A 57,671-nucleotide genomic window follows, 5' to 3' on the forward strand; every position below is an offset into this window, starting at 1 on the left:
CCAACCCTACTTGAGTCAATGAAGGGAACCCAGCCTCCAGCACCAATTTTGCCGCTTCTGGATCTGCATATGTATTAAATTCCGCAACCGGTGTGACATTCCCCTGTCCCTGCACGACTCCCCCTATAAAAATGACCTCTTTCACGTGATGAATCAGCTCAGGGCATTTTTTTACCGCAAGGGCTAAATTCGTTAAGGGCCCTGTCAACACAATCGTGACCTGCTTCGAATACTGCAGCACTTGTTCAATGATAAAATCAGGCGCAAAACCAGCATCTGCGGTCTTCTTAGGCCAGGCATCCTTTAAAGCGCCGCCAATTCCATCCTCACCGTGTACCCGATGTTCATAATGAGGTGCTCTTAAAAGAGGGGTTGCTGAACCTTTGATGACAGGAATGTTATCTGCCTCAACCAGCTCAAGCACTTTACACGTATTCAAAGTAGCGGTATCGACAGACACATTCCCGCACACCGTTGTAATCCCCAACATATCAAACTGCTTACTTTTCACTGCCAGCAAAATCCCAATCGCATCATCGATTCCAGTATCTACATCCAAGATCAATTTCTTTGTATTTACCATGGGTGAAATCTCTCCCTTGTTTGTAAGTGTTGTTAGGTGAATGATAGCATATGCCTGTTTCAACTATTTAGGGAATATTAGCAGGTTGATCTTATTACTCTTTTTCTCCAATGTCCTTTAGATACTGTTCACGTTCCTTTTTAGAGAGACTATTCAAAAAATCTTCTTTCACTTGCGGATCAAAATCATCCCAGTTCTCAAAGCGATCTGATAAATCAGGGGAATGACTCATCGAACCTATTTCATTAGATTTGTATATTAATGATGCAGAAAAATGGTATTTATCAGGCTCATTATTTATATATCCATCAACTGTGACATAACCCATAGGGCTTATAGATACATTTTTTTTAAATGTGATGGTTTTGATAAAATTGTGAATATCTTCTTCGTGTAAACGTTCTTCAATTTTTGGTTTCATCTTTTCTGCGAATTCTTCGGCCTTTTCTTGATCGCTTTTTTCTTTTACCTCTACATCTACATTTGATTGACTTTGCTTATTGTGCTGAACGATTAACGAAATCACTGAGACAAGAATGATCACAACTAATACAGCAACAAGTTTTATTGTATTTTTCATATCTAGCACTTCCACCTTTTTATGAATGAAACATAAAAAAACAGGTACATAAATACCTGCTTTACTTTTTTTCTCCAATGTCTCTCAGATACTGTTCACGTTCCTTTTTAGAGAGACTATTCAAAAAATCTTCTTTCACTTGCGGATCAAAATCATCCCAGTTCTCGAAACGGTCTGATAAATCAGATGAAATGCTCATAGAACCCACTTCTTTAGATCTATATTCTAAAGATGCAGAGAACTCAAATCTTTCTGGTTCATCATTCACGTACCCTCTAATTCTTATATAACCCATTGGATTAATGGTTACTCCCTTTTTAAAAGATATGGTTTCGATAAAATTATGAATATCCATTTTACGTAAACGCTTTTCTATATTCGGCTTCATTTCCTCTGCGAACTCTTCTGCCTTCTGTTGTTCATTTTTCTCTTTTTCTTCCACGATAACCTTTCCTCCAGATTCATTTTTTTGAGATTGCTTACCATTTAAAAGAATCAGTGTAACTGAAATGATAGCAATAATTATCAAGACAATTATAATCGAAATTTTATTTCTCATATGAAATATCTTCCACCTCTTAAAAGTTATAATATTCTTCTTTAGAGATTACTTAAATACTACACATATTATAGATATTTATATCTTTCTATAATATAATATATATGATAAATATTACAGGAGTGTAAAAATTGACCACAAAAAGCTCAATTAAACAACTTAGCGATAAAGATTATAATGATATATCTTCAGAGTCTTATGATATTAACAATTATTCCCACCAGAAAGATATACGCTTAAAAAGCGGTAAAACCATGTATGTCGTCGACCATATAGAAACAAAAAAAGGCCTTAATGCACTAACCCTTGTCTCGAGAGAAGATTATCGTAACTCAAACAAAGGCAAAGACCTCACCAAAATCAAAAACGCCGTCATCGCCTACCGTGGCTCAGAACCGATTGGTGCAGGCCAATATAAAGATACCATTAAAAAACATGGAAAAAAAGAGTCAGATGATCTTCTTTCTACCATTTTGACGAAGCTGCCTCCTTTTAGTCGGTCGAAGGGTTCACAGGAAGTGACGACTAAGTTGACAACAGGCACAACCGCCTATACAAATGAAATTGTTCAAGATTGGATGGTTTCGGATACAAAGTATCTGATTAAAAATATCCCATTTGAGCATGGTGCAGAGAATCAAATGGTTCAAGCGGATCGGTATGCGAAAGAAATCCATAAGAAAATGCCGAATGCGAAGATGTATGTGACAGGGCATTCGCTTGGCGGGTCAAATGCTTCCTATGTTCTTGTCAAAAATGATTTTATTCAAGGCGGGGTCACCTTTGAGAATCCGAATATTTACCCAAATCTATCGGATGGTCTACAAGCTAAAGCATTAAAAGGCGATTACCGCAGTAGATTAACAGAATATATCAATCTCAATGACGGGCTTTCTCTTTTAAATCGGCATACGACAGAAATCGGTCGAGTGAAAGTGATGTATGATGCCGCTCTCCCTGAAGGCGTCGATTACTCCGAGGACTCCTCAAAAGCCGTCCAATTCATAAAAGACCTCCTCAATCGGGCAATGAGTGTGAATCCTTCACTGGATGCGAATTTATTTCTTGAAGCCCTCGCTGGCAGCCATGGATTAGATCGTTATACCTTTTCGCCAGATGGCTCCGTTCAAACCATTGATGATATGTTGAAAAAAAATCCTTCTCTTACTACGGCCATGTTACAACAGTTGGGTCAATCTAATGTTGATCCGCATAGTGTAGTGGCGATTTTAATTAAGTCCCACGTTCTCATGAACACAGGGCGTAAATTCTCGACATATGCTGATCACCATATGCAGCAAATCATTCGCAAAATTGAGAAACTCGATGACAAAGTAGATCAATCGGTAGAACGAGTTCGTTCGAGATACAAACAAATTGTCGGTTTCGGTTCGTATGATCAGCTGACGACTTCAGATGTAGATGCCGTGATTCGCCACTTAAAAACAGAAGGTCTTGAAAATGAGTTCTATTCGGTCAAAAAGTATGATACAGCGATAGATAGCGCTATGAATATGAAAAGGTGGATGGATTCAATATCAGATGATATGAGCGATCTTGGAAAACAATACCACAATGCAGATACAGCCCTGGCAAAGAACATGGGTATTTCTTAAGGAGTACGATAAATGGAATTTTCAAAGAAACAACCAACAGATGCAGATCGTTTTTTGCAAAGAATGACAGATACGCATACATCAAGCTCCATCTTCTCAAAAGCAAACTTTGACACGGAAGACATGACACCAGCAGAGCTGGCAGCTTTGAAAGCAAAGATCAAAGAAGAACAGAAAACAGCACTTATCAGAGCCATCCGGCAACAGCTTCAAAATGAGTTTGCAGATGACCGTCAAGAAGCGGAAAAAATTTTAGATCTAATCGATGAACTTCAGATCAAAGTGTATACACATCAAAATCGCATCCAAACACATATGTCAGGTCAAGCCATTGATGCCTTAATAGAAAAAATTGAACAAAGACTCAAGTTCTACGAAATGAAAGAAGATGTTCGTTCCGCCATCAACTCGATTGGCATTTAGATGAACCTTCCATCCGATGAATCTTTTCCCTGCCTCACTCGTATATACTAAAAGAGTGATTGATTTGAAAGGAGATCTGTTTGTGGGATATATTCTGTTATTTTCGGTTGTGATCGGTCTTGTCCTGACCCTTTTGCTCACACCAATTAGGTTGATTATAAGAAAGAAAGGAACAGAACAGCAGGTGCCGTTCATGTGGATTGCAGGCCTTGCTTTGCTGTTTATGATCGGTATTTTTGTTTTCTATTACATCACCAATTTAGATCGGAATCCTTCCTCCCTATGGCTGATTGGTCTTGTTGTGACAGCAGCAGGCGCCTTTTTGTCAGTTGGATTGGAGCGTAAAATCAAGGGCGTGCTGTTCCTTATTCTTTTGCTGCTCGGTGTTTACATGGCGACAGCTTTTCTATTCAATGCGAATGAGAAATTCGATGTCTCCAAAATGGAGCAAAAAGTAGAAATCAAAGCGTTTGAAGAGACAGAAACACCTGCGAGTGTACCGCCTCAATTTGCTCGTAATAAAATGAAGAAATCGTTCGGACAGGTTCCAAATACAAGCTACTATGAGCTTGGCAGCTTGCAAATTCAGAAGGTCAACGGTGAGTATGTTTACATCGCTCCGGTGGAATTCTCGGACTTCTTTAAATGGATTCGTGCAGGCAGCACGCCGGGTTACTTTACATTAAGCGCGACTGACTCATCTGCTAATCCAAAGTTCGTGAAGACGGAGATGGTTTATACGCCTTCCTCCTATTTCAACAAAGAAATTGAGCGGCATATCCGTCTCCAGTACCCAGATTTGATTTTCTACGGCGATACACAGCTGGAAATCAATGATGACGGTAAGCCTTATTACATTCAAACGTATGGCGATTTCATCTCTGCACGAAACGGCTTTAAAGCTTCCGGTGTGGTCGTTGTTGATGCCAAAACGGGTGCCACGAAGAAATATGCTCTAGATCAAGTACCTGCCTTTATCGACGGTGCTGTTTCACCAGAGGCGGTCAGTCTGCAAAACAGCTATTTCGGAAACTATATTCACGGGTTCTGGAACAGTATGTTTGGGAAGTCAGACGTAAAGCTGCCTTCCGATGAAGGAACGGAAGCCAATGTGAGCCCGGTGTTTGATTCAAAAGGAGATATGTATTACTTCACAGATTTCACAAGTCCGAAAGAGGGCGTTGATTCCATGCTCGGATATGCCCTGACAAATGCCCGGACAGGAAAAGCGACTTATTATACCGGAAATCTTGAAGAATCCTATATGGATTCTCAGGGCGCTCTGCAAATTATTGAGAAACGATTCATCGAGAAGAAATGGAAAGGGCGCATGCCGATTCTCTATAATTTCTATGGTGAAGCCAGCTGGCTCACACCGGTTCTCGATTCAAATGGATTCCTGCAAAACTACTTTATTGTTTCTGCAGCCAATCCAGAAATCGCTGCGTACGCTTCTACACCAAACGAAGCACTGAGAGCCTATAAAACAGCTCTGCAAAAAGGCGGCGGTACCGTTAACAGTTCCTCTAAGCAAGAAAAGAAAGAAGCAGCAGGGAAGGTCAAACGAGTCTACAAAGAAAAGACCGGTGATTATACAACCGTCACCTTCCTGCTAGACGATGGAAAAAGCTACACTATGTCATCTGAAAAAGAACCTCTCGTCATTTATTTAAAAGAGGGCGATCAGGTCACCATGAAATATACAGATACAGGTGAAATCTTCCTTCCAGTCGATGAAATTAAAATCAAAGGGTTATAAAAAAAGAAGCTTCTCCTATTGTGGAGAAGCTTCTTTTTTCTCTTTCCTTAACAATTCAACGAGCAATTCCTTATTTTTATTTCCCCCAGTCATCGGTGACTCGACATAGGAGAATTTTCGTTTGAAATCCATGCCTCTCACAGAAATAACAGCCAATTCACCGCCAATGCTGCCTCGCTGGAGGACATATTTAGATAAAACAGAAAGACCCATTCCGTGGATCACAGCTTCTTTAATGGCTTGATTGCTGCTAAAGGTCACAAAGGTTCGTGCTTTCAGTCCATTTGATTTCAGGACATGCTGTAAATATTCTCCTGTCCCTGATCCCTCTTCTCTCGTGATCCATGTTTCGTTTTGTAATTGATCAATGGTGACATCTTTTTTCTTGGCAAAAGGATGATCTAATGGCGCCACAATATACAGCTCGTCCTCTAGAAAAGTTTCTACAGAAAGCTCTTTGTCATTGGTTTGTCCTTCGATCAAACCGATATCGACATGGAATAAACGGACGTGTCCGGCGATCGCCTCTGTATTATCAATGACCACCTCAATATCAACATGCGGATAGAGCTGATGAAACTCCGCCAATATTTGCGGCAGCACATACTCACCAATTGTGAAGCTCGCCCCGATGGTCAGCTTTCCTCTTGCCAAATGATGATGCTCATAAATGTCCTGCTTCGCCTGTTCATAGAGACGAATGATTTGTTTTGATCGATGGTACAGCATATCCCCAGTTGGTGTAACGGTTAATTGCTTTGGCGAACGATTCAGCAGAACGGTCTGGAATTCCTGCTCCAAGTTCTTTATATGAAGACTGACACTCGGCTGAGAAATCCGCAGCTTTTGGGCTGCTTTTGTAAAGTTCTTCTCCTCCACCACTGTTACAAATGTCTTCAGTGCATCGTAATACATAGGTCCCTCTCCTATCAGAAATCTTAATCCAACACCTTACATATATATATCTTACTAATTCCTTTCCAGCACGTAAAGAACCGCCTAAACGAAAACAATTTAATAAAAATATTTACTAATTTTTTTAAAGACTCTATACTAAGAGGAGATATTTTCTATAGGAGGTGCTGATTTGGCAGCTAAAATAAAGGACATTGCAGAAAAAGCAGGTTTATCCATTGCAACGGTATCTCGCGTACTGAACCAAGATCCCAACCTATCTGTCACCGATCAAACACGCGAAAAAGTATATGCCGCCGCAGAAGCTTTGTCCTACCAAAAGAAGACATTCAAACATTCATTAAAAAAAATTGCCTTTCTCTATTGGATGACCGAAAAGGAAGAGCTTGAAGATATTTATTTTAAATCCATTCGACTAGGCATTGAGGAACTGACCAACACTCGGAGTTTAAATGTTACCGCTTACAATCCGTCTGATGGACTTCATTCCATTGATCCTGCTACAGAAGGGATCATCGCCATCGGCCGATTTAAAACGTCAGAGCTTGACCAATTATATGCGGTCACTCCGCACATTGTCTTTATTGATACGACACCGGATGAAGATCGTTTTGATTCTGTAAAGCCGAACCTGAAACGAATTGTTGAAAAGATCGTCGATTCTTTTATCGAAAAAGAACACTCATCCATTGGATTCATTGGCGGCACAGATCTTGATCTCAATACGAATGTGCACATTCCAGATATTCGTGAAACGACTTTCCGTGAATACATGCTTGCCCGCCATATGCTTGATGAGCGATTGGTCTATATCGGCCACCATTTCTCAGTCGATGAAGGCTATGCGCTCATGATGAAGGCGATTGATGAGCTTGGTGATGATCTGCCCACCGCTTTTTGTGTCGCTAGTGACCCTCTTGCCATTGGCTGCTTACAAGCATTAAATGAGCGCGGATTTTCTCTGCCGAATCGCGTCAGCGTTTTTAGTATCAACGATATTCATGTATCTCAATATGTGTCGCCGCCGCTCACCACGTATCATATCCATACGTCATTACTTTGTGAGACAGCGATCGATTTACTTTTAGAAAGACTTGTGGACGGCAGAACATTGCCTAAAACTGTTCTGATTGCCTCAGAGCCTGTTTTTCGAAAAAGCACCATATAATCAACTGGAAGCCCCTCCTAATATGGAGGGCTTCTTTTCTCTCTATATGAGTAAAAAATTTTACTTAATAAATTTAATAAAATATGTTTACTTTTTTTACTTAAGTTGATATTCTCACATTAAGAAAGCGTTTTCTTATCATCTGTGAAAAAAGAACGAGAGGGGATTACCAATGAAAAAGGGAAAATGGGCGACATTATCAGCAGTCGTTGGTACTGCTGTGCTTCTGCTTTCAGCATGCGGGCCAGGAGATGACAATTCAAGCGGGAGTCAGCCAGCATCTACAGGTACAAAGACCTTGCTAGTATGGGAGGATGTCAAAAAGTCTGATGGGATTCAAGACGCTGTAAAAGAATTCGAAAAACAAAACGATGTGAAAATCAAAGTGGTCGAAAAAGCGTATGCTGACCAAATCGAAGCTCTCCGCCTTGATGGAGCAGCCGGGACAGGCCCAGACGTCATCACAATGCCTCACGATCAAATTGGATCAGCTGTCACTGAGGGGCTGTTACAGGAAATCAAGCCTGATCAAAAAGTAATCGATTCCTTTACAGACGAATCCATTCAATCACAAACGGTAGACGGCAAGCTGTATGGCCTTCCGAAATCCGTTGAAACGACTGTGCTTTTCTATAACAAAGACCTTGTCAAAAAGGCACCAACTACACTTGATGACTGGTATGACCTTTCGAAAAAGCTGACAAAAGACGGGAAATACGGTTTTGTTGCGAAATGGGATGAAATTTACTATGCACAAAGTGTGTTAGGCGGATCAGGGGGCTATATTTTCAAACAGAAAAGCGATGGCTCCTATGATGTGAATGATATTGGCCTGAACAACAATGGCGCCATCGAAGGCGGAAAATACATTCAAAAATTCTTTAGCGAAGGACTTTTCCCGAAAGGTATCATTGGTGAACAAGGAATCAATGTCCTCAACTCCTTATTCACAGAGAAAAAGGCGGCAGCTGTCATTTCTGGTCCATGGTCATTTGGTCCATATAAAGAAGCTGGAATTGACTATGGCGTAACAGAGCTGCCAACACTCCCGAACGGAAAGCATATGAGTTCATTCTTAGGTGTAAAGAGCTACAACGTCTCCTCTTATTCTAAAAATAAAGACCTTGCTGAGAAATTTGTTGAGTTTATCACGAATGAAAAAAATTCGAAGAAGCGATTTGAAGTAACAGAGGAAATTCCACCAGTGAAAAAGCTGATGAAGGATCCAATTATTACTGAAAACGTCAATGCGGATGCTGTTTCAAAACAAACGAAATATGCCACACTGACACCGAATACCCCTGAAATGGCAGAGGTGTGGAAGCCGATTGACAGCGCATTAGGCCTCATTGCAACCGGACGAACAGATGTGAAAAAGGCATTTGATGATGCGGTCAATCAAATCGACTCTCAAATTAAAGCAAATCACTCCAAATAATTATCAAACACGGGTAGCCTTTAAGTCTATCAAGCTGCCCGTGTTTGATCTAATTTCATATGAAGTAGGTGTTAGACGTGACGGGTAACCTTGAACTAGACCGCACACACATAGTGGAATCAAAGACACACCGGAGACGGGCGCTAATGTTCTCCCTTATACCCGGGATGGGGCAGATATACAATAAACAGTACGGCAAAGGGGCACTTTTTTTCCTATTCGGCGTCTCTTTTATCATCGTATTTTATGATTTATTCAATATTGGCTTCTGGGGGCTGTTCACACTAGGTACGATGCTGCCTCGTGACAACTCTGTTTTCCTTTTGGCAAAAGGGATTATTGCACTGTTAACAGCTGGTTTTGGTATCGGCTTTTACGTACTCATGATGCGTGATGCTTTTATGAACGGAAAGAAACGTGATCAAGGGGTTCCGCTCCATTCCATCAGAGCTCAATATCATCAGCTTATCGACCAAGGCTTTCCTTACTTAATGAGCACTCCTGCTTTCTTTTTACTTCTATTCTCTGTTGTCTTTCCTATTATGTTCAGCTTTGCGCTGGCTTTTACGAACTACGATCTATACCACTCGCCTCCTGCCAATCTGATTGATTGGGTAGGGATCAAGAACTTTCAAAATATCTTTTCAATTGATATTTGGAGAGACACTTTCATTGATGTACTTGGCTGGACCGTCGTATGGACGTTGGCTGCGTCGACCCTTCAATGTGCCATTGGCATCTTTCTAGCGGTTCTGCTCAACCAGAAGGATTTAAAGGGAAAACGGTTTTTTAGAACGATTTTGATTCTTCCTTGGGCTGTTCCAGGTTTTGTGACCATTTTGGTGTTTGCCGGACTGTTCAACGATACATTTGGAGCCATTAACAACACACTTTTTGCATCGATTGGGATTGATCCAAAACCATGGCTGACAGATCCATTTTGGAGCAAAATCGCCCTCATTGCGATGCAGACTTGGCTTGGATTCCCTTTTGTTTTCATTATGACAACCGGTGTTTTACAGGCGATTCCAGAGGATCTATACGAAGCTGCGACCATTGATGGGGCAAACTTCTTTCAGAAATTCCGGTCCATCACGTTACCGCTTGTCCTTTATTCCATTGCGCCTATATTAATCACGCAATATACGTTTAACTTTAACAACTTTAATATCATCTATTTATTTAATGGCGGAGGACCACCTGTGGCTGGCTCAACTGCCGGGGGAACGGACATCTTGGTTTCTTGGATTTACAAACTCACGATGCAGTCTTCTCAATATGCACTTGCTGCCGCAGTCACGATCTTACTTTCAATCTTTGTCATCGCCATTGCACTCTGGCAGTTTAAGAGAACGAATTCATTCAAAGAGGAGGACATGATGTGATATGGGATCAAAACAAAATAAGCTCATTCGCCTGAGCATCACTTATTTTATCCTTTTCATTGCCTCCATTTGTATTCTATATCCACTGCTTTGGACGATCGGTGCTTCCTTTAATCCTGGGAACAGCCTGATGAGTACCAGTATGTTTCCGAAGGATCCAACGTTCAGCCATTTCACCGAGCTGTTCTTCGGTCAGGGGGCACTTTATGCAAAATGGTATTGGAACTCAATGAAGATCAGTATTGCCACTATGGTTTTAACGCTGATTCTTGTTAGTTTTACAGGCTATGCCTTTTCCAGATTCCGCTTCAAAGGACGTAAAAATGGGCTGATGCTCTTTTTGCTGCTGCAAATGATTCCTCAATTTTCAGCGCTGATTGCGATTTTTGTTCTTGCTCAAATGCTTGGACTCATTAATAGCCACCTTGCCCTGATTTTGATTTATGCAGGTGGACAAATTCCGATGAATACGTATTTAATGAAAGGCTATCTTGATGCGATTCCGAAGGATCTCGATGAATCAGCCAGAATGGATGGCGCAGGGCATTTCCGGATTTTCATCCAAATTATTATGCCGCTCGCTAAGCCCATCTTAGCCGTTGTCGCGATCAACTCATTTACAGGTCCACTGGGTGATTTCATCATTTCCAGTGTCATTGTCCGCTCACCCGAAATGTATACGCTCCCAATCGGTCTGTACAATCTTGTGTCAGATAAAATGGGTGCCAGCTACACGACCTTTGCAGCCGGGGCTTTACTCATTGCGATTCCAGTCGCTTTATTGTTCCTTGTTTTACAAAAACAATTTGTGTCCGGTCTCACACAAGGCGGGACAAAAGGATAAGGGGAGATTTGATGAAGAAATGGTTGCTTGTCACTGTTGCCTTTTTCTTTCTGATAGGGTTAGGTGTTTTGCCTGAAGCTAAGGCAGATGCGATTTCTGTTCAGCCGATCAATGGATTGCAAGGTGATTTCATCAAAGGAGCCGATATCTCTATGCTTGCAGAAGTAGAGAAAAGCGGTGGCAGATACTACAACCAGAACGGACAGCAGGTTGATCCGCTCAAGCTATTAAAGGATAAAGGCGTCAACTATGTGCGTATCAGACTGTGGAACCATCCATATGACAATCAAGGCCGTGCTTATAACGGCGGGACAAATGATCTCAATACAGCCATCGCTTTATCGAAACGTGCAAAAGCACAAAATATGAAAGTGCTGCTTGATTTTCACTACAGTGATTTCTGGACGGATCCGGGTAAACAATTCAAACCGAAAGCGTGGGCGTCCCTCTCACAAAGTGATTTAGAAAAAGCAGTCGGCACTTACACAGGCGATGTGCTCAAAGCGATGAGAGCGCAAAATGCCTTGCCGAATATGGTTCAGGTCGGGAATGAGTTGAACTCAGGTATGCTGTGGCCAAACGGAAAAAGCTGGGGTGAAGGCGGTGGTGAATTTGATCGGCTCGCTGCTTTGCTAAAAGCTGGCACAAATGCCGTCCGCTCTGTCGATTCAAACATCAAAATCATGCTTCACCTTGCACATGGCGGAGACAATGGTGCATCCCGCTGGTGGTTTGATGAAATCACAAAACGAGGCGTCTCATTCGATACAATCGGTTTATCTTATTACCCGTATTGGGACGGCGGCTTTAGCGGTCTTACGTCCAATATGAATGATATTAGTGCCCGCTATAACAAAGACGTCATCGTGGTGGAAACTGCTTACGGCTTTACGACAGCAAACGGTGACAACCTAGATAACTCATTTAATCAAGACTCTGTCAACACAGCCGGCTATCCAGCCTCACCTCAAGGCCAGGCATCTTTTATACGAGATCTATCCGAAAAGATTTCAAAAGTAAACAACAACCGCGGAAAAGGATTCTTTTATTGGGAGCCGCTTTGGATTCCAGCGAAAGGTGCTCCGTGGTCTAGTCAATACGGGCTCGCTTATATTCAAACCACCGGTACTGTCGGAAATGCGTGGGAAAATCAAGCGATGTTTGATTTCAACGGAAAAGCACTACCTTCTCTTGATGTATTTAAACAAATGACACCGTAACTAAAAGGATAGGACGTGACAAAATGGGAAAGCGTTACCCACTCGTTCACCCAAATGTGAAAGGCTTTTTGCATGGTGGCGATTACAATCCAGATCAATGGCTCCATATGCCAGAGATCATTGACGAAGATTTTCGATTAATGAAGCTTGCACACTGTCAAACATTCTCCATCAACATATTCGCATGGAGTAAGCTAGAGCCAAAAGAAGGTCAATATGACTTTGCTTGGCTGGATGACATTATGGACCGCTTGGCAGCGCAGGGGGCACACGCCATTCTCGCTACGCCAAGCGGGGCAAGACCTGCTTGGCTGTCGCAAACATATCCAGAAGTATTGCGCGTCGAAGCGAATCGTCAGCGTAACTTACATGGACTGCGCCATAATCATTGCTTCACCTCTCCGGTTTATCGAGAGAAAACGAACACACTCAACCGGCTGCTTGCGGAACGCTACAAGGATCATCCAGCACTGATCATGTGGCACATTTCAAATGAGTACGGCGGCGAGTGTCATTGCGATCTTTGCCAGGAAGCATTTCGAGACTATTTGAAGGACAAATACAATCATGATCTTGAGGCTTTGAATCAAGCATGGTGGACAGGATTTTGGAGCCACACGTATAGTGATTGGTCACAAATCGAGTCTCCCGCACCACACGGGGAGCACATGATTCACGGCATGAACCTGGATTGGAAACGCTTTGTCACAGCGCAAACGATTAATTTTTATCAAAATGAAATTGAACCGCTGCGGGAATTGACGCCTCATATCCCAGTAACCACGAACTTTATGGGTGACTATCCACATATGCGTCCATTCCTTGGGCTGGATTATCATCAATTTGCTAAAGAGGTCGATGTGATCTCATGGGATAGCTATCCTGCTTGGCATAGCGGCAGAGAAACAACTGCCGAATTAGCATCAAACGTCGCCTTTGTACATGATTTGTATCGTTCATTAAAGGACGGACAGCCGTTTCTCGTCATGGAGAGTACGCCGAGCCTTGTGAACTGGCATGAAGTCAACAAGGTCAAACATAAAGGCATGGCACACCTTTCTGCCATGCAGGCCATTGCCCACGGATCAGACTCCGTGCTTTATTTCCAGTGGCGGCAAGGCCGAGGCGCCTCTGAAAAATTCCACGGTGCCGTTGTTGATCATTCCGGTCATGAACATACGCGCGTGTTTCAAGAGGTAGCTGATCTAGGAAAACAACTGGAGCAGCTGCAGCCAATTGCGGGCACATCCGTTCAGCCAGAGGTTGCCATCATTTACGATTGGGAAAACCACTGGGCCATTGATGATGCGCAAGGCTTAAATAATACAAACAAACGCTATGTAGAGGCTTGTCAAACTCACTATCGAAGCTTTTGGAAAAAGGGCATTCCTGTTGACATTGTCGGAATGGAAAAGGATTTCTCATCCTATCGTGTGCTCATTGGGCCAATGCTCTACATGATCAAACCAGGCGTTGCAGAAAAAATTGAAGCCTTTGTCAAAGCGGGCGGCATTTTTATTGCGACTTACTGGAGCGGCATTGTCGATGAAAATGATCTCTGTTTCCTCGGCGGTTTCCCTGGTCCTCTCCGCCATGTACTTGGCATTTGGGCAGAGGAAATCAACACATTGATGCCAGATGAACATGTGTTAATGACGACAGGAAATGGACGCACCTATCATGTCGGACAATATTGCGAATCCATACATCCTGAAACGGCCTCTGTGCTAGGGCATTTTGAGAATGGCTGCTACGAAGGACAGCCAGCCCTGACTGTCCGTTCATTAGAAAAAGGGAAGGCATACTATATGGCCTCAGAAAATGAACAGGCTTTTTATGATGAGTTTTACGAAGACCTTATCGCAGGCATTGGCATACAGCCCGTCCTATCCACTGCAATTCCAGAAGGAGTCAGTGTACAAAAACGAACAGACGGTACGCAGGACTATGTGTTTTTGATGAATTTTTCAGAAGAGCAGCAGAACATGTCACTAGATTCAGAGGCAAGCTATGAGAATATACTGACTGGCCAGCAAGTGCCTGAGCAGCTTCAACTTGATCCTTACGAGTACGTCATCCTGAAAAAATAATTGAAAGAAGCGTCCATTTATTGGGCGCTTTTTGATTTTAATGAGTATATATACCCATATTTATCGCTGTGAATTTATTAGTTATTTTTTATCTAAATTTTTTTGCAATATTTGATGCCGCATTACGACTGGTCTCTCCATCCTTTTTTACCATTGTATAGGTATGAAAGCGGTTGCTTCATACTCATAAATTTGATAATCTTTTTTTTCAATGCACCTATGGGAGTGCATTGGATGAAAAGAATAGATAAATGTAAACGGTTTATTTGCAGGGGGAGGGGCTTATGTTAACGTTTGTTGGATTGTTGATTATTTTAACGATTGTTGTGCTGCTGATTTGGGGGAAAGCAAGTCCAATTGTCGCCATGGTCATGGTGCCTTTAATAGGGGCACTCATCGCGGGATTTGGGATCAATGACATTCACACCTTCTTTGAGGAAGGGATTATCAAAGTATTACCGGTGGCGACCATGTTTATCTTCGCCATTTTATTTTTTGGCATTTTGCAAGATACAGGGTTCTTTGAACCTGTAATTAAAGCTTTAATCAAGCTGACAAAAGGAAATGTTGTCACAGTTGCAATGGGAACTGCTTTGATTGGGGTTATCGCACACTTAGACGGAGCAGGGGCTACGACCTTTTTATTAACTGTACCTGCACTGCTTCCGCTTTATAAAAAATTACATATGAGTCCTTATTTACTGCTGTTATTAATCGGGACGAGTGCCGGGTTAACCAATATGATTCCATGGGCCGGACCGACTGGACGGGCAGCAAGTGTCCTGAATATGGATCCCTCTGAACTCTGGGTGCCGCTCATTCCAATTCAGCTCATTGGCGTTGTGCTCGTATTAGGGATGGCATTCATTTTAGGAAAAAGGGAAGAAAAACGAATTCGGGTGAAAATTGCTGCAAATGAAATAGCTGCGGTTCAACTAGAAGGCGCAGATTGGGATCGTGCGATTCAGTCTATTAGTGAAACGGGAGACGCCTCTTTAAAGCGTTATCATCTCATTTGGGTCAACCTTATCCTATTTGTATCTGTTGTCGTGCTTCTCGTGTTGAACGTGATTCCTGCTAGTTTTATGTTTATGATTGGCCTGTCACTGGCACTATTGATTAACTTTCCGAATGTGAATCTGCAAATGGAAAGGATTAAGGCACACGCACCTAGTGCGCTGATGATGGCGGCTGTCATTTTCTCCGCAGGGTCATTTTTAGGAATTCTTGAAGGCACAGGGATGCTGAAAGCCATTGCTGTGGACAGTATTCACATTTTACCAGCCTTCTTGCTGCCATTTTTACATATCATTGTTGGGCTGCTTGGGGTGCCGCTGGATATGCTGACAAGTACAGATGCCTATTATTACGCCCTTCTGCCAATTGTTGAGTCCATTACATCTGAAGTTGGCGTACCAGGCACTTCTGCGGCATATGCCATGATGATTGGGAACATCATCGGAACCTTTGTCAGCCCGCTTGCTCCCGCTGTTTGGCTCGCTGTAGGTCTTGCAGGGGTTGATATGGGGAAACACATCCGCTACTCTTTCTTTTGGATGTGGGGATTCAGTATTATCCTTCTGTTCGTAGCGATGCTGATTGGCATCATTTAAAAAGAAAGACATGCGCGGATATGCGCATGTCTTTTCTATCATTATGAAGGATATTCACTTGTGTGAATGTCTGTATTCGGCTTTCTAATAAGAGACATTAATCCAATGATAAACAATAGAACCATTGGAACGAATGCAAGGCCAACTGTTCCAATTAAAAGAGTCACAGCAGAAACCAAGAAAAGAATACCTGATAGCACGGCACGACGGTCAGTTTTCAAGAAAATCACACCAACAATCGACAGCACAGCCGCAATTGCGGAAACGACCATGAACTGAGTACCAAATGCATGAACCGAAGCCTGAAGCGTTTCGATCGGCAATGTTTCTCCTTCCTCTTTTAACACTTCATTGATTTCATCATAAAAAGATGGACCTACAGAAAGGATTAATGCCCCAAACCCAACACCAATGGCATTGAGGACAATACTAATAATCCCCATAATTTTTTCACCTTTACGTTTCATCATGTGTAAACCTCCTAAAAAGTTAAATTAACCTGTTTTCACTTCACGCTTTTGGAAGACAATTAGGGCAATGGCTAAGAAAATAGCCCAATAGATGACTAGGACGATTAATGAGAATCCTAGAGACATACCTTCGATAAGAGTAACCTGTTCCATAAAGTATTGGGATGGATCGTTTGCAAATAACAGATATTTTGACCAATCAAAGAAGAGCATTAAAATACCTGTGACTGATCCACCCACAATATACGCTAACACACTAATGGCAATGGAGATAGCTTCACTTCTAAATACTGTAGAAATGGCGAACGAAAGGGTTCCCAAAACGACAAACATTGCACAATGAGCAAGATAATAATAGACCATATTTGCAAACTGCGAACGTTCAATCACTTCACCATTTTGATACACCAAATTCACATAATCAGTGTTAAGTCCAAAGAAAATAGCACCCAATATGAATGACAAGATAAATAGCACCACAACAAGTAAAAGAGCATACAGCTGCACCGTAATATATTTAGATATTAGGATCTTTAGCCTTGATGGTGGACGAATCAATAATAATTTAATTGTACCATGCTTGTATTCAGCCGACACAATGGTGGAAGCAATAATGATCACAAACACACCGACAAGCTGAAGTAAATTGGCGTTTGTTTTCACATAGTCCCATACACTGTCGCTAAACTGATCAGCTGGCGGCAAGTTATGCTTGATTCGATAATCATTAATAGCGATCTCTTTTTCAAGCTCTCTTTTAAAGAAACCATTCTCTGTCTCTTTGAGCTCCCTCTTGTTTTCCTTATTCATCATTTCTAGCTGGGTTTTCCAATCACCTGAAGCTTGATCTTTGTCATTTGTTTTCACTACAAAGATCAACGTGGCAACCATACCTAATACAAGAAGCCCAACCATAATCCAAGTACCAACACGATAACTGATCTTCATCCACTCGTTTTGAATGAGGCGAATCATACGTCTGCCTCCTTTTTACCTGTTAAGCTTAAGAACTTATCTTCTAAGGTTTGTTTTTCGATTTTGATTTCGTACAAATGAATAGACGCGCTGCTCAAATGACGAATTAATTCTGGCATTTTTTGTTCTGGCATAGAGAAGAATAAATACTGCTCCTCTTCTCTTACAGTGACGCCTTCCTCAAATGCACCAATGAGCTTCTGTGCTTCTTCAAGCTCCCCGGCTGCTACCTTCATTCGATAATTAACCAAATCATCCTGCTTCGTCTCAGCACGCTGATTCTCAATGGCAACTAGCTTTCCTGTTTGGATAATTGCAAAGCGATCACACATCAATTCCATCTCTGACATGAGGTGACTTGAAACAATAACAGCCAGCCCTTCTTCCTTCGCAAGCCTTCTCAAGTAATCTCGTATCATTCGAATCCCCTCAGGATCAAGTCCATTGGTTGGTTCATCTAAGATAAGCAGTTTCGGTCTATGTATGAGTGCCTGCGCAATACCCAATCGCTGTTTCATTCCTAATGAAAATGTACGCACACGTTTATGTTTGACATGCTGTAAGCTGACTAGCTCTAACAGCTCATCAATTCGCGCTTCATCCACTTTCCCATTCATTCTGGCAAAGTGAACAAGATTTTGTCTTGCCGTTAAGTGATTATACATTTCTGGGTTTTCAATAATGGCACCGACATCTTGGATGGCATGCTGATAGGAGGTTTGAATACTATGACCATTAATCAGAATGTCACCAGATGTAATGGGAGAAAGACCGACCATCATACGAATGGTTGTCGTTTTCCCTGCACCATTTGGTCCTAAGAAGCCAAAGACTTCGCCCGCTTCGACAGAAAAACTCAAGTCTTGAACAATCTTTTTCCCGCGAATATGTCTAGATACATTATGCAGTTCTAAAACGTTCGTCACGTTACCTCTCCTTCTTTGTCTAAGTATCATCTATCATTCTATTTCTTGATAAACACCATGATCCGTCAAAAATAGAAGAATACTTCCATATGGTACAGCAATGCCCAAAAGTTGTGAAGGGGATTAGCCAAAATTTAGCGAATCATCTGCCTTTTTTAAGGTTGGGTTAAGGTAATGATTTAAAATACTGTTTATAGAATGTGGGATTCAACATGATGATGCACTTATGGGATCCCCGCTTACTCTCTTAACATAAATATATAATAGAGGCATGCAATAAGATGTAAAGATAAGTCACCCTGCTTTTTTTCAATACTAACTGTTGCAGGAGGTATTATTTTATCGTATGTAATTTCAGCTATCGTCTGCTCTGAGTTTTCTAATCTAACACGTCTATTGGAAAAATCTTTCTTTAGATAGTATATAGTATCATTTATTATTAATTTCATCATTGGATTTATTTTAATTTTAGTTCTATCTTCTAATAATAACCTTCCTTTATCTTTACATTCTATCACCCAATTTGAACGTAACATTGATTGGAGAGATTTATTTTCAATAGCCTTTACAATCATATTAGAATTCGAATCCATTACTTCAACATTCACATAAAACTCATCAAATATGTGATCAATCAACTTTTCAACTTTGTTTGTATAAAATCTTTTTATATATCCAATGGTGATTTCTTCTTTATTACTAATTGGTATACATTTGGTCGTTTTTTTGATCACAGGCTTCTTAAAATATCCAAACTCCATTTTTATCTCCCATTTATTTTTAGACTCAATTAATTTATGAAATAATAAGCTTAAATTATTCCAATAATATATACGGATATTCCTTTGAATAGTTCCTCATCATTTTAAAAACTGTATAAAAATATAAAACACCTAATTTATTAAGGGATATGTTTCCTTTAACAATTTAGGTGTTTTTTGTACAACTACAACATTCTTATACTTATTTCTTGCTCAGATTTAGCAATTTCTAATAGTATAACTTTTTTTGTTTATATCTTTTTCACAAACTCTGATTTTAATTTCATTGCGCCGAAGCTAGGGATTTTACAATCAATGTTATGATCGCCTTCCACTAAACGAATGCCTTTGACCTTCGTTCCTATTTTCAAAACGGATGATGAACCTTTTACTTTTAGGTCTTTAATGACAGAGACCGTGTCCCCATCACTTAACAGGTTCCCATTCGCATCTTTGACAACAAGCTGTTCCTCTGCCGCTTGTTCTTGTTCAAGTGACCATTCATGCGCACACTCAGGACAAACCAACAGACTGCCGTCCTCGTAAGTATAAGGTGAGCTGCACGAAGGACAATTCGGTAGATTAGACATTTTTGTTTCCTCCAACTTTCTACATCATTTATATCGATTTTACCACATTTCTATAGAAGGAATGTGATAGAAAAGGAAACATTTTTCATCGTTTACTTTTTTATTCCAAATTCTAACACAGCCGCGATATTCCGAGCTGTTCTCTCTACATGGAGATTCGCATCGTGTATCGCCTCAGAAAGAGAGGTGATACCTGGAACAATACTAAAAAGTGCATCAATTCCATGATCATGTACGACTGCACTGTCTTTTGAAAGAGAGCCTGCGATGGCAATCACGGGTAGATTATACTGCTTCGCTGCTTTGGCTACGCCGATTGGCGTTTTTCCATAAATGGTCTGCCGGTCAATTCGGCCTTCTCCCGTAATGACAAGGTCTGCCTCCTTGATGATGTCATCAAAATGAACAGCTTTCAGCACAATATCGATTCCTCTTTGCAAATCGGCTTTTAAAAAGCCTAATAAACTCGCACCAAGTCCTCCTGCCGCTCCTGCCCCTGCTGCATCTTCAAAGGATATATTGAACTGCTTTTCAGCTACTCGTGCAAAATGAGCTAGGTTCTTGTCTAACACTTGAACCATTTCTTCATCTGCTCCCTTTTGAGGGCCGAAAACGGCAGACGCTCCTCTCTCACCTGTTAAAGGATTATCCACATCACAAGCCGCCTCCAGCCGGACAGATTGCAGCCTTGGATCGAGTCCAGATAAATCAATTGAAGCTAATTGATGAAGTGCCCCGCCGCCTGACGTCAGTGCATGTCCTGTTTTATCAAGGAAAGCTGCACCTAATCCTTGCATCATTCCAACACCGCCATCATTTGTTGCACTTCCGCCAAGCCCAATGATCACATGCTTCGCTCCTTTATCCAGCGCTGCAAGTATTAATTCACCAGTTCCTCTCGATGTCGTCCATAACGGATTACGTTTTTCTCGCGGAACAAGGTGTAATCCAGAGGCTGCAGCCATCTCTATGACAGCAGTCTGACTGTCTCCTAACATGCCAAAAAAAGCATCCACAGGCTCACCAAGCGGGCCCGTGACCACTTGATGAACAATGTGCCCGCCCGTCGCATCAACCAACGATTGAACAGTCCCCTCTCCGCCATCTGCCATTGGCAGTTTGATATACTCTGCGTGTGGCAAAATAGAACGAAATCCTCGTTCAATGGCACATGCTGTCTCATAAGCAGACAAACTTTCTTTAAATGAATCTGGTGCGATCACAATTTTCATCCTATCAGCCCCTCATTTCTTATCCTGTCCTTTAGCCAAACAGCTGGAAAACGCCAAAAATAATGGTCGATACAACGGTTAACGTCAAACCGATTAACGATTCAAAAGGCATGAGCTTTAAACGCTCTTTAATATCCATTTGAACACTTCCTGCTGTTGCATGGAAAAAGCTCCCGTGCGGCATATGGTCAAGCACTGTTGCGCCAGCATGAATCATGGCTGCCCCTGAAAGAGCAGATACACCAAGCCCAATCAGTGTTCCACTAAACACACCGCTCGCTACCGCCGTGCCAGCTGTTGTCGAAGCAGTAGCGGCTGACATAAATATCCCTGAAGTTGGTGCAAGTAAATATGGAGGTAAACCCGATGCATCAAGTGCCTGAATAAACACATCTTTTAAGGTAGAATTCGATACGATTCCTGCTAACGTACCTGTCCCTAATAACATGATCGCGACACCTGACATTTTATGAAGACCTGACATCGCATAATCATTGAGAAATTTCCCTTTTTTCATGAAAAGAGCGCCTACAATCCCTCCAATTGGTAAGGCGATCATTGGATCTATATTGATTTGAAAAAGCGGCCTTAAAGCCAACAATAAAATGGTAACCAGTGGACCAGCCAGTGCTTGAAAAAAAGCAGGTATTTGAACTTTACTTTGCCCGGTTTCCTCTTCAAGAACGGGTGTCCCCTTGTTTGCAAGCTTTTTAGCTAATACATATGTAACCGCCAGCCCGAACACAGCTGGAATGACACCCGCAGCCATCATTGAAGTCAGAGGTACACCAAAAGCATCTGAAGCGGCAATGGCATTCGGATTCGGTGACATGATATTTCCTGCCTTCCCGCCTCCAATCATAGCAAGGAGAATTCCCGTTTTTGAGAGCTTTGCGCGTTTGGCAATGGCAAGTGCGATGGGCGCTACCGTAATAACCGCAACATCTACAAACACGCCCACTGCTGTTAAAATCATCGTTGCAAGTGCGAGTGCTAATAGTGCCCTCGCCTCACCAAGCCTTCTCACGATGGCCTCAGCGATCGATAACGCTGCACCCGACTCAATGAGAACACCAGCCAGTACACCTGCCGCCATAATTCTAAGGACAGCTGGAATCATGTCCTTAGCACCTTCCATCATGACGTTGACGGTCTGAACAATATCTACACCGCCAACCAAGCCGCCTATAAATGCACCTGCCAGCATGCCATAAGCAGGTGATACTTTTTTTAGAATGAGAACAATCGCGATCACAAGCGCCGCCAGGGCTCCCAAAGTACTTACCGTTACATCTCCACTCATCCTCAATCCCCCTAAAAATATCTTTCTCCAATTGTAAGCGTTTACCCAAAGGGATTGTGTTGTGAATCTGGATGAACTTTTTTCATCTATCACTCTACTCAATTGTGCATTTGCACAATCAAGATAATTGATTCATTAGCTGCGCCATATAAAGCTCGATTAACTGTTTTACATGACGAGGGTCTTTTCCAGTCAATTCTTGAATTTTGTCTAAACGATAACGCAATGTATTCCGATGAATAAATAAACGATCAACAATGCTCTGCAAATCACCGCCCTCTTCAATGTAAACCCTTAATGTATGGGCGAGCTCTGCTTCTTGTGTCAGCGGCTTGTAAAAGTCAGTCCATCGACTTTTCTTTTCAGCAATTCCCGCAATCATGAATAAGCTTTCCAGCTGATAAGACTCAAAGAAATACATACTTTCTTCCGGATCAAGAGCTTTCCCTAATCTCAGGGCTTCTCTCGCATGCTGAAAAGAAATTGGCAGCTGGCTGATGTCGTCAGCGACAGTCCCTATCCCCACTAGCACTTGGCCTCCTATTGCTCTTTGCATTGTTCTTTGCAGATGACCTGCCATCTGCTTTAATTGATGTTCAGGTATTGAATGACTTAAAAGAATCAATTCATGACAAAAGGTCATACCAAGTAAATCATCCGACTTCTTATCATATTGAATCGCATGCATCAATTTATGAACAGCATCCTCTGAGGATGGAACTGGCTGAAAAACAATAGCCCTTCGGCGCTTGTCTAAATCCATTCCCAGCCAAGCAGCTCGATTTTTCAGCTGATGATCCCCAACATCAGAATATGAAATCAACTGATTGACAATTTCACTTTCTATTCGATGACGCCATTGAACCCGTTCGAGTAGAAAAGATTGCTCTAACACCAGTTCAGCTGCCATCTTCACCAGCTCGGCATGATGCCGAATGTCCTCTGGCTCACCAGTAATCCCAATCACACCAACTACTTGTTCATGAAAGCAAATAGGCAGGTTGATCCCCGGTCTCACTCCTTCTAAGCGCAAGGAGGTCTCATGGTCAATTTCCACACTGTTCCCGCTTGTCAGAACAAGTCGTGCACCATCATGTTTCTGGCCAATCCTGTTTCGTTCACCAGAACCAATAATGACACCATCTGCATTCATCACATTGATGTTTTTATGTAAAATATGCATCGTACGTTCAACCATTTCTTGAGCCAATTCACTGGTTAAAAATTGCATGAGGCATCTCTCCTGAAGGTGTTTTCATTCAATGTATCATAGTGTCTTTGAACAATAAATGCAAAGTGTTTAAAACCAGCCATTGACAAAGACACCCTAAAAAGTGTTTAATCAAATCAAAGACCGACCGACAGTCTAGTTAAAAGAAAGGATGGCTTTATGAGAACCGTTAAACATCCTGAGGAACGTAAAAATGACATATTAAACGCAGCAGAAGCGCTTTTTTCAACCAAAGGCTATCAGAAAACAACGATTATTGACATATTAAAAGCCGTTGGCATTGCAAAAGGCACCTTTTATTACTACTTCGCATCCAAAGAAGAAGTAATGGATGCCATTATTGACAGGATCATCAAAGAAGATATCATCGTGGCAAAGCGTATTGCGGCTGATCCAGACCTTCCAGTCGTTGACAAACTATTTCGTATCATCATGGCGCAATCACCTCAGCAAGGAAGCCATAAACAGGGGATGATCGATCAGTTCCATCAGCCTTCTAATGCAGAAATGCATCAAAAAAGCTTAATTAAAGCCATTAAAGAACTATCACCAGTGTTGGCAGATGTCATTCAGCAAGGTGTAGAGGAAGGGACATTCAAAACGAAGTATCCGCAAGAGACGGTTGAATTCCTTCTCGCTTCTGCACAGGTCATATTTGATGAAGGCCTGTTTCAATGGACAGCCGAAGAAAGTATACAACGCGCTTTAGCTTTTATCGATATACTCGAATCCTCATTGCATGCAGATAAGGGGAGCTTTTCCTTCCTGCTGAAGCGATTATCTGGTGAGCAGGATGAAAATAATCAGTGATTGGTCACTTCAATACCAATCCTGCATACATTATAGACTGACGGTCGGTCTAAAAGGAGAGTGATATTTATGAATGTATTATTCAAAAGAGATTCATCTCACTTTATCTACCTCGTTCTCGGACAGATTATTTCCGTTTTCGGATCTTCTCTCATTCGATTTGTTCTATCTTTACATGTGCTTGATATGACACAACGAGTTGATTTATTTGCCTTACTTTTCGCTTTATCCAATATCCCGTTCCTTCTCTCCCCATTAGCTGGTGCAATCGCTGACCGGTTTAACAGAAGGAACTTGATGATTTTATTTGACGTCCTCGCCGGCATCATGATTCTTGCTTTTTATTTCTGGTTATTATCTGGAAATGATTCACTCTACATGATAGGAGCTGTCATGATACTTCTTGGTGTGATGAGTACGTTCTATGCACCTACTGTGATGTCCAGCATTCCACAGCTAGTGAAAGAAGAGCAATTAGAACAAGCGAACGGCATCGTCAATGGCGTTCAGGCACTTTCAGGTGTTCTCGCACCTGTTATCGGTGGTGTTCTATACGGAATGATTGGAAGTCAATTCATTATAGGTGCCAGTGCCATCGTATTTTTCCTATCTGCGTGCATGCTCTTACGATTAAAAATACCCTTCTCCTCTAGTCCGCTGACAGATTCTATGGGCAAAGTGCTCATAAAAGATATGAAACAAGGATTTTCTTATATCGGCAGCCAGCCGTTTCTAAAAAGAACCATGCTGCTTGCTGCAATGTTAAATTTCATTCTTACACCATTTTTTATCGTAGGTGGCCCAATCATTTTAAGGGTCACAATGAAAACCAGTGACATCATGTATGGAATAGGAATGGGCTTGATTGAGTTCGCTGTCATCGCAGGTGCTCTGCTAGTTGGACTTGTAACGAAGCATTGGCGCATTCCTACTTTATATCGCTGGATGCTTGTCATCGCCATCATCCTGCTGCCTGTGGCGTTCTCAACATCGACTATGGCTCTACAATTTGGCACTTATCCAGCTTATTTCCTCTTTTTAGCAGGATGTCTTCCAATTGCTATGCTGCTTACAATGATCTCGGTCGTTGTGATATCACATATTCAAAAGAAAACACCAAATCACCAATTAGGAAAAGTGATGGCCAACCTAACAATGGTTTCTCAATGTGCTGTCCCGCTTGGTCAAATGATGTATGGGTTCTTGTTCAATACGTTTTCAGCCAACATGTATGTAACTGTGCTAATAGTCAGTATTTTCATGTTTGCCCTAGCCTACCTAACAAAAAATATGCTTCAACATGAAGGAGAATCAGCCTCATGAGATTCGCCTTTATAAAGAAAGACTTAACCCGCCACCGTCTTATTTCAATTGGTTTAACTATTTGCATCATGATGACTTCATTTCTCGCAGCAAGTGCCGCTCAAATGACAGTACAGCTGAATGGGTCCATTTCTGGCCTGCTCCATTCTGCTAAAGCGCCAGACTTTGTCCAAATGCATGACGGCGACCTAAATGAAAAAGACATTGAAGCATTTTCAAGTAAGCAGTCCATGGTAAAAGCTCATCAAATCGTCCCAATGATACCAATTGAACATGCAAACATCAGGTTCGGACATGAGCCTGCCAAAGCAGGTGTGATGGATCATTTATTTGTGAAGCAAAATCGCAATTTTGATTTTCTTTTAAATCAACAAAACGAGAAGCTCACTGTCAATAAAGGTGAAGTAGCTGTCCCAATTTATTTTCAACAAAAGTATCATCTCAACATAGGTGAAACGTTACTGATTGAGAAAGGAGCTAATCAATTCACCTTTCGCATTAAAGCGTTCTTGCGAGATGCACAAATGAACCCCAGTCTAGTCAGCTCAAAAAGATTTCTTCTTCATAACGAGGATTGGGATGCAATAAATCATGTGTTTCAACAAAAAGAGTACTTAATCGAATTTTTACTGCATGATGCCGCGCAGACAGATGCTTTTCAAGCAATCTATCAATCATCACAGCTACCACAACAAGGCCCAGCTGTCACACTGCCTTTGCTGCGTATGCTGAATGCATTGACAGATGGAATGGTGATTGCCATTCTTTTGCTTGTTTGCCTGCTGCTCATAAGTATAGCCCTTCTCTCACTCCATCTTGCTATGACGGCTTCTATAGAAGAAGATGAACGTGAAATTGGCATACTGAAGGTAATGGGGATTCCTTTAACAAAAATTAAGCAATTATACGTTGGAAAATATGCCGTGCTTGCTTGTGCGGGATGTATAGCAGGCTATGTGTTAACACTTATATTTGGTGATATGTTTACGGCCAATATTCAGCAATACATGGGGAATCAGCCTTCTTTTATTCATTTGTTAATCCCGCTTTTTGTTTCTATTGTGACGGCAATGATCGTCATCTCTTGCAGCTATGCTGTCCTAAGAAAGTTTGGTCAAATATCAGCTGCTCAAGCCCTTCAAGGTGGTATCCATTCATCGAATCATAAGAAAAAAATACCTATGCACCTCAAGAAAAGCAGGTTCATACCGATCCATATATGGCTTGGTTTAAAAGACCTGATATCACGAAAGAAGTTGTACACAACGATTACTTGTATTATTGCACTTTGTACATTTTTAATGCTGATGCCTATTCAGCTATGGCATACCTTACAATCACCGGATTTCATCACCTACCTTGGCTCTGGTAAAAGTGACCTCCGAATTGATATACGCCAAGGAAATCAACTAACGAAAAATACAAACGAAATAGAATCAATGATTCGTGAAGATCGGAGCATTCAAACAGCAGCCATCTATGAGACTGCTTCTCTTCAGGCGAAATCAAAGGAGAATTCATTAGAAACGCTCTATTTAGAAACAGGTGAGCTCTCAGCATTTCCCCTCACCTATTTACAAGGGCGGCAACCTTTTAAGAATGATGAAATTGCCTTATCCGTGTTAAATGCAGATTCACTTCAGAAAAAGATTGGAGAAAGAATCACTCTCGTAACTAACGGGCATGAAACCCAAAGAACGGTGACAGGTATTTATCAGGACGTCACCAATGGAGGCAAAACAGCAAAAGCAATATCACAGCCATTTCCTCAATCAGCTCTTTGGAAAACCATTCAAATCCAACTAAAACCAGGAGTAAATATTGCAGAGAAAAAGGCGATATTTGAAAAAAAGGCATCTCCTGCAAAAGTGACAGATATGAAAGAATACGTTCATCAAACGATCGGCAGCACAGCAGCTATCGTAAAAGTCGTTGCATTTTTTGCTACATTAGCTGCTTTTGGGACCGCCAGCTTAATGCTGTTCATGTTCTTGCACATGTTAAAAGCTAAAGATTCAAGCCGGAACAACATGTTAAGAACAATTGGGTTTTCTATAACAGATATAACAGCACAATATATAACAAGTTTTATCGTTGTTCTCTCTTTTGGTGCCTTTATTGGAACAATCGCGGTCAATACAATTGGTCCTGCTTTGATGAGTGTCGGTGGAGCTTCATTAGGGGCGTCGAGCCTTCAGTGGCTGTCATCGCAATGGGTGTCGGTTGTGTATCCACTCATACTATTTATTGTCAATTTAGCTTTGATCGCCTGGTTATTGAAGACGTTTTTTTCTAGCCAAACGACAAGGCATACACTTTAATAAGGAGTTGTTTCACATGGAACACTTGATTGAAACGAAGCGATTGTCATTGCATATCAATTCATTAAAAGGACAGAAACAAACGATTCTTAAGGATATTCATTTATCGATAAAGCGCGGGGAATTCGTGACCATTATGGGACCTTCTGGATGTGGAAAAACATCCTTACTTTATCAGCTTAGCGGCATAGAAACAGCTTCAACAGGAGAGATCAAATATAAAGGCCGAACACTATCAGAAATGACAGAAAAACAGTTAAGTGCTCTGCGCTTAACTGAGATGGGATTTGTCTTTCAGCACAGCCACTTATTAAAAAAACTTAATCTATTTGACAACATCATTGCAGCAGCTTATTTAGCAAAGAAAAAGCCAAGACAAAAAGTGAATGAACGAGCTCAATATTTAATGGAAAAACTTGAAATTGATCATTTGGCAAATAGATATTTGACAGAAGTATCGGGAGGACAGCTTCAAAGAGCCGCTATCTGCCGAGCGCTCATGAATGAACCAGATATACTTTTCGCTGATGAACCTACAGGTGCTCTTAATTCCAGTACAACAAAGGAAGTAATGAATATTTTTTCAAGAATCCACTCTGAAGGAGCAACACTGCTACTTGTTACACATGACCCCAAGGTGGCTCTTCGTTCTGAAAGAATCATGTTTATGAATGACGGAGAAATGGCAGACAGTTTACAATTAGGAAGATATGATCATTCAACTGTCGAGAAACGAGAAATGAGATTAAATCATTGGCTGCAAGATTTAGGTTTTTAATTTGAGTACAAACAGGCAGAAACTGCCTGTTCTACTTTTTCTGGCACTCAAACGAGTAATCCATAGACAAACTATTTGTTTCTAAGATGATTTTGCCGCCAGCTTGTTGACAAGATTCTATCAACAGCTCAATTTCTTTGCTATAAAAGTATCTCTTTGACATATATAGAGTCACTAAAACAAGTAACAGAGTCGTGATAATGACTGTGATTTGTCTGTTTAAGCTTTGAAATCTTTTTTTCATTTCAACATCCTTTCTTAAAGGTCGGAGTTTGTGTTTAATACTTACTTTTGTCGTCATCTATCAGTTTCTTATCTCATGATCTAGCAACATCATACCTGATTTTCTTTCCTAGATCGACCTTCCATTTCCCCTCTTAAATAGCTAAAATTTCTTTATATCAAATATATGAGCGGTATTTTCGTACATTATCTTAAAACCCGTTGTATATAACCCTTTTTTAGATTTCTAAAAAGAGATTTTATTCATTTGTGTTAACAAGCATTCTCCCTTACAATATCGTACATCACATGACCTTAGGTCCTTTTTATTACCCCTTGTCAATCGCCTCACCGAAACGATTATATTTTACCAAAAATTGTGATATCGTTTTTTATGAAACAGGTGAAAGGATCTTAAAGAGGTGAAATTTCCATGGCTATCATTTCTGCTGAACAGGTGGGGAATCGTTTAAATGATTGGAGAATTGCAATTCGCAAGCATGATGTACACAGTGCAAAAGCAATGTATACAGAAGTAAAGGAATTACTTCAAAAAATGGAAGAGAATCAGGAGGTCTTGACCTATTACTCATTGCTAGAAGGCAAGTATAAGCTCATGTTATATGAACGAAGAGGTACGAAACTGAAGGAACAGCTAGAGCCAGATTGCCCCTCTAAAACAAACGACTTAATTGAATACTATTTTTACCTATACAAAGCCCTTTACGCGTCATATAAAAGAGACTATGCATCAGCCATTGGACTGTTTAAAATTGCCGAGAAAAAACTACAACACATTCCTGATGAAATAGAAGTAGCAGAATTCCATACGAAAATTGCCAACTTATATATGCTGCTTCGTCAAAGCCTAATTTCTCTACACTACATTCAGAATGCTATTGATATTTTCAAAAGCCATGAAGGATATGAAAGAAGACTAGCTGCAGCCTTTGTCATCGCCGCTGCTAATTATATGGACATTTGCGACTTTATAAGGGCAGAAAATTACTACAAAAAAGCATTACACATCGCAGACAGTCTAAACGATCATTTTCTAACATCACAGCTTTATCATAATATCAGCATTTTGTATGCCGAAGCTGGCGAATCAAAAAAATGTATCGATGCCCTAGAAAAGGCTCTTAGTGACGAAGACTATTTCTCATCGTGTTACTTCCATCACTCCATGTACATGTTAATGAAGGAGCTACTCTCTATCGATGAAAGGACACAAGCTCTCTATTACTTCGAATTGGTTAACCAAAAACATGAATCAGAGAAATGCCCCATCTATACAGCAAAAATGAATTTGCTTTACCATCTATATTTCACTGAAGATATGGCTCAAAAAGCTCAAGCCTGTTTCGATGAAATCAGCATTCTTAAAAAATTAAAAGATGCTGAAGGAGTCTGTGAATTAAGTGCGTTAGCAGCAAAACACTTTGAAGAGCTGGGAGCAATTCATCAAGCCTATCTCTTTTTAAAGGAAGCTGATCGCATGAAACATCCTATCATTGACTGGGGGAATTCTAATGAAAAAAATGAGTTTATTGATTATCACTTTGACCATCGTTGTTTTAGGACAAACAGGGACTTTCAATTCATTAAATGATGAAAATGGTACAACAGAACGACCTATCGGAACTTAATATAAACATTTGAAATAAAGAACCACTCGCCTCATCAAGGCAAGTGGTTCCACATTTATTTTAGTTGCTGATAAGAAATAAGGCGGTGTATATGTACCGCAAGATAAGTAAGCTCATCATTAGGAATGATGATACTATGCACCTGTTTAATATAATCTTTGATCTTAAAAGCAACATCCATCGCTTGAGGATATAAATGTGCAATTTGTTCAAATAACTCATTTTCCTGATCTGATAATAATTTATCAGCATAAAATCTCTCTACAAAGAATTTCACATGTGTAATGAACCGACTGTAATGAATATTCTCTTGATCCATTTTCATATTCAACGTATAGCGCACAAGATTAACAATACTTCCGATCATCTTGGCGTATTTCATACCATCTTTGGACTCGGACTCTTCACCTAATGCATTAATCAAGTGAAAGGCGATATTGGCAGCTTCTTCTTTTGGTAATTGTATGCCCAATGTGTCATTGACTAACTCAAGTGCGTAGTTCCCTACTTCAAATTCTTCTGTATAGTAATTTTTGATTTCCCAATACACACGATTCGTAATATTAATATTCTTTTTATGACGTTCCACTGCAAAATTCAAATGATCCATTAAGGTAAAATAAACACCTGAATTTAAAGTTGAGTTTAAACGTTTTTCTGCATATTGGACGATTTGCTGAGTTAAATCGATAAACTCCTGAGCCATTGAATCTAACAATTGAAGAAATTCTTTTGCTCTCATGTTATCGACTGACATAAAGACTTGGTCCGCTTTTTTCTCTTCTATCATTTGACCTGGTTTCTGGCCATAGCCAATTCCTCGGCCGAACAAAACCATCTCCTGTTGGTTCTGATCTTCAGCCAGGACCACGCTCGAGTTTAAAACTTTTTTGATTTTAAACATCGTCATCACCTGTTTTCATGATTGTGGTGTTCAATCAAGCGATTCACCATTTGTCTCAATGACTTTTTGGTACCAATAAAATGAGTCTTTTCGAGATCGTTTTAATGTCCCGTTCCCGTCATCATCTTGATCTACGTGAATGAAGCCGTAACGTTTTGACATTTGTGATGTACCTGCACTAATAATATCAATCGAGCCCCAGCTCGTATATCCAAAGAGATCGACGCCTTCTTCAATAGCTTCTCTCATCTGACGGAAATGCTCTTTGAAATAGTTAATACGATAGTCGTCATGGATTGAGCCATCACTTTCAACTACATCCTTTGCACCCATGCCGTTCTCGACAATGATAAGAGGTTTTTGATAGCGTTCATACAATTCGATCAAAGAAATTTTCAGACCAACCGGATCAATTTGCCAGCCCCAATCAGTTGAAGGAAGATAAGGGTTTTTGACTCCACGAATGGTATTCCCTTCTGTCTCTTCTAATCCTTCTTGGGCTGATTCCGTTAAAGACATATAGTAGCTAAATGAGATAAAATCTACTGTGTTTTCTTTTAAAATGGTAAGATCATCTGCTTCCATATGAATATGAATATCTTTTCTCTCAAGCATACGCTTGATCAGTGGCGGATACTCGCCAAACACCTGAACATCTGCATAGAAATAGTTTTCTAAGTTTTGTTTCAAAGCTTGTTCTACATCATTCGGGTGGCACGTATGCGGATACGTTGTCAATTTTGTCAGCATACATCCTACCTGACTGCCTGGGATGATACGATGGCAATCTGCTGTTACGAGAGCAGATGCGACAAATTGATGATGAAGTGCTTGGTACACCGTCTCTTCTACTTTTCCTTCTGGGCAGCGATCAGGAATAATTCCCGCTGTAATGAAAGAGTGGCGGTGAATACTATCAATTTCATTAAAGGTAAGCCAATATTTCACATCATCTTTATAACGTTCGAAACAAACATTGGCGAATTTCACAAAGAGGTCAATTACTTTTCTTTCAACCCAGCCGTTATATTTCACACTAAGGGCTAAAGGCATTTCATAATGAGAGAGAGTCACGATCGGTTCTATGTTGTGTTTTTTCATTTCTGCAAATACACGATCGTAAAATTGCAGCCCTTTTTCATTCGGTTCCGCTTCTTCTCCAGTAGGGAAGATACGACTCCATGCAATAGAAATTCGAAGTGTTTGAAATCCCATTTCAGCAAAGAGAGCCAAATCCTCTTTATAGTGATGATAGAAATCGACACCTCTGCGTTTTGGGTATTTTTTATCGTCTGGATCTTTCATCGCACGATCTATATTTTCAGTGGTAACTGCAAGATGGCCTTCATAATCTTCTACACTCAAGTTGGAACGGTACATTGCAATATCTGCAACAGACGGCCCCTTTCCATCTATATTCCAGGCGCCTTCTGCCTGGTTAGCAGCAATGGCGCCGCCCCATAAAAATCCTTTTGGAAAACCTTTGATTTTTGTCATATGATTAGCCTCCTAATTGTGTAACAACCATCAATGTATCTTGACGATTGACCTCTTGTAATGGCTGTACCTTAATATCATATTGATCTGTATTTGTGACTACAGCAAGTGTTACTGGATCATATCCTGCTTCCATGATTTTTTCTAGATCAAATTCAATCAATAAATCACCCGCTTGAACACGATCTCCAGCCTGTACTTTTGGATGGAAATACTGCCCTTCCAACTGAACGGTGTCAATGCCGATGTGGAATAATACTTCAACTCCATGGTCCGTTTTCATACCAAGTGCATGGTTTGTTTCGAACAGCAAGGTTACCTCTCCATCTACAGGTGCATAAAGTGCTCCTTTTGAAGGTACAATGGCAATTCCTTCTCCCATGACCTTTGAAGAGAAAATATCATCTTTCACTTCAGATAGAGAGATCATTTGGCCAATCACAGGGCTCTTGAATGTTTCGCCTGCTCCAATTTTTTCAGCAAACCCAGCTTGGTCCTTTGTCTTTTCTTCTACTGTTCGATCTTTACCTAATACAAAAGCAGCGATAAAGGCGACAATAAACGAAATGACCGCTCCAATGATAGCAAACATCAGATTTCGCGGTAGCTCATCTGATATAAACATCGACATGCTTGCTAAACCAGGGCCAACAAGCACAAAGGCTTGTATACCAACTAATCCAATGAAAATTCCGCCAACAAACGAACCAATCATGACACTTCCTAGAACTCGCTTATTTTGCAGTGTCACACCATACAACGCTGGCTCTGTGATGCCAAAAAAGGCTGATATCCCTGCCGAAATGGCTGTTGATCTAAGTACCTTGTCTTTTGTTCGAAGTGCCACAGCGAAACACGCTCCACTTTCCGCAATATTATGCGCAAGTGATGCCGGCAAATAAAGTGCTTCTTTCCCAAGGGTTCCCATCGTTGTGACTGCATAAGGAACCATTGCTTTATGCATGCCTGATGCCACCATGAATGGGAGGACCGCTGCTAAAATGGCGACAGCTACCCAGCCTACCGTATTAAACATCGAAAGAATAATAGATGAAAAACCTTGCCCCGCTGTAAAACCAATCGGTCCTAACAGAAGTAGCGTAACTGGTACAGTAATGACCAATGACATCATCGGAACGAAGAAAATCCGAATTGGTTTTGGTGAAAACCGTGTAAAGAATTTTTCCATTTGCGCGTAAAGCAATACAGAAAGGATTGCCGGAAACACTTGATACGCATAAGCTATATTTTTCACATCGAATGACAGTAATTGTGCACCTTCTGTAAGCATCGCCGTCATGTTCGGCAGAAGAAGCGCACCGACTGCTGATAGTGCGACCAGTGGGTTTACTTTTAGTTTATTCGCCGTCGTTACAGCAACTAGTAAAGGCAGAAAGTAAAGTGGTGCGTCACCTACCATGTTCAGTATTTGATAGGTTTGTCCCTTTGCATCCATCCAGCCTAATAAAGAGAAAAGGAGAAGAAATGATTTTAAAATTCCTCCGCCTGCGATAGCTGGTACAAGCGGCTGAAAGACACCGACAATGAAATCTAACAGAACTGTGCCTGCTTTTCTTTTTTCTTTTGGCTGATTGGATGGCACGTCTTGGCTTGATGAGCTGCTGCCTATTAAATTTGTTACCTTTTGATACACTTCAATGACGTCATTCCCAATGACTACTTGGCATTGTCCTGTCATTCTGACAGCTATGACACCCGGTGTTTTTTCCAGTGCTGGTACATCTGCTTTTTTCTGATCAATGAGTGTGAAGCGAAGTCTTGTTGAACAATGCTCAAGGTGCGCAATGTTTTCTTTGCCACCTACATGCTGTAAAACGTCTTTGGCAACTTGTGTGTAATTCATTTTTTCTCCCCCTTTTCTCATACACGAGACCTATATTTTGGCAACAAAAAAAGGACCTAAAACGACAAATAAAAGAAAAATTCATCGTTTTTAGATCCTGCCTGCATGACCAGTCACATGTCTAATTTATTCATATTGGATTTGTTTTTAGTATATACGCATTATATGAAAGCGTCAACATTTATTTTTCTAAAAATTATTAGGGTCTATATACCTAAAATACTTTTCTCTATTCACTTATAGGAAACCTTCTACTCTTTTGTTCCTTCTATCATCAATCAACAATATTTTTCTCCACAAAAAACCAGATAAGTTGATTCACTCATCTGGTTTAAATTCATCTATTTTTTCTTTTCTTCTGCCCTCTTTTTAAATGCTTTCGCTTGTTTTTCATACTCCTTTTTCGTGACAGCTTTTAACTCTATTGAATCGCCTGTCATGATATATGGTTTAGGGAGTTTTTTATATTCCTTCCTCGTGAAAGCTTTTAACTCTACTGTACCGTCTGTCTTTTTAATTGGCAGCTTTACTGATTTTGCATCTCGATCAGTCGAACCTATAATGACACCATCTTCAATTATAGGATCATAGCTCATTTCGAAAAATCCTGCCCCATCAGTAAAGCCCCCGACCTCTATTTTCATTTCTTTATAGGGCTTACAACCTTCTTCAGTAACAGTTGTTATTAAAAAGGAGCCGTCCCATCCATTCTCAACATGCATGCTTTCCACTTGTAAAAATAGTTGTTTATCCTCTGCCGTATATAGAAAACCATATACTTTCGCCACTTTATCCCTGAAGTGTCTCATATTTTCATAATATCTAGTTTCTGATGAATCAACTAGATTTTGATGTCGATTTTGAATCTTTTTTTGATACGTTCCTAGCTTTTTTTGATTGATTGCTTTATAAATCGTGCTTTGCTTCTCGCCTTGTTTTTTCACAGAAAGGTTTTTCCCCGAAAAATGAACTTCGTATATGATCGTTTCTTTTCCTTTTTTCATTTGAAATTCATACCCATTTTCTTTTGAATGGCCGGTTATGACATATTGTTTTTTATATAATTGAGGGTCCCACCAAATTTCTTCTATATAGCTTTCATTCAAATGACCTGTTACTTTGCCTTTATTCTCAGATATCTCGAACCAGTTCAGTCTATCCTTAGTTTTATACGCAAATGCATAGGAATGATTCAATGAATTTTTTTGTGCGATTGCTTGATATGCTGTCCAGCCGCCTCCACCCAAGATGAGTACGGCTAGGATAGACACGACCCAGATTTTCAATTTGCTCATACGTACCTCCTCTAATATTTAATTTGAGAAATCAACATCAACAATATTTTACCATATATTCAACTAAATTCTTATTCACTTAAAATAGATACTAGAAAATTTAGATAAGTATTTTAGTAATTATATCTTACATCTATGCAAATAATATCCTTTTTTTCATGGAGAATTCAGATATGTTATTAACCCTTATTCACCTGGTCCAATACGATCTATTTTTTCTTTTCTTCAGCCTGCTTTTTAAATGCTTCCGTTTGTTCTTGATATTCCTCTTTCGTGACAGCTTTAAATTCTATTGTACCGCCTGCCATTTTAAAGGGAAATCTAATTGATGTTGCGTCTCGGTCAGTTTCCCCTAAAATAAAACCCTTTTCAATTGCAGGATAAGTACTCAAATCAAACATTATCCCATCTGAAACACCCCCGGCTGTATGTTTCGTTTCTTTATAAGGTGCTCCACCATCTCCTGGGACCGTTCTCATCAGAAAAGAACCTGCCCATTCAGACTGCATATACATTCGTTTTACTTTTAGAAATAGCTGGTATGAACCATCCTCCGCCGTATACAGATAACCATAAGCGCCTGTTACTTTCTTAATGAAGTTTCTTACATAATCATGAAATCTATTTTCAGTGTCCTCCATCAGTTCTTCATATCGGTCATGAATGTCCTTTTGAACAGCACGTAGTTTTGTTTGATCAACTGCTTTGTATGTGATGCTTTGTTTTTCACCTTGTTTTCTCACAGAAAGATCTTTTTCAGCAAGGTGAACTTCATATGTGACCGTCTTTTTCCCTTGCTTCACTTGAAATTCGTAACCGTTTTCAATCGTTTTGCCGGTTAATTTATATTTGTTGATAAATAGATTAGGATCAAAATGCCTTTTTGGGTTTTCCTCCAAAATGGTTTCATTCAGATGACCTGTTACTTTCCCTTTTTTCTCCGTTACTTTGAACCAGTTCACATGATTCTTGGTCTTATATGCAAAGGCGTAAGATTGATTCAATACACTCTTTTTTGCATTTGCTTGATATGCTATCCAGCTGACAGCACCCATGATTAGTACCGCTAGAATTGCCACGATCCAGATTTTCGATCTATTCATACATACCTCCACCGACAGAATTTCATTTTTTCTATCAATATATGAGTGAGTCACCTCCTTTATCGAATTTATTTTTCAACAACCCCTTGTATCTGCCACTCCCCATCATTTATTATATATCTAAATGATATATCTTTTAGATAGGTGTGCTGATATGAAAAAATACAATGATACGACGTATGCGATTTTAGGTATTTTAACGACAGATTGTAAGTCAGGGTACGAAGTGAAGCAATTAATTGATAGGAGCTTGCATCATTTTTGGAAAATCAGTTATGGACAAATTTATCCAGCTTTAAAGCTAATAGTCGAGGAAGGCCTTGCGGAGGTTTCACCTGCTGCTAGCTCTGGTCGTTCAGACAAGCGGGAATATCATTTGACTGAAAAAGGACTGGACACGTTAAGAGAATGGCTGGCGCAGCCGCTCGATCAGTTACCAACAGAACGTAATGAGGTGTTATTAAAGTTATTCTTCGGTCAATATCTTTCGTTTGAGAAGAAACTAGCGCTTTTACAGGATTATGAGAGGCAGCTCCGTATTCGTTATAAGACATATGTTGCGATTGAACAAAACATTCAAGAGCTTTATCCAGATGAAGCGGATGCGAAGTATTGGCTGTTTACTTTAGATTATGGGAAAAGAGTGGCTCAAGCTGGAATTGATTGGTGCGTGGAGACATTCCATTCGATGAAGAAGGAAGGGTAAATGAATGAAAAAAGACATACGTGCTGGCAGATTTACAACGGACAATTCTGATTCGATTGTGGTGTTCATTATCGGAATGAGGATCAACAAACGCTGGGCCATTCATCAATGGATGCCTGTGTTCATGGCGATGCCTGGCATGATCAAGGAGCTGTATACCCATCAAGAGGAGCTAGGGTTTCTTGGAACAGAGAATTACTTTGGATTACGCACGACAGCGATGATTCAATATTGGAAATCAACAGATGACCTCCTTGCCTATGCCAAGATGGAGAAGCATTTGGCTGCTTGGAAAAGATTTAACCAAATGGCACGAAATAATGATGCGGTCGGCATTTATCATGAAACATATCAAATTCAAGCCGGCTCGTATGAATCCATCTACGTGAACATGCCTTCCTACGGACTGAGCCAAGCGAGAGCGCCTATTCCAATTGATAAAGGAAAACAAACAGCGAAGGAACGGCTGAATACAACAAATTCCTAGAGAGCGATTCTCTAGGAATTTCTTTTTGCAACAGATACAAAATGCTTTAATATGCGGGCTGTTAATCCCCATATGGTGTAGTTTTCGTAATCATAAAACCATTCCTCAATCGACCGGCTCCCCCAGCTGTATTTTTCACCATTCATGATTTTTTCATAAGGGAAGTCCTCTCCTGGTGTTGGCTGAACGGATACATGATGTAGGTACGGCTCATATTGGCTGAGCCATGATAGAGGCACGGTAAAGGTCTCTTCTACTTCTTCTTGATTATAGGAGTGTTTCACTTTTTGCTCATCAATGATACCGACATATGGGTATACGACAAAGGATGGAGAAGCGATATAAGGACTGAGCTGCCCAACGATTTCGACCGATTCTGGCGGGATACCCAGCTCTTCATGTGTTTCTCGCAGTGCAGCTTCCTGTGCTGTTTCGCTGCCGTCGAGCTTGCCCCCAGGAAAGCTAATATCCCCCGGCTGTTTTCTCATGGTCAGCGATCGTACCTCAAATAATATATGCCATTCTCCATTTACTTGTACTAAAGGGATCAGGACTGCTGCTTTGAACGCTGTCTCTTCTCCAATGAACAACGGTTGTGATTGATGTAAGTCATTTTTTAATTGATCAATGAACACGGCCATCACCTGTTTTCTGTTTCTCTTTCCTTTAGCGTATCATGGTTCACCTTTTCAATAAAGATGATCTTTCTGACAACTATTTTTATCAATTTGACAACTTTACTTGTCAAATTGAATATAATGCTTTACAATCAAGGAAAGATTTCAATTAAAACTTGAGGTGACAGAATGAAAAATCGGTTAAAAGAGCTTCGTGCGCGTGATGGTTTAAACCAAACTGAGCTTGCGAAACGTGCAAAGGTCTCTCGTCAAACCATCAGCTTAATGGAACGTGATGAATTAATGCCGTCTCTCTTGCTCGCTGTTAAGCTTTCACGAATTTTTCAGGAACCCATTGAACGTATTTTTCTATTCGAGGAGGATGAACTATCATGAAAACTGTATACAAAATGCTCTTAGGTGCTCTCCTTGGCTTTCTCGGTGCTTACTGTCTGCTGGCAGCCGAATTTGAGATGACACTTATTGATATTGCATTTGAAGCGACTCTTGTCATCAGTGGAGTGACAATTTTATTGATTATTTATTGTTTTTCAGGGATTTCACGTATGAAAAAAAGAGTGTCTCTTTCGGTCTCTGGAGATGAGGAAGATGAACTGGAGGCTAAGCAATATCGGACCTTTACTGATTCGACATTAGCCAATACGGTGAGTACGATTTTGTCCATTATTGCCATCGGTATAACCATCGTCACCGAGCAGCCCCTCTGGTTGATTCTGGTCAATGCTGCTTTATTTATCGTCACCATTTTCAGTTCTTATGCAGCGATATCCGTTCTTACACTTGTCTATCCTAATCGCAATCTGCCAAGTCCGTCCGACAAAGATTATAGTAAAAAGCTGCTCGCCATTTCAGACGAAGGGGAAAAGCATGTCATGCTTGGCGGACTGTTTCACACGTATCAAATGATGAATATTCTATTGACTAGTGCCATGTTTATTTTGATTGTGTATTCCCTTGGAGCCAATCACTCTCAACTGTTCTCGATCATGGTGATTGGAATTGTTTTGATCATTTTGAATGCAAATTATGTGTTGAAGATTAGAAATCGTTAAATGATAAAAAGCACAGCTCTGTCAAAAGGCTGTGCTTTTTCCGTCCGTTACGATGCACGGCGTTTCTTTCGTGCATAAATCAAAAATAAGAAACCAAACCATACCGGTGTCAATAGCAGCGCAGGACGTGTTGCATCTGCGAAGAGCATGATTACGAGAATGGCAGCAAAGAGCGCAAGAACGCAAATATTCACAAAAGGTGTGAACGGTGCTTTAAAGGTAGATGCTGCATGCAGTTCAGGCCGTGTTTTTTTATATTTCAAATGACAAATTAAAATAATACTCCATACCCAAATGAAACAAATGGCACTGATCGTGGTAACAATCCCAAAGGCTTGTTCGGGAATCAGCTTGCTTAAAAGAGCTCCGACCGATACTACAATCGTTGAAACGAATAGCGCATTACTAGGGACAGCGTGCTTGTTCAAACGTCCAAAGGAAGCTGGCCCCTGCTTTTGATGACTGAGATTATACAGAATACGGCTTGTCGAGAACATGCCGCTATTACAAGCTGATGCCGCAGACGTCAACACAACAAAGTTGATAAGGCCCGCTGCTACTGGTATCCCAATGAGCCCAAAGGTTTTCACAAAAGGACTTTCTGATGCACTGAGCTCAGACCATGGGTTGATACATAGTAAAACTAAGATCGCACCCACATAGAAAAATAGAATTCTTAATGGAATCTTATTAATCGCAGAGGGAATGTTTTTTTGCGGATTGGCAGTTTCTGCTGCGGATACGCCAACCAGTTCAACTCCCACATACGCAAAAATCACCATCTGGAATGACAACAAGAAGCCTGTGACACCATTTGGGAATAACCCGCCATGAGACCATAAATTCGTTACTGTCACCGGTCCGGCATCGGTTTGAAAACCAATGATTAAAAGAACAATTCCAACAGCGATCAGTAATAGAATCGTAATCACTTTAATGAGCGCAAACCAAAATTCCATTTCTCCGAAAAGCTTCACCGTTAATAGATTCAATCCTAGTAAAATCAACAAACAAATGATGGCAGGAATCCATTGCGGAATGTCAAACCAATACTGCACATACACTCCGACCGCAATGACATCCGCCATCGCTGTCATAATCCAGCAAAACCAATAGGTCCACCCTGTCACAAAAGATGCCCACGGGCCGAGATAGTCCTCTGCAATATCGGTTAATGACTGATAGCCCGCCTTCGATAAAAGCAATTCTCCAAGTGCTCTCATGACAAAAAAGATGGCCATTCCGACAATTAAATAAGCAAAAATGATTGATGGACCTGCCAATTGAATGGCTTTTCCAGAGCCTAAAAACAGCCCTGTTCCAATGGTTCCGCCAATGGCAATTAATTGCACATGACGGTTTGATAAATCTCGTTTTAATTCTTGTTGTGCCAATGCTAACACCCTCCTACGACGCGATCTTATACTGAAATAATGAACTCTTTAAAAAGTCCATAAAAAAAAGAGATTGGATGCGCTCCAATCTCACGGTCATAAAAGAATAGCAAAATAGAGAAAAGTAATACACGGCATCATCCATGCATCACAAATACAATATTTCGTACTCTTCTGTCCTTTTGCCTGAGATTGTGAACCCTTCGGCGCCGCACATACATGCGGTCTCTCCAGAAGCTGCTCCTGCTATAGTGTGACCCACAGCAATCATAGCCTTCGTTATTTAATTAAAATGTTGCTATTTCTGAATAATTTTATATTTTACGCCTCAATCAGAATGCTGTCAATGGTAATCTTTTATGATTTACGGTGATACCCATATGTCTTCACTTCATCAATCCCCCCTAATTCATGTATAATAAACCAAAAGATGTTCGGCTCGTCTGATGGAGAAATCCCTCTTGATCATGAACAAAGTTAGGCAATCCATTGAAGTTGGTGAAGATAAATGAAAAAAATGAACAAACAGCGTGTCACATTACAGGAAGTCGCCAAGCATGCCGGTGTCTCGACTTCAACGGCATCACTCGTTGTTCGAAACAATCCTAGAATCTCTGAAGCCACTCGAAACAAAGTACTGCAATCCATGGAAGACTTAGGATACGTATATGACCGCGTTGCTGCCAACATGCGGTCAAAAAGCTCAAATATCGTTGGTGTGATTGTCACAGATATTTCTAACACCTTTATTTCGGAATTTTTAATCGGCGTGCAAACCACGCTTGAATCACTAGGCTATACCGTTTTACTTGGTACAACCTTTGACAGTGTCGACAAACAGGAGCGGCTCATTTCCACCATGGTAGAGCACCGAGTGGGCGGAATTATTTTAAACCCAGCTTCGAAAAGCTCTGCTCGAACCGTCAAACAATTAAATCAAATTCGCACCCCAAAAGTACTTGCAAATCGTGAGTTATCAGATGTGCAATGTGATTATGTCGGTGTTGATTATGAACAAGGCACTTGGATGGCCATTCATCATCTTCTTCAGAAGGGGCATCGACGTATCGCCTTCTTAGGCGGCATCAAGACCTCATCGACTTGGATTGAGCGGATGAAAGGTTTCAAAAGAGCTCATGACGATGAAAACCTGACGATTGATGATTCCCTTATTATTGATATCGTACCTACTCGTGAAGGCGGGAAAGAAGCACTCGCTCAAGTGATGGATCAACCCGAGCCTCCTACCGCTATTTTTTGTTTTAGTGACTTAGTTGCATTTGGAGTCATGCAAGCACTGTCAGCACGGGGCATCCAGCCAGGTGAAGATATTGATGTGGTTGGATTCGATAATGTTCCTGAAGCGGAGATGTACCATCCGCCGCTCACCACTGTTTCTTCATTCCCCCGATCCATCGGGGCAAAAGCAGCGAACCTTTTATATCATAAAATGAACGATCAGGATGAAGAGCTGCAGAGATTGATTTTAAAGCCTCAACTTCATATTAGAGAAACCTCTCCATCATGATGAAAAGAGAATTGTGTGCAGCAATTCTCTTTTTTTATTGAACAAGTCAACTATTTCTTTGTTTCATTTTTCTTTTTTTAAATCACAAAGTCATAAACTTGACACATTTAAAATGCAGGAGTATATTTATCTCGTTGCTTCTTTTAGTATATCGTTATACTTATTTAGTCCTATCGTTATTTCTATCAAAAAACAGTTAAAAGTGATTTTTTATGATTCTGATCAAATCATGAAGTTTCACTTCCTAATCAAGGCTGTTATTATTTTTTACATTTTAGTAGAACGATGTACTTGATTGAAGAACAGATGGATATTCATTATTTTTTCATCAATAAGGGGTGTTGTGATGGGCTTCATATTATTCATTTTGAAGGAAACAATAACAAAGGGTATACAAAGAATTTGACCTTAAAGGGGTTTCAAATATAGGAGTGGGAACATGAAAAATCCTTATATTAAATCGTCACTTGGCATGTATTTAAACTACTTCATGCTTGGCATGATCAATATTATTGTAGCTTCCAACATGGACAGCTTATCTGAGCGCTACCATGTAGATATTCCGAAAATCAGCTTGCTTGTATCGGCGATCGGAATTGGTAAACTCATTGCTCTCTTTTTCTCAGGTCGGTTAGCCGATAGCTGGGGACGTAAGCCTGTCATTATTACAGGAAATTTTCTTTACTTATTATTCTTAATCGGTATTCCAACGACAACGAGTTATACACTGGCATTTATCTTTGCGATTTCAGCAGGTATTGCCAACTCACTGCTTGATTCAGGAACCTACCCTGCTTTGACAGAGTCATTTCCGAAAAAAGCAAGTTCGGCTTCTGTTTTAGTAAAAGCGTCTGTATCCATTGGGGCGACTGTTCTTCCATTTATCTTGGCGTACCTAGTGGCACATGACATCTTCTGGGGCTGGGCGTTCTTTGGACTAGGGCTTCTTTATTTACTTGTAGGAATTTACTTAATCTTTATGCCATTCCCGAACCATAAGCAAGTTTCTTCACAAGACGCTCTTCCAGTACAAGACCAGCTGAAGGAAGAACCAAAAATGCTTGGCGAAGGCTTAGCTGTTGTACTGATGGGATTCACGTCGACTGCATTGTTTGTCGTATGGCAGACATGGCTTCCGCAGCTCGGGTTAAAATTAATCGGACTTGGCACAGGACAAGCCACACAGCTTCTATCTTATTTTAGTATTGGTGCACTCGTATCTGTTCTCTTGCTTTCGATCGTCTTAGATAAATTCATTTCACCGATTATGGTGGCAATCATTTATCCAATTGGGGCGTTCCTTGCAATGCTTTCACTTTTCCAAATCGAAACGTACAGCATTGTCATTGTCAGCACCTTCTTCTTAGGGCTATTTACAGCAGGAATCTTCCAGCTGGCGATGAGTATTATGATGAAATTGTTCCCGACAAACAAAGCAACGGCTTCATCCTACGTTAATATTGCGGCAAGCTCAGCGTTTATTCTCGTGCCGCTCATTACAAGTGGATTGGTCAGCACGTACGATATTAAAATGACGTTATTTTTCGATATGATCATTGCGGTTATTAGCGTATTACTAGCGGTCTTTGTTCTTGGACGCATGAAAAAATTATTTAGATAATTAAAGGAGATGTCAATCATGACAAACATACATGAACGAAATATTGATGGAAAAACAAAATTAGTCGGTCTTCTAGCTACACCAATCGGACACAGCCTTTCACCACGTATGCATAACCTTGGCTATACACTAACAGGTATCAACTATGCTTACCTCGCATTTGAAGTAGGGAATGATGAACTAGAAGCAGCCGTAAACGGTATGAAAGCAATGGGTGCAGCTGGATTTAACGTCTCTATGCCGAACAAAATGAAAGTACTAGATTACTTAGACGAACTAGATGATTCTGCAAGATATACACGTGCAAGTAACACTGTAGTAAACAAAGATGGTAAGCTCATCGGCTACAACACAGATGGTCTTGGATATGTGAGAAACTTGATTGAGCATGGCGTTGAATTAGCCGGCAAAAAAGTCACACTTGTTGGCTCTGGCGGCGCGGCAACTCCGATTGCGATTCAGCTTGCACAGTCCGGTATTCGTGAAATTAGTATTTTTGCTCGTAATGACCAATACTTCGTTCAAGCAGAAGAAAATGTAAATTACATCAACAACGAAATGAAATCTTTCGGTGTCAAAGCAAACATTTTCCCACTTGAAGACAAAGACGCGTTCCGCCGTGAAGTAGCAGAAAGTGCGATCCTGGCAAACGGGACAAGCCTTGGCATGAAACCACTAGATCAGCTCAGCATTATCGATGATACACTTGATGTACTTCGTGAAGATTTGATCGTGACAGATGTCGTATACAACCCGCAAAAAACAAAGCTTCTTGCACAAGCACAGGAAGCTGGCGCCAAAACGATTAACGGTCTTGGAATGATGCTATGGCAAGGTGCACTTGCTTACAAACTATTTACTGGCGAAGATATGCCAGTTGATCAAGTAAAACAAATTCTTTTTGAAAATGACCGTTTCTAAAACAAAAAAAAGACGACTTCCTAAGCGGAGGTCGTCTTTTTTTAATCATGTACCATAACTTGACGGTAGCGATACAGGATATACAGTGCGCCGATAATGGCTGCAACAGCCACCACTGCATCGAACATAAAGATTTGTAAAATGGACGCGTGACTCTGAATTAACCCTGTTACGACCGGGATGACGATAGCCGACACGCCGCCCGCTGTGGAGATAATCCCCGTCATCGTCCCTTTGTTTTTCCAGAAGAATTCAGCCATCACAGTTAACGTCAGCTGAAAAACTCCTGCTGTTGAAAACCCTAATACAAAAGCATTGACGGTTCCTATCACTGGCGATTTCACGACCAAGAGTACACAAATAGAAACAAGTGTAATGATTGGATAGATCAGCAGTACAGTGACCGGACGGACAAAACGGCGCAAAAGAAATGCGAGCATCACAACAGACAGCAGCCCGCCCATGCTATAGTAACTGAGCAGTTTCACAGCACTGCCCGAAGCCATCCCCAAGATAGCCTCACCGTACATAGGAAGCCAAATTTGCGGCAGCGCATACAGCCCATTTGACGTAAAGCTGATCAAAATGAGTGCGATCCCTTCCCTCCAAAATGTAGGCTCTGTCGAGAAGCGCGGAAGTCCATCATGCTCTGTTACCTGGACTTGCTCCACCTTACGATGATTCGGAAATGGCAAGGTCCACAGCATCAAGACATTCACAAGATAGATAAGAGCAGGAACAAAAAATGAAATTCCATAAAACAAATCATGCTCTGCTAAAAAGTAAATCGCCAGTGGCAAAATGGTGGCCCCAATGGAGATAAAGGCCTTCACCATCACATTCGCAGATCCCGAGTTTTGCGGAAAAGCTTCCATTAACGCAGGATACGTTCCTGCATCCATTGCCGAATTCGCGACCCCTGCCAAAATCGCAAACGCAAACGCGATTTGATAATTCGGTGACAATGGGATTCCGATGAGGAACAACGCCATCAGCACACCAGAAACCAAAATAACCGGCTTTCGTCCAAAACGATCTGACAGTACGCCTGATAAACCATACGTGAGCACCCTGCCAATGCCAAGCGCCGAAATCATATAACTAATTCCCGCACTATTGGTATCTAATTGTTTGATTAAAAATGGCATATTTGAAGCCAAAATAATATTGACCATACCTAATAAAAAGTAATTAATATACAGACTAGAAGCCGTTCTCACATACGGATTCCTCATCCTGACACACCCCTCAACACCATCGCAATGAAGTGACAAATAATGGTTACGCTTACAAGATCTCATATGTGAGGAAGAACAGCTTTGCAGCCTTCACGTTCATACATCTCATCATGTCATGCAGCTCACAGCTTACACGCCCTTCATGTATCAAGCATTTCTTCAATTTTTCACTGCTCTTATTTTATACGAATGAGAAAGGTAAAGATAGTGAATTGCTTAATTTTGAGGGGAATTGATACAAAAAAGGAGTGGCAGGCGGCCACTCCTTTTTCAAAAACTTTGACGGATGACTCTTAATCCAAGTAAAAACTTTTTAAGTGTTCGATAGAAAACCTTAATTTTCGATTTTCTCAATACTTACGCTTGGAATTGTAATGTTACCATCTGTCGTGGATTCATATGTAATGACACCTTCAGAAGTACCCATAAAAGTAATTACGTCTCCTTCTAAAACTCGTGATTTGACGAGATCAGCTTGATAAGCACCATAAACAATATCATTGTAATATTCATCTACAGCTACTCTTATTTCTGTCGTACCGTCACCTTCCATGACTTGGACAACTTCACCTTTAAATTTCACTTTTTTCCCTTTATATTTTTCAGGTGTTCTAGCCAATTGTTCGTAAGTGATGCCAGTATCGTAACCCTTTTTCTCTTGTTCCTCAGCTTTTTTCTTCGCTAGTTCTTCTTTCTTTTTCTCTTCTTCTTTCTTAGCTTTAGCTTCTTCTTCTTTTTTCTTTTCTATTTTCTCCATTTTTTCTTTTGCATCAGCCTCAGCTAATTTTGCATATGGAGCTAATTCATCTACTTTTTTCTGTAGAGTTTCGTTTTCTTTCTTTAGTTTTTCACTTGCTTTTGATGGTGATGAGCCAGACATTGCCGATCCGATAAACATTGCAACAATGGCTACCACAATATACTTCCAACTTTTCTTTAAAAACTTCATTTTAAACTTCCTTCCCTCATAACGATATAGTGTTTCATCACAAAATCTATTTCCTGAAACGCACATTTTTGGATGATAATATCTATATCGGCTGACAGAAGAAATTTTTAACAAAAAATTAGATCTTTATACTCAATTAATTCTTTTTTAAACCAATAACTATGACTTTAGGCATTATTTAAGCGGGTGAATAACATACTCATATAGAATTATATTTTGATCAAATTTTCGTTATCATAGATCTTTCCACATCAAGCTATGCTTCAAATAAATCGCGTCTCTTATTACATATTTTTTAATTCTTATACATCCCAAATACTTAGCTCATAATAATATTCCGTTCGCTCTATGCATAATCCAAAATGAAAACTCTCTGCGACTAAAATAAATTCACCATATCCATTTGCAAATTTGATCTGTTCAAGAAAATGATCTAAAAATGAATTTTTGGAAGTTTCATATAGCTTAATTCGTTCATTAAGTGCTTTCTTCTGCTTCTTCTTTTTAGGATTTCTATACTCTTTTTATATTAAAAACCTTATGTTTTCTTATTGCCAACTAGCCATACATTCATTTTATTTATAATCATTGATTGGTCCTTTATCCATCAAAACATCAATTTCATCAGAAGACTTCATTTTTAATTTAGGTCTACGCTCGGAATTTGGTTTGCTGTAAAGCTCCAGCGGACGTATGATCACACCATCATTTGTATTTTGAAGCATACCCGGCACACAAGAATAAATCCGATCATTATCATTCGCATGTTTGGCATGAATTGTCACAGATGTTCCTTGGTGATTATCGATACTCATAGATACCCTATATCTATAAAAAGAACCTGTTCCGTTTGATTGAGCAGAATAAACAACCGGAACGATAGCAAGGATATCGTCATTTAACCGTAATTTAATGACTTCTGTTTTCATCGATTCACGGTCTCTACCGACATCTCCCATATGCTCTACAGCTCCGTTACCGTAACTTTTGAGAGCAGGAACACCTTTTGCGCCAAACATGGCCACATCTATTTGTTTTCCTGACTTCGTATAGACCAATGCATAAATATCATAATCAGTTCCAGACTCCCAGGATACTGTAGCTGTAATCTCAGGCGTTTTTTCAATGATGATCGGTTTATGACCTTTGTCTAGACTAATTTTACCTTGAACTTTCTCTAAGCTAATTGGTGCAGCGACGTTCTCTTTAGCAGCTGGCTTCATTGGAGCAGGCTCATCAATTAATTTTTCAGAAGTCATTTGAAGAGGTGTAGAAACATCCTGTTCATCAGGTTCAACCTCTACCCCAAAAAGCTGACATAACCCTTCTAATCCAGAATCGAAGCCACGCCAGATGGATCGTGCTTTCGTTTCACCATTTCTGATATATAGCTCTACTACGACAATACCCTTTTCATTTGTAAAGCTTACTGGTGTAAGGTATAGTACCTCATCGCCTGTTTGAATTTCTGCTTGCAGATTCTTCACTTGAGAAAAACCAATGCCTTGATCCTCTGTTAGTGTAATCGCCACCTTTGTGATTCCAGCAGGCACTTTGCTCATATCAAAATTCAATTGATGCCTTTTCAACTGACCTGATATCTCTGCTGGTAAAAGTGTCGCGACACCCGTGGCACTCTCCGGCTGATTGTAAAAAATAATGCCATGATCTCCTTGAACTAGATCTGAATCTGTTAAGAGAAACGCTGTTAAAGAAATATCAATTGCAGATGATACTTCATAACTGATGGATACTTGTCCCTTTGGAGAGTTTAGTACGGTATTGGCACCCATTTGCAGAGTTTGATTCATTTCAACAACTCCTATTCTTTATCTACCATTTATCTCTTTTATAGATCAATTATACCAAATTGTATAATAGAACCTATGAATATCTTTATCTCATTTCAATCTCTGCATTGATATGAGACAATGCCAATTAAAAACAAACTACTCTCGAAAGGAGAATCAATGTGTATAAAAAAATCATTCCTGCTGTTATGGTGATATTCGGTTTTTGGATTCTTCTTCAAATATCCTTGAACATTAAGATCTTTCACAATCCAATGAACTATTTTGTCGCTATTACTCTCTTTTTTCTTTGTATTCAGGCATTAATAAAACATAAACAATAAAAGATCACTCAGGCACATACACTTTTTTCAAAGGTAATAAAGACCTTGTCTCTGTTGGCATGTCCTCATACCATTGTACAATAAGATTGACGAGTTCTTCTAAGTCCAATAGATGAACTTCATTATGCTTCGCAACAGCTTTTGCATGAGAAGTAAATCCGCCAGTAGAAACAAATAAACTATTTGCATTCATGGGGTTAGCTCCTAATAATTGTTGCACTTCTGGTGCACTGGCTGAAGTTTTTCGATGCTTGACTTGTACTTTAATAATAGGTTTTTCAAATCCAAATGCATCTTTATAAGCTAATACATCTACACCGCCGTCAGGACCTTTTGGACTCACACGAACATTGTATGACATAGCTTGCAGTAGGCCCCCGACTAAGTCTTGCATCTTCCACGGGTCCAATTTATCCACCTTATCTGCAATCATCACAGTTGCTTTGCTGACTAAATCTTCAATAATTTCATCTTCTTCGGTTTCATCTTCGGATGCTGATATAGAAGTAGGGTTTTTCAGTAGGTGTTCAATTTCTTCTCCCCAATCATCTACACGAAAAACAGTTGATATAGAACCGAGGCTGTTTTTGGCTGATTGGCTGAAAGAATCTCGTTTCACTGCGATTGGTTCCCAGTTGACTTGAATATGATTTGGATACATTTTATCCCCTGCTGCTTCATCAAAAAAATGTGGAGCAGTCACCGTACCAACCCGATATTCACGGCTTTCTTTTATGTATGTAATAATTCGATCTCCCTTTTGAATTTCTCTACTGAACCTCCATACCTGACTAACCCAGCTTCTTCTTGTAAACGGTTTGCTCTCGGCGAAGATAACATCAGCTCGGGCATTCATCTCTTGCTTTGTTTGATATTGTTTTGGATTACCTAATTTCGGCCAACCGATTGATGCTAAGCCTTTCTCTTCCCACATCGGAATTAAATCATTCTGGTCGCCTGCACGAACCATCCACCATTTTGTCATTTAAAATCTCTCCCATTCCAATCTTTTCTTCTTACTAAATTATAAGACTTATATCTAGTGAACAAAAGGATATACACACCAATTTTTCTGAAAGAACGCAAAAACCCGAACAAGCATATACCACGCTCGTCCGGGCTTCTATTTTCCTTTATTACACTTCTTCACCATTCGTTGCGATGACGTTTTGATACCAAGTAAACGAATCTTTTTTAAGGCGCTTCATTGAGCCGTTTCCTTCGTTGTCGCGGTCAACGTAGATCATGCCGTAGCGTTTTTTCATTTCGCCTGTTGTGAATGACACGATATCAATGATGCCCCAAGGTGTGTAGCCAATAAGGTCGACACCGTCGTATTCAATGGCTTTTTTCAGTGCTTCGATATGAGAAGCGAGATATTGAATTCTTTCTGGATCGTGAATAGAACTGTCTTCTTCCACTTGATCTATTGCACCAAATCCATTCTCTACGATGAATAACGGGATTTGATAGCGGTCGTAAAAACGATTCAATGTATATCTTAAGCCTGTCGGGTCAATGGACCAGCCCCAGTCACTTGATTTGATATAAGGGTTATCTACACCATGCGGCAGGGCTCCGTTGACAATGTCTCCGTTGTGATCAGACACCGTATCACTTTTAACCGTTGTCGACATGTAGTAGCTAAAGCCTAGATAATCCACTTTTCCTTTTCTTAAGCTTTCTTCATCGCCTTCTTCAAATGGAATGTGATAGCCTTCGCGTTCGAATTCTTTTAATGCATAGCTCGGATAGTAGCCGCGCACCTGTACATCTGGGAAGAAATAGCGCTGTCTCATATATTCCTCTGCCAGCATGACATCCTCAGGGTTTGAGGAATATGGATAGATTGGCACGTGAGAAACCATCGCTCCAATTTGGAAAGCAGGATTGATCTCTTTTCCTTTGGCTACTGCCCATGCACTTGCAAGTAATTCATGATGTCCTGCTTGATACATGACTTCTTTGGCATTTTCGCCTTCTTTGACTGATACCCCTGAATTTGTCCAAAGGAATAGTGGGTTGTTGACATCCATTTTGTTATTGATTTCATTAAATGTCATCCAGTATGTGACTTTGTCTTTGTATCGATTGAAGCATACTTCTGCGAATTTCGCGAAATACTCAGCGACTTTTCGGCTGCGGAACCCGCCGTACTCTCTTGCTAAGTGGAGCGGCATCTCAAAGTGAGACAACGTAATCACAGGCTCGATGCCATGCTTGAGCAGTTCATCGAATACATCATCATAGAATTGTAAACCTGCTTCATTCGGTTCTGCTTCATCTCCCTTAGGGAAAATCCGGCTCCAGCCAATCGATGTACGTAAACATTTTAAACCCATTTCGGCAAACATTGCGATATCTTCCTTATAACGATGGTAGAAATCGATCGCTTCATGGTTCGGATAAAATTTATCTTCTTCTATCGTTTCAGTTATTTGTCTCGGTACTCCGTGAGCACCTGCTGTCATCACATCTACAACACTTGGGCCTTTTCCAGCTTCATTCCATCCACCTTCAAATTGATGTGCAGCTAATGCTCCGCCCCATAGAAAATCTTTTGGTAATGTCATTATTCATTCCTCCTATTTCACAATTGTGATCATGACGTCTGTTGGCTGACATGTCTCACGTTTCTCTACAATCACATCTTCGTACGCTTGTGTATTGGTGATGATGACTGGTGTGATTGTTTTTAATCCTTTGCTTTCAATGGCTTCTTGATCAAATGTCATCAACAAGTCACCCTTCTTCACCTTGCTGCCTTCTTTGATATGCAGAGTAAATGCTGAGCCATCTAGGGAAACCGTATCAATTCCTACATGAACTAGTAACTCCACCCCGAATTCTGAACGCAGTCCAATCGCATGCTTTGTTGGCGCAAGCATGACGACACTGCCGTCAAACGGTGCATACAGCTTGTTGTCTGTCGGTTCAATCGCAAACCCTTTGCCCATCGCCCCCGAGCTAAATACGGCATCTGGCACTTCAGATAACGGGATCACTTTCCCTGCAAGCGGTGCAGGAATGGTTTCTTCATTATTCATCGAAGCATTCATTTTTTCTCCAACTTGCTCTTTATCAGACGTTGCACCGGCTGTCTGTTCCACTGTATCTTCCCCATAACCAAACATTTGAATAAGCACAACTGGTAAGATCAGCGCAATTGCGACACCAATCAATATGCCGATGATCGATGTTGGATAATCTGAACTAATTCCGTTTACAATCGTCAGTGGACCAGGCAAACCTGCATACGCAAAGTAATAAGGCGTAAAGAAGCTGGCAGCAATGGCACCGACCGCTCCAGATATACATCCGAAAATAAATGGTTTTTTGAAACGCAGGGTAACCCCATAAATCGCAGGCTCAGTAATTCCAAAGAGACCCGTGATTCCCGCTGAAACCCCGACTTTTCGTGTTTCGCGGTTTCTTGCTTTTAAAATAACCCCTAACACTGCGCCGACCTGAGCGATAACAGCGATGGTTTGATATGCCTGGAAGGAGTCACGTCCATATTGTTCAAAGTTGGCGAGCACCATTGGTGTGATGCCCCAATGAACACCGAAAATGACAAGCACTTGCCAGAATCCTCCGATAATAGCACCTGCTAAAGCTGGGACATTTTCCGCTAAGACATTGTATCCGTTTGCAATCCCATTTGCACCGGCTGTCGAAAGAGGACCAATTAATAGAATCGTTAACGGAACCATGACAACCATGCAGATAAATGGGACAAATAACGGTTTGACCACCTCGTGAATGCGTTTGTTTAAAAATCTCTCTACATATGAAAGAATCCATACCAAGAATAGCGGCGGCAAAACAGATGACGTATAAACTGTTTCAGATAACGCTATGCCTAAAAAGGTAACGCCTTCCCCTGATGCCACGCGTCCAGCAATCTCCGTCCAAGCTGGACTGACAAGCGCTGCTGTACACGCTACGGCGATATACATATTCGTTTTAAAATGCTTGGCTGCTGTGATGGCAATAAAGATAGGCAAGAACGTAAACGGCGCCCATGAAATAAAGCTAAAGACTTCATACGTTCCCGTTTTCGAGAAGCTTGGAAATAATAAATTAATGAGGATAAGTGCACCTTGTAAAATACCTGCTGCTGCCAAAATATACACAAATGGCGCAAACACAGCAGACATGGTCGCGATGACACGGTTCAGCACCGTTCCCTTGTTTTCATTTGGCTGATCATCATCAGACGGCTGCAGCTGAACAAGGCTTGAAAAATGCTCATATACCTCACCAACATGCTGACCGATAACGACCTGAAATTGACCGCCATTTTCCACCACGGTAATGACGCCAGGCATCGCATTGACTGCTTCCTTTGCCTTTGGATTCGAACGTTTCAAGACCAAACGCAGCCGCGTGGCGCATCTTGCAGCACTCACCACATTTTCTTCTCCGCCAACTGCCTCTAAGATGTCTTCTGCAAGCTTTTGATAGTCCCTCACTTTTGACATATAAAACCCCCCTTTATCACTACTAGTATATGTACATTATAATTATACCGGTACAATTTATCAATACATATATAATTTTAAATAGCATATCAAAGGAAATTTGGTATGTGCTATAATACAAAGACAATAAATCGTGAAAACAAAGAGGAATAGCCATGTTAAAGTATCAACAAATTGCGAGCGATATTGAAAAATATATTGTCACCCATGAGATGCAGCAAGGAGATAAGCTCCCTGTACTCGAAACACTCATGAGTCAATTTGCTGTGAGCAAAAGTACCATTATCAAATCGTTAGAATTACTCGAAAAAAAAGGAATTATCTATCAAGTGAGGGGCAGCGGCATCTTTGTTCGAAGACACCGACGCAAGGGCTACATCAGTCTTTTATCCAACCAAGGGTTTAAAAAAGACTTAGAGGAATTTCAACTGACATCAGAGGTTTTAATGCTAGACACCATCAAGCCGTCCGAAGAAGCTGCACTTAATTTGAACATTGAACAAGATGAAGATGTTTTTTACCTTAAACGCATTCGTTACATCAACGGACAAACCTTATGTTTAGAAGAATCCTATTACCGAAAAACGATTATTCCTTATCTCAACACAGAAATTGCCGCCGATTCTGTTTTTAAATTCGTCAGTGAAGGTTTGGGGCTCAAAGTCGGTTTCTCCGATATGTACTTACAAGTAGGCAAATTGAATGAAACCGAAGCGACGCACCTCGGCCTCAAACAAGACGATCCCGCCCTCCGCGTCGAGACGGTCTTTCACCTCACAAACGGCCAGCCCTTCGACTTTTCGAAAATCACATATAACTACACACAATCCCAATTTTTTATTCAAGCCAATAATTATTATGGGTGATGGACGGAAAAAGCCCCTCATAAACTGAGGGGCTTTTTGCAAATAACCTATCACTTGTAATAGTTATAATCATTGAACGTCGCGATCATATCTTCTTGTGTGCCTTTCTTCCCGCGATTTGTATTAAAATATAAAGTTCCGTCATCAAAATCAACAGCTTCTATTTCAAAAAGAGTAAATGCACTGCTCGTAATTCGAAATGAAAGGTCTTTTCTAGTAAACAACTCTTTTGAAAAATCTTTTGCAGGTGTTTCCTTTTGCTCTTTCAGGATTTGATTGATATTTAATGGATATGTGAGAATGACACTCACATTAGAAGCCCCTCCATTGGAGTCTGGCTTAGATAATGGTACATATAATGTTCCTTGATAGAAAGAAATGCCTTGAAGAATGTACTTAGAAACATCCACCACTGATTGATTTACAATCGCTTTCGTATAATTTAATGTAAATGTTGCCTCATATTCAAATTGTCCTTTTTGGTCATTAAAATTCCCAATAAAAAAGCGATTGCCAGACCTGACAATAAACTTGTCCGCTCCAACAGAATATGTGATGCCGCTAATTGATAAATTCGCCCCTTGGTACTGAAGGACATAGGATTTAGCCACTTTGTACGTATTTTTCTTCGTGTTCACACTTAACTTCACTATCTTTTTTACATACTTTGCACCATCGGCCATAGGCGCTACATATAAGCTAACTTGCTCATCACCTTTTTGAGCTTTCACAGCTAAGTCATTAGCATGTCCTAAGTCATTACTAGTACTGTTGGTGTCAGAGTTTTTAAGGAGCTTAACAATTCTATTGCTTGAAGAGCTGTTCATTTTAATAGCGTACAATTGCGTCAAGTGATTTGACGTATTTATTTTTGCAGCATAAATCATATTATTATTACGATCTACAGCCATCCCTTGCATAGAAGTGTAGAACCCAGAACCGGACATTGCAGAATACGTTGTATATGTGTTGAAATATCCGGATTGTGCCTGAACAGTCACGGACCACATACTGCAGCAAAAGATGACAACCATTAGGATAAAATACTGCAATTTTTTCAATATAAACACTCTCCTATCATTGGAATTTATATCGTTTGGCTTTTAAAAATAAAATCGTCACCATAGAAATGAATGACGATTTTTTTAAAATGATCATTAAGCTCTACTTTTCAGCTTTAAACGCCTTTACCGTTTTACTACTTTCCGACATGCCTTTCCCAGTGACGGTGAAGTAGAGTTTTCCTCCCTTAGTGCCTAGTTGTTTGAAAGTGACTTTTACAACTTTGCCTTTAGTAGCTGTTGACTTTCCAATAAGCTTTCCTGAAGAATGATAGATCTTAACAACGTCTTGTTTTGTGAGTTTACTGACTGTGACCACGTCTTTTTTCTTTTTGTTGTTTACAATGTTGATTTGGTTGCTTTTTAACGAAGCAGACGGCTCACCTTTAAAAGAAATGGTTTGCTTTCCGCTTTCCAGCATCTTATCGCTATTGCGTGTGACATACACTTTACCGCTCTTAGTCCCAACTTGTTTAACGTACAATTTGATGGACGAGCTGGTAGCTGGTTTTGATGCAGCTAGTAATTTCCCGCTTGTTGAGTAGACTTTAATTACATCTTTTTTCTTCAATTTACTCACTGTAATGATGTCATTTTTATTTTTAAGATTATTGATTTTGACTTGGCTGGCTTTTAAAGCATCTGACTTTTCACCCTGATAACGAATTGGTACTCGATTTCCCTCTTTTAAACCAGGCTCTTTTATACTGATATAAAGCGTTCCACTTGTTTGACCCAATTGCTTCAAGGAAATTGTCAGGTTCGAGCTAGATGCAGCCTGTTGGGCAATCGCTTTTCCACCAGAAGATTGTTTAAAAACTTTGATGACTGATTGCTTTTTGATTCCTTTTATCGTCACCGTATCATTTTTCCCTTTATTGTTCGTCACCTTCACTTGGGATGATGCAAGTGGAGATGTGACGACTTTTTTGACGGTGAAGGCTGGCAAGGCGACCTTTCTCTTTCCACTCTGCAACGTGATTGTTACTTTAGATCCTTGTTGTAATTTTCCCGTTTTCAATTTAAAATCTTTGCCCGGCGTAATGTTGAATGGTCCAAATTTCTTTTTCGTTGTGCTAGCGCTGAGTTTCGACATTGCTTTTATTGTGTTATTCGTTGAATCAGATTGCACCTCTACAATAGCT

At 40.5% G+C, this 57,671-nt stretch carries 51 protein-coding genes and 1 riboswitch (2 of these 52 cut by a window edge); of the genes, 23 read left to right on the top strand and 28 right to left on the bottom strand.

All coding sequences use genetic code 11. The features are described from left to right. The 3 genes from QR42_RS18020 to QR42_RS18030 all read right to left on the bottom strand — a co-directional run. Positions 1-583, bottom strand: the 5' portion of a protein-coding gene (locus QR42_RS18020) for a nucleoside hydrolase (protein WP_039182679.1). It extends 353 nt beyond the left edge of the window; only the first 583 of its 936 coding nucleotides appear in the window; its start codon is at positions 581-583; the stop codon falls past the left edge of the window. 94 nt (positions 584-677) lie between these two features. Beyond that, a complete protein-coding gene (locus QR42_RS18025; protein ID WP_039183393.1) occupies positions 678-1,163 on the bottom strand; it encodes a DUF1433 domain-containing protein in 486 nt (161 codons plus the stop codon). A gap of 61 nt (positions 1,164-1,224) precedes the next feature. Then, the gene (locus QR42_RS18030; protein WP_039182682.1) at positions 1,225-1,722 is read right to left on the bottom strand and encodes a secreted lipoprotein; all 498 of its coding nucleotides are present in this window, start codon (positions 1,720-1,722) and stop codon (positions 1,225-1,227) included. A gap of 131 nt (positions 1,723-1,853) precedes the next feature. On the opposite strand from QR42_RS18030, the gene QR42_RS18035 reads away from it, so the two are divergent. The 3 genes from QR42_RS18035 to QR42_RS18045 all read left to right on the top strand — a co-directional run bounded on the left by QR42_RS18035 (position 1,854) and on the right by QR42_RS18045 (position 5,520). Then, positions 1,854-3,338, top strand: a complete 1,485-nt coding sequence (locus tag QR42_RS18035; protein WP_039182683.1) for a lipase family protein — start codon at positions 1,854-1,856, stop codon at positions 3,336-3,338. A 12-nt stretch (positions 3,339-3,350) separates the two neighbouring features. Beyond that, on the top strand, positions 3,351-3,761 hold the full coding sequence (locus QR42_RS18040) for a hypothetical protein (protein WP_039182686.1): 411 nt from the start codon (positions 3,351-3,353) through the stop codon (positions 3,759-3,761). A gap of 82 nt (positions 3,762-3,843) precedes the next feature. After that, positions 3,844-5,520, top strand: coding sequence for a hypothetical protein (locus QR42_RS18045; protein WP_039182688.1), 1,677 nt, complete (start codon positions 3,844-3,846; stop codon positions 5,518-5,520). Between the two features lie 15 nt (positions 5,521-5,535). Here QR42_RS18045 and QR42_RS18050 read toward each other — a convergent pair whose 3' ends face one another. Further along, a complete protein-coding gene (locus tag QR42_RS18050) occupies positions 5,536-6,435 on the bottom strand; it encodes a LysR family transcriptional regulator (RefSeq protein ID WP_039182690.1) in 900 nt (299 codons plus the stop codon). Between the two features lie 172 nt (positions 6,436-6,607). Here QR42_RS18050 and QR42_RS18055 point away from each other — a divergent pair, with 172 nt between their 5' ends. The 7 genes from QR42_RS18055 to QR42_RS18085 all read left to right on the top strand — a co-directional run bounded on the left by QR42_RS18055 (position 6,608) and on the right by QR42_RS18085 (position 16,193). After that, positions 6,608-7,603 carry a LacI family DNA-binding transcriptional regulator gene (locus QR42_RS18055; RefSeq protein ID WP_039182692.1) on the top strand — a complete coding sequence of 332 codons (996 nt, stop codon included), beginning with the start codon at positions 6,608-6,610 and terminating at the stop codon, positions 7,601-7,603. A gap of 172 nt (positions 7,604-7,775) precedes the next feature. Beyond that, positions 7,776-9,041, top strand: a complete 1,266-nt coding sequence (locus QR42_RS18060; RefSeq protein ID WP_039182694.1) for a galactooligosaccharide ABC transporter substrate-binding protein GanS — start codon at positions 7,776-7,778, stop codon at positions 9,039-9,041. Between the two features lie 146 nt (positions 9,042-9,187). Then, positions 9,188-10,426: a carbohydrate ABC transporter permease gene (locus QR42_RS18065; RefSeq protein ID WP_039182696.1), complete on the top strand. Its 1,239-nt coding sequence runs from the start codon at positions 9,188-9,190 to the stop codon at positions 10,424-10,426. A 1-nt stretch (position 10,427) separates the two neighbouring features. Further along, positions 10,428-11,270 carry a sugar ABC transporter permease gene (locus tag QR42_RS18070; protein WP_039182698.1) on the top strand — a complete coding sequence of 281 codons (843 nt, stop codon included), beginning with the start codon at positions 10,428-10,430 and terminating at the stop codon, positions 11,268-11,270. A gap of 11 nt (positions 11,271-11,281) precedes the next feature. Beyond that, a complete protein-coding gene (locus QR42_RS18075; protein ID WP_039182699.1) occupies positions 11,282-12,490 on the top strand; it encodes a glycoside hydrolase family 53 protein in 1,209 nt (402 codons plus the stop codon). Between the two features lie 23 nt (positions 12,491-12,513). Continuing rightward, positions 12,514-14,580 carry a beta-galactosidase gene (locus QR42_RS18080; protein ID WP_039182701.1) on the top strand — a complete coding sequence of 689 codons (2,067 nt, stop codon included), beginning with the start codon at positions 12,514-12,516 and terminating at the stop codon, positions 14,578-14,580. A 284-nt stretch (positions 14,581-14,864) separates the two neighbouring features. After that, positions 14,865-16,193: a CitMHS family transporter gene (locus QR42_RS18085; protein ID WP_039182704.1), complete on the top strand. Its 1,329-nt coding sequence runs from the start codon at positions 14,865-14,867 to the stop codon at positions 16,191-16,193. 41 nt (positions 16,194-16,234) lie between these two features. On the opposite strand, the gene QR42_RS18090 is transcribed toward QR42_RS18085, so the two are convergent. From QR42_RS18090 to QR42_RS18125, 8 genes are all read right to left on the bottom strand, one after another. Beyond that, positions 16,235-16,663, bottom strand: coding sequence for a DUF4064 domain-containing protein (locus tag QR42_RS18090; RefSeq protein ID WP_039182706.1), 429 nt, complete (start codon positions 16,661-16,663; stop codon positions 16,235-16,237). A 24-nt stretch (positions 16,664-16,687) separates the two neighbouring features. Next, positions 16,688-17,638, bottom strand: a complete 951-nt coding sequence (locus QR42_RS18095; RefSeq protein WP_039182707.1) for an ABC transporter permease — start codon at positions 17,636-17,638, stop codon at positions 16,688-16,690. Continuing rightward, entirely contained in the window at positions 17,635-18,564 is a 930-nt protein-coding gene (locus QR42_RS18100) for an ABC transporter ATP-binding protein (protein WP_039182709.1), read from the bottom strand. Before QR42_RS18100 ends, QR42_RS18095 begins: the two co-directional genes overlap by 4 nt. 239 nt (positions 18,565-18,803) lie before the next feature. Continuing rightward, positions 18,804-19,325, bottom strand: coding sequence for a tubby C-terminal domain-like protein (locus QR42_RS18105; protein WP_039182710.1), 522 nt, complete (start codon positions 19,323-19,325; stop codon positions 18,804-18,806). 251 nt (positions 19,326-19,576) lie between these two features. Further along, entirely contained in the window at positions 19,577-19,915 is a 339-nt protein-coding gene (locus tag QR42_RS18110; protein ID WP_024423969.1) for a zinc ribbon domain-containing protein YjdM, read from the bottom strand. 92 nt (positions 19,916-20,007) lie between these two features. Further along, complete coding sequence (locus QR42_RS18115) at positions 20,008-21,147, bottom strand: glycerate kinase (protein ID WP_039182712.1); 1,140 nt, start codon at positions 21,145-21,147, stop codon at positions 20,008-20,010. Between the two features lie 31 nt (positions 21,148-21,178). Beyond that, a complete protein-coding gene (locus QR42_RS18120; protein ID WP_039182714.1) occupies positions 21,179-22,450 on the bottom strand; it encodes a GntP family permease in 1,272 nt (423 codons plus the stop codon). A 118-nt stretch (positions 22,451-22,568) separates the two neighbouring features. After that, positions 22,569-23,681, bottom strand: coding sequence for a CdaR family transcriptional regulator (locus QR42_RS18125; RefSeq protein WP_039182716.1), 1,113 nt, complete (start codon positions 23,679-23,681; stop codon positions 22,569-22,571). A gap of 159 nt (positions 23,682-23,840) precedes the next feature. Between QR42_RS18125 and QR42_RS18130 the strand changes: the two genes are divergently transcribed. From QR42_RS18130 to QR42_RS18155, 5 genes are all read left to right on the top strand, one after another. Beyond that, a complete protein-coding gene (locus tag QR42_RS18130; RefSeq protein WP_039182718.1) occupies positions 23,841-24,491 on the top strand; it encodes a TetR/AcrR family transcriptional regulator in 651 nt (216 codons plus the stop codon). A 69-nt stretch (positions 24,492-24,560) separates the two neighbouring features. After that, positions 24,561-25,814 carry an MFS transporter gene (locus QR42_RS18135; protein WP_039182720.1) on the top strand — a complete coding sequence of 418 codons (1,254 nt, stop codon included), beginning with the start codon at positions 24,561-24,563 and terminating at the stop codon, positions 25,812-25,814. Next, positions 25,811-28,135, top strand: a complete 2,325-nt coding sequence (locus tag QR42_RS18140; protein WP_039182722.1) for an FtsX-like permease family protein — start codon at positions 25,811-25,813, stop codon at positions 28,133-28,135. Before QR42_RS18135 ends, QR42_RS18140 begins: the two co-directional genes overlap by 4 nt. A gap of 16 nt (positions 28,136-28,151) precedes the next feature. Further along, complete coding sequence (locus QR42_RS18145; protein WP_039182724.1) at positions 28,152-28,913, top strand: ABC transporter ATP-binding protein; 762 nt, start codon at positions 28,152-28,154, stop codon at positions 28,911-28,913. Between the two features lie 655 nt (positions 28,914-29,568). Then, entirely contained in the window at positions 29,569-30,747 is a 1,179-nt protein-coding gene (locus QR42_RS18155; protein ID WP_039182727.1) for a response regulator aspartate phosphatase, read from the top strand. Between the two features lie 92 nt (positions 30,748-30,839). Here QR42_RS18155 and QR42_RS18160 read toward each other — a convergent pair whose 3' ends face one another. The 5 genes from QR42_RS18160 to QR42_RS18180 all read right to left on the bottom strand — a co-directional run bounded on the left by QR42_RS18160 (position 30,840) and on the right by QR42_RS18180 (position 37,447). Further along, positions 30,840-31,688: a PRD domain-containing protein gene (locus QR42_RS18160; RefSeq protein ID WP_039182729.1), complete on the bottom strand. Its 849-nt coding sequence runs from the start codon at positions 31,686-31,688 to the stop codon at positions 30,840-30,842. Between the two features lie 30 nt (positions 31,689-31,718). Continuing rightward, positions 31,719-33,185, bottom strand: coding sequence for a glycoside hydrolase family 1 protein (locus QR42_RS18165; protein WP_039182731.1), 1,467 nt, complete (start codon positions 33,183-33,185; stop codon positions 31,719-31,721). Positions 33,186-33,189: 4 nt separating this feature from the next. Continuing rightward, positions 33,190-35,049 carry a beta-glucoside-specific PTS transporter subunit IIABC gene (locus QR42_RS18170; protein WP_039182734.1) on the bottom strand — a complete coding sequence of 620 codons (1,860 nt, stop codon included), beginning with the start codon at positions 35,047-35,049 and terminating at the stop codon, positions 33,190-33,192. A gap of 341 nt (positions 35,050-35,390) precedes the next feature. After that, on the bottom strand, positions 35,391-36,344 hold the full coding sequence (locus QR42_RS18175; RefSeq protein ID WP_039182737.1) for a hypothetical protein: 954 nt from the start codon (positions 36,342-36,344) through the stop codon (positions 35,391-35,393). 209 nt (positions 36,345-36,553) lie between these two features. Beyond that, positions 36,554-37,447 (bottom strand): hypothetical protein, encoded by an 894-nt coding sequence (locus QR42_RS18180; RefSeq protein WP_039182741.1) that lies wholly within the window; start codon positions 37,445-37,447, stop codon positions 36,554-36,556. A 154-nt stretch (positions 37,448-37,601) separates the two neighbouring features. Here QR42_RS18180 and QR42_RS18185 point away from each other — a divergent pair, with 154 nt between their 5' ends. Together QR42_RS18185 and QR42_RS18190 are read left to right on the top strand one after the other, a co-directional pair. Continuing rightward, complete coding sequence (locus QR42_RS18185) at positions 37,602-38,153, top strand: PadR family transcriptional regulator (RefSeq protein WP_039182744.1); 552 nt, start codon at positions 37,602-37,604, stop codon at positions 38,151-38,153. Between the two features lie 4 nt (positions 38,154-38,157). Further along, the gene (locus QR42_RS18190; RefSeq protein WP_039182747.1) at positions 38,158-38,640 is read left to right on the top strand and encodes a DUF4188 domain-containing protein; all 483 of its coding nucleotides are present in this window, start codon (positions 38,158-38,160) and stop codon (positions 38,638-38,640) included. 11 nt (positions 38,641-38,651) lie between these two features. Here the strand turns inward: QR42_RS18190 and QR42_RS18195 are convergent, their stop codons facing one another. Then, positions 38,652-39,275 carry an NUDIX hydrolase gene (locus QR42_RS18195; RefSeq protein ID WP_039183399.1) on the bottom strand — a complete coding sequence of 208 codons (624 nt, stop codon included), beginning with the start codon at positions 39,273-39,275 and terminating at the stop codon, positions 38,652-38,654. 171 nt (positions 39,276-39,446) lie between these two features. On the opposite strand from QR42_RS18195, the gene QR42_RS18200 reads away from it, so the two are divergent. After that, positions 39,447-39,653: a helix-turn-helix transcriptional regulator gene (locus QR42_RS18200; RefSeq protein ID WP_003215336.1), complete on the top strand. Its 207-nt coding sequence runs from the start codon at positions 39,447-39,449 to the stop codon at positions 39,651-39,653. After that, positions 39,650-40,330 carry a DUF3169 family protein gene (locus QR42_RS18205; RefSeq protein WP_039182751.1) on the top strand — a complete coding sequence of 227 codons (681 nt, stop codon included), beginning with the start codon at positions 39,650-39,652 and terminating at the stop codon, positions 40,328-40,330. The genes QR42_RS18200 and QR42_RS18205 overlap by 4 nt, the downstream gene beginning before the upstream one ends. A gap of 47 nt (positions 40,331-40,377) precedes the next feature. Here QR42_RS18205 and QR42_RS18210 read toward each other — a convergent pair whose 3' ends face one another. Next, positions 40,378-41,724, bottom strand: coding sequence for an amino acid permease (locus QR42_RS18210; protein ID WP_039182754.1), 1,347 nt, complete (start codon positions 41,722-41,724; stop codon positions 40,378-40,380). A 164-nt stretch (positions 41,725-41,888) separates the two neighbouring features. After that, a riboswitch (glycine riboswitch) is annotated at positions 41,889-41,968 on the bottom strand. Positions 41,969-42,232: 264 nt separating this feature from the next. Here QR42_RS18210 and QR42_RS18215 point away from each other — a divergent pair. The 3 genes from QR42_RS18215 to QR42_RS18225 all read left to right on the top strand — a co-directional run bounded on the left by QR42_RS18215 (position 42,233) and on the right by QR42_RS18225 (position 45,794). After that, on the top strand, positions 42,233-43,252 hold the full coding sequence (locus QR42_RS18215; RefSeq protein WP_039182756.1) for a LacI family DNA-binding transcriptional regulator: 1,020 nt from the start codon (positions 42,233-42,235) through the stop codon (positions 43,250-43,252). Between the two features lie 439 nt (positions 43,253-43,691). Then, positions 43,692-44,873: an MFS transporter gene (locus tag QR42_RS18220; protein ID WP_039182759.1), complete on the top strand. Its 1,182-nt coding sequence runs from the start codon at positions 43,692-43,694 to the stop codon at positions 44,871-44,873. Positions 44,874-44,891: 18 nt separating this feature from the next. Further along, the gene (locus QR42_RS18225) at positions 44,892-45,794 is read left to right on the top strand and encodes a shikimate dehydrogenase (protein ID WP_024423990.1); all 903 of its coding nucleotides are present in this window, start codon (positions 44,892-44,894) and stop codon (positions 45,792-45,794) included. Between the two features lie 41 nt (positions 45,795-45,835). Here QR42_RS18225 and QR42_RS18230 read toward each other — a convergent pair whose 3' ends face one another. The 7 genes from QR42_RS18230 to QR42_RS18260 all read right to left on the bottom strand — a co-directional run bounded on the left by QR42_RS18230 (position 45,836) and on the right by QR42_RS18260 (position 54,599). Further along, the gene (locus tag QR42_RS18230) at positions 45,836-47,029 is read right to left on the bottom strand and encodes an MFS transporter (protein ID WP_039182762.1); all 1,194 of its coding nucleotides are present in this window, start codon (positions 47,027-47,029) and stop codon (positions 45,836-45,838) included. A 337-nt stretch (positions 47,030-47,366) separates the two neighbouring features. After that, entirely contained in the window at positions 47,367-47,981 is a 615-nt protein-coding gene (locus QR42_RS18235) for a hypothetical protein (RefSeq protein WP_039182765.1), read from the bottom strand. A 302-nt stretch (positions 47,982-48,283) separates the two neighbouring features. Next, a complete protein-coding gene (locus QR42_RS19820) occupies positions 48,284-48,451 on the bottom strand; it encodes a YxiF family protein (protein ID WP_442852934.1) in 168 nt (55 codons plus the stop codon). A gap of 105 nt (positions 48,452-48,556) precedes the next feature. Continuing rightward, positions 48,557-49,792, bottom strand: coding sequence for a TerD family protein (locus QR42_RS18240; protein WP_039182768.1), 1,236 nt, complete (start codon positions 49,790-49,792; stop codon positions 48,557-48,559). A 327-nt stretch (positions 49,793-50,119) separates the two neighbouring features. After that, positions 50,120-51,100 carry a restriction endonuclease gene (locus QR42_RS18250; RefSeq protein WP_039182772.1) on the bottom strand — a complete coding sequence of 327 codons (981 nt, stop codon included), beginning with the start codon at positions 51,098-51,100 and terminating at the stop codon, positions 50,120-50,122. Between the two features lie 151 nt (positions 51,101-51,251). Next, positions 51,252-52,691: a 6-phospho-beta-glucosidase BglA gene (gene bglA / locus QR42_RS18255; RefSeq protein WP_144246078.1), complete on the bottom strand. Its 1,440-nt coding sequence runs from the start codon at positions 52,689-52,691 to the stop codon at positions 51,252-51,254. Between the two features lie 9 nt (positions 52,692-52,700). Further along, on the bottom strand, positions 52,701-54,599 hold the full coding sequence (locus QR42_RS18260; protein WP_039182778.1) for a beta-glucoside-specific PTS transporter subunit IIABC: 1,899 nt from the start codon (positions 54,597-54,599) through the stop codon (positions 52,701-52,703). 155 nt (positions 54,600-54,754) lie between these two features. Here QR42_RS18260 and QR42_RS18265 point away from each other — a divergent pair, with 155 nt between their 5' ends. Beyond that, positions 54,755-55,465 carry a GntR family transcriptional regulator gene (locus QR42_RS18265; protein ID WP_039182781.1) on the top strand — a complete coding sequence of 237 codons (711 nt, stop codon included), beginning with the start codon at positions 54,755-54,757 and terminating at the stop codon, positions 55,463-55,465. Between the two features lie 50 nt (positions 55,466-55,515). Here QR42_RS18265 and QR42_RS18270 read toward each other — a convergent pair whose 3' ends face one another. Both QR42_RS18270 and QR42_RS18275 read right to left on the bottom strand, forming a co-directional pair. Further along, on the bottom strand, positions 55,516-56,499 hold the full coding sequence (locus QR42_RS18270; protein WP_442852935.1) for a hypothetical protein: 984 nt from the start codon (positions 56,497-56,499) through the stop codon (positions 55,516-55,518). A 130-nt stretch (positions 56,500-56,629) separates the two neighbouring features. Continuing rightward, positions 56,630-57,671, bottom strand: partial view of a hypothetical protein gene (locus QR42_RS18275; RefSeq protein ID WP_039182785.1) — the 3' portion only. Its footprint extends 1,142 nt past the window's final position; only the last 1,042 of its 2,184 coding nucleotides appear in the window; its start codon lies off the right edge, out of view — the gene reads right to left on this strand; its stop codon occupies positions 56,630-56,632.

It is taken from the genome of Bacillus sp. WP8 (genome assembly GCF_000800825.1).
GTDB classification, from domain to species: domain Bacteria; phylum Bacillota; class Bacilli; order Bacillales; family Bacillaceae; genus Bacillus; species Bacillus safensis.

What these genes read in the sequence shown, in the direction of transcription:
- QR42_RS18025 (WP_039183393.1), bottom strand. Translation starts at nt 1,163, where the DNA reads ATGAAAAATACAATAAAACTTGTTGCTGTATTAGTTGTGATCATTCTT.
- QR42_RS18030 (WP_039182682.1), bottom strand. Translation starts at nt 1,722, where the DNA reads ATGAGAAATAAAATTTCGATTATAATTGTCTTGATAATTATTGCTATC.
- QR42_RS18040 (WP_039182686.1), top strand. Translation starts at nt 3,351, where the DNA reads ATGGAATTTTCAAAGAAACAACCAACAGATGCAGATCGTTTTTTGCAA.
- QR42_RS18050 (WP_039182690.1), bottom strand. Translation starts at nt 6,435, where the DNA reads ATGTATTACGATGCACTGAAGACATTTGTAACAGTGGTGGAGGAGAAG.
- QR42_RS18060 (WP_039182694.1), top strand. Translation starts at nt 7,776, where the DNA reads ATGAAAAAGGGAAAATGGGCGACATTATCAGCAGTCGTTGGTACTGCT.
- QR42_RS18065 (WP_039182696.1), top strand. Translation starts at nt 9,188, where the DNA reads ATGTTCTCCCTTATACCCGGGATGGGGCAGATATACAATAAACAGTAC.
- QR42_RS18070 (WP_039182698.1), top strand. Translation starts at nt 10,428, where the DNA reads ATGGGATCAAAACAAAATAAGCTCATTCGCCTGAGCATCACTTATTTT.
- QR42_RS18075 (WP_039182699.1), top strand. Translation starts at nt 11,282, where the DNA reads ATGAAGAAATGGTTGCTTGTCACTGTTGCCTTTTTCTTTCTGATAGGG.
- QR42_RS18080 (WP_039182701.1), top strand. Translation starts at nt 12,514, where the DNA reads ATGGGAAAGCGTTACCCACTCGTTCACCCAAATGTGAAAGGCTTTTTG.
- QR42_RS18085 (WP_039182704.1), top strand. Translation starts at nt 14,865, where the DNA reads ATGTTAACGTTTGTTGGATTGTTGATTATTTTAACGATTGTTGTGCTG.
- QR42_RS18090 (WP_039182706.1), bottom strand. Translation starts at nt 16,663, where the DNA reads ATGATGAAACGTAAAGGTGAAAAAATTATGGGGATTATTAGTATTGTC.
- QR42_RS18095 (WP_039182707.1), bottom strand. Translation starts at nt 17,638, where the DNA reads ATGATTCGCCTCATTCAAAACGAGTGGATGAAGATCAGTTATCGTGTT.
- QR42_RS18105 (WP_039182710.1), bottom strand. Translation starts at nt 19,325, where the DNA reads ATGGAGTTTGGATATTTTAAGAAGCCTGTGATCAAAAAAACGACCAAA.
- QR42_RS18110 (WP_024423969.1), bottom strand. Translation starts at nt 19,915, where the DNA reads ATGTCTAATCTACCGAATTGTCCTTCGTGCAGCTCACCTTATACTTAC.
- QR42_RS18115 (WP_039182712.1), bottom strand. Translation starts at nt 21,147, where the DNA reads ATGAAAATTGTGATCGCACCAGATTCATTTAAAGAAAGTTTGTCTGCT.
- QR42_RS18120 (WP_039182714.1), bottom strand. Translation starts at nt 22,450, where the DNA reads ATGAGTGGAGATGTAACGGTAAGTACTTTGGGAGCCCTGGCGGCGCTT.
- QR42_RS18125 (WP_039182716.1), bottom strand. Translation starts at nt 23,681, where the DNA reads ATGCAATTTTTAACCAGTGAATTGGCTCAAGAAATGGTTGAACGTACG.
- QR42_RS18130 (WP_039182718.1), top strand. Translation starts at nt 23,841, where the DNA reads ATGAGAACCGTTAAACATCCTGAGGAACGTAAAAATGACATATTAAAC.
- QR42_RS18135 (WP_039182720.1), top strand. Translation starts at nt 24,561, where the DNA reads ATGAATGTATTATTCAAAAGAGATTCATCTCACTTTATCTACCTCGTT.
- QR42_RS18140 (WP_039182722.1), top strand. Translation starts at nt 25,811, where the DNA reads ATGAGATTCGCCTTTATAAAGAAAGACTTAACCCGCCACCGTCTTATT.
- QR42_RS18145 (WP_039182724.1), top strand. Translation starts at nt 28,152, where the DNA reads ATGGAACACTTGATTGAAACGAAGCGATTGTCATTGCATATCAATTCA.
- QR42_RS18155 (WP_039182727.1), top strand. Translation starts at nt 29,569, where the DNA reads ATGGCTATCATTTCTGCTGAACAGGTGGGGAATCGTTTAAATGATTGG.
- QR42_RS18160 (WP_039182729.1), bottom strand. Translation starts at nt 31,688, where the DNA reads ATGTTTAAAATCAAAAAAGTTTTAAACTCGAGCGTGGTCCTGGCTGAA.
- QR42_RS18165 (WP_039182731.1), bottom strand. Translation starts at nt 33,185, where the DNA reads ATGACAAAAATCAAAGGTTTTCCAAAAGGATTTTTATGGGGCGGCGCC.
- QR42_RS18170 (WP_039182734.1), bottom strand. Translation starts at nt 35,049, where the DNA reads ATGAATTACACACAAGTTGCCAAAGACGTTTTACAGCATGTAGGTGGC.
- QR42_RS18175 (WP_039182737.1), bottom strand. Translation starts at nt 36,344, where the DNA reads ATGAGCAAATTGAAAATCTGGGTCGTGTCTATCCTAGCCGTACTCATC.
- QR42_RS18180 (WP_039182741.1), bottom strand. Translation starts at nt 37,447, where the DNA reads ATGAATAGATCGAAAATCTGGATCGTGGCAATTCTAGCGGTACTAATC.
- QR42_RS18185 (WP_039182744.1), top strand. Translation starts at nt 37,602, where the DNA reads ATGAAAAAATACAATGATACGACGTATGCGATTTTAGGTATTTTAACG.
- QR42_RS18190 (WP_039182747.1), top strand. Translation starts at nt 38,158, where the DNA reads ATGAAAAAAGACATACGTGCTGGCAGATTTACAACGGACAATTCTGAT.
- QR42_RS18200 (WP_003215336.1), top strand. Translation starts at nt 39,447, where the DNA reads ATGAAAAATCGGTTAAAAGAGCTTCGTGCGCGTGATGGTTTAAACCAA.
- QR42_RS18205 (WP_039182751.1), top strand. Translation starts at nt 39,650, where the DNA reads ATGAAAACTGTATACAAAATGCTCTTAGGTGCTCTCCTTGGCTTTCTC.
- QR42_RS18215 (WP_039182756.1), top strand. Translation starts at nt 42,233, where the DNA reads ATGAAAAAAATGAACAAACAGCGTGTCACATTACAGGAAGTCGCCAAG.
- QR42_RS18220 (WP_039182759.1), top strand. Translation starts at nt 43,692, where the DNA reads ATGAAAAATCCTTATATTAAATCGTCACTTGGCATGTATTTAAACTAC.
- QR42_RS18225 (WP_024423990.1), top strand. Translation starts at nt 44,892, where the DNA reads ATGACAAACATACATGAACGAAATATTGATGGAAAAACAAAATTAGTC.
- QR42_RS18230 (WP_039182762.1), bottom strand. Translation starts at nt 47,029, where the DNA reads ATGAGGAATCCGTATGTGAGAACGGCTTCTAGTCTGTATATTAATTAC.
- QR42_RS18235 (WP_039182765.1), bottom strand. Translation starts at nt 47,981, where the DNA reads ATGAAGTTTTTAAAGAAAAGTTGGAAGTATATTGTGGTAGCCATTGTT.
- QR42_RS18240 (WP_039182768.1), bottom strand. Translation starts at nt 49,792, where the DNA reads ATGAATCAAACTCTGCAAATGGGTGCCAATACCGTACTAAACTCTCCA.
- QR42_RS18250 (WP_039182772.1), bottom strand. Translation starts at nt 51,100, where the DNA reads ATGACAAAATGGTGGATGGTTCGTGCAGGCGACCAGAATGATTTAATT.
- QR42_RS18260 (WP_039182778.1), bottom strand. Translation starts at nt 54,599, where the DNA reads ATGTCAAAAGTGAGGGACTATCAAAAGCTTGCAGAAGACATCTTAGAG.
- QR42_RS18265 (WP_039182781.1), top strand. Translation starts at nt 54,755, where the DNA reads ATGTTAAAGTATCAACAAATTGCGAGCGATATTGAAAAATATATTGTC.
- QR42_RS18270 (WP_442852935.1), bottom strand. Translation starts at nt 56,499, where the DNA reads ATGGTTGTCATCTTTTGCTGCAGTATGTGGTCCGTGACTGTTCAGGCA.